The organism is Nonomuraea mesophila, from assembly GCF_004352805.1.
In the GTDB taxonomy this organism is placed as follows: domain Bacteria; phylum Actinomycetota; class Actinomycetes; order Streptosporangiales; family Streptosporangiaceae; genus Nonomuraea; species Nonomuraea longispora.
On the sequence record NZ_SMLD01000049.1, the window covers coordinates 1 to 53,753 of the forward strand.

Annotated in this window: 57 protein-coding genes and 2 pseudogenes; 31 read left to right on the forward strand and 28 right to left on the reverse strand. The window is 70.8% G+C overall.

All coding sequences use genetic code 11. From position 1 onward, the window contains the following. On the forward strand, positions 1-1,103 hold a 1,103-nt coding region (locus tag E1295_RS19825), incomplete at its 5' end, for a class I adenylate-forming enzyme family protein (protein WP_132631818.1). Between the two features lie 69 nt (positions 1,104-1,172). Here E1295_RS19825 and E1295_RS19830 read toward each other — a convergent pair. Next, positions 1,173-2,120: a helix-turn-helix domain-containing protein gene (locus tag E1295_RS19830; RefSeq protein WP_132631819.1), complete on the reverse strand. Its 948-nt coding sequence runs from the start codon at positions 2,118-2,120 to the stop codon at positions 1,173-1,175. 102 nt (positions 2,121-2,222) lie between these two features. Here E1295_RS19830 and E1295_RS19835 point away from each other — a divergent pair, with 102 nt between their 5' ends. Next, on the forward strand, positions 2,223-3,257 hold the full coding sequence (locus E1295_RS19835) for a saccharopine dehydrogenase family protein (protein ID WP_132631820.1): 1,035 nt from the start codon (positions 2,223-2,225) through the stop codon (positions 3,255-3,257). Here E1295_RS19835 and E1295_RS19840 read toward each other — a convergent pair. Beyond that, positions 3,246-4,598, reverse strand: a complete 1,353-nt coding sequence (locus E1295_RS19840; RefSeq protein ID WP_132631821.1) for a M24 family metallopeptidase — start codon at positions 4,596-4,598, stop codon at positions 3,246-3,248. The genes E1295_RS19835 and E1295_RS19840 overlap by 12 nt on opposite strands. A 98-nt stretch (positions 4,599-4,696) precedes the next feature. After that, positions 4,697-5,542 carry an NAD(P)H-binding protein gene (locus E1295_RS19845; protein ID WP_132631822.1) on the reverse strand — a complete coding sequence of 282 codons (846 nt, stop codon included), beginning with the start codon at positions 5,540-5,542 and terminating at the stop codon, positions 4,697-4,699. 85 nt (positions 5,543-5,627) lie between these two features. Here E1295_RS19845 and E1295_RS19850 point away from each other — a divergent pair, with 85 nt between their 5' ends. Then, a complete protein-coding gene (locus E1295_RS19850) occupies positions 5,628-6,566 on the forward strand; it encodes an AraC family transcriptional regulator (protein WP_132631823.1) in 939 nt (312 codons plus the stop codon). 7 nt (positions 6,567-6,573) lie between these two features. Here E1295_RS19850 and E1295_RS19855 read toward each other — a convergent pair whose 3' ends face one another. Together E1295_RS19855 and E1295_RS19860 are read right to left on the reverse strand one after the other, a co-directional pair. Then, positions 6,574-7,044 carry a MarR family winged helix-turn-helix transcriptional regulator gene (locus E1295_RS19855; protein WP_132631824.1) on the reverse strand — a complete coding sequence of 157 codons (471 nt, stop codon included), beginning with the start codon at positions 7,042-7,044 and terminating at the stop codon, positions 6,574-6,576. Then, a complete protein-coding gene (locus E1295_RS19860) occupies positions 7,031-7,783 on the reverse strand; it encodes an alpha/beta fold hydrolase (RefSeq protein ID WP_132631825.1) in 753 nt (250 codons plus the stop codon). The genes E1295_RS19855 and E1295_RS19860 overlap by 14 nt, the downstream gene beginning before the upstream one ends. 105 nt (positions 7,784-7,888) lie before the next feature. On the opposite strand from E1295_RS19860, the gene E1295_RS19865 reads away from it, so the two are divergent. Together E1295_RS19865 and E1295_RS51020 are read left to right on the forward strand one after the other, a co-directional pair. Then, a complete protein-coding gene (locus E1295_RS19865) occupies positions 7,889-8,311 on the forward strand; it encodes a hypothetical protein (protein WP_132631826.1) in 423 nt (140 codons plus the stop codon). Positions 8,312-8,381: 70 nt separating this feature from the next. Beyond that, positions 8,382-8,597: an alpha/beta fold hydrolase gene (locus tag E1295_RS51020; RefSeq protein ID WP_246080154.1), complete on the forward strand. Its 216-nt coding sequence runs from the start codon at positions 8,382-8,384 to the stop codon at positions 8,595-8,597. A 26-nt stretch (positions 8,598-8,623) separates the two neighbouring features. Here the strand turns inward: E1295_RS51020 and E1295_RS19875 are convergent, their stop codons facing one another. Beyond that, positions 8,624-9,679 carry a Glu/Leu/Phe/Val dehydrogenase dimerization domain-containing protein gene (locus E1295_RS19875; protein ID WP_132631827.1) on the reverse strand — a complete coding sequence of 352 codons (1,056 nt, stop codon included), beginning with the start codon at positions 9,677-9,679 and terminating at the stop codon, positions 8,624-8,626. Between the two features lie 224 nt (positions 9,680-9,903). Here E1295_RS19875 and E1295_RS19880 point away from each other — a divergent pair, with 224 nt between their 5' ends. From E1295_RS19880 to E1295_RS19890, 3 genes are all read left to right on the forward strand, one after another. Continuing rightward, positions 9,904-10,293 (forward strand): hypothetical protein, encoded by a 390-nt coding sequence (locus E1295_RS19880; RefSeq protein ID WP_246080149.1) that lies wholly within the window; start codon positions 9,904-9,906, stop codon positions 10,291-10,293. 179 nt (positions 10,294-10,472) lie between these two features. Continuing rightward, positions 10,473-11,267: an SDR family oxidoreductase gene (locus E1295_RS19885; RefSeq protein WP_132631829.1), complete on the forward strand. Its 795-nt coding sequence runs from the start codon at positions 10,473-10,475 to the stop codon at positions 11,265-11,267. Positions 11,268-11,322: 55 nt separating this feature from the next. After that, positions 11,323-12,054 carry an SDR family NAD(P)-dependent oxidoreductase gene (locus tag E1295_RS19890; RefSeq protein WP_132631830.1) on the forward strand — a complete coding sequence of 244 codons (732 nt, stop codon included), beginning with the start codon at positions 11,323-11,325 and terminating at the stop codon, positions 12,052-12,054. Here the strand turns inward: E1295_RS19890 and E1295_RS19895 are convergent. Together E1295_RS19895 and E1295_RS19900 are read right to left on the reverse strand one after the other, a co-directional pair. After that, positions 12,047-12,958 carry a LysR family transcriptional regulator gene (locus E1295_RS19895; RefSeq protein WP_132631831.1) on the reverse strand — a complete coding sequence of 304 codons (912 nt, stop codon included), beginning with the start codon at positions 12,956-12,958 and terminating at the stop codon, positions 12,047-12,049. The genes E1295_RS19890 and E1295_RS19895 overlap by 8 nt on opposite strands. Before the next feature lie 124 nt (positions 12,959-13,082). Beyond that, positions 13,083-13,367: a hypothetical protein gene (locus E1295_RS19900; protein ID WP_132631832.1), complete on the reverse strand. Its 285-nt coding sequence runs from the start codon at positions 13,365-13,367 to the stop codon at positions 13,083-13,085. 257 nt (positions 13,368-13,624) lie between these two features. Here E1295_RS19900 and E1295_RS19905 point away from each other — a divergent pair, with 257 nt between their 5' ends. Then, complete coding sequence (locus E1295_RS19905) at positions 13,625-14,251, forward strand: response regulator transcription factor (RefSeq protein WP_181958015.1); 627 nt, start codon at positions 13,625-13,627, stop codon at positions 14,249-14,251. An 80-nt stretch (positions 14,252-14,331) separates the two neighbouring features. Here E1295_RS19905 and E1295_RS48785 read toward each other — a convergent pair whose 3' ends face one another. Further along, positions 14,332-14,670: a hypothetical protein gene (locus E1295_RS48785; protein WP_166427311.1), complete on the reverse strand. Its 339-nt coding sequence runs from the start codon at positions 14,668-14,670 to the stop codon at positions 14,332-14,334. Positions 14,671-14,739: 69 nt separating this feature from the next. Here E1295_RS48785 and E1295_RS48790 point away from each other — a divergent pair, with 69 nt between their 5' ends. Then, positions 14,740-15,330, forward strand: coding sequence for a restriction endonuclease (locus E1295_RS48790; RefSeq protein ID WP_166427312.1), 591 nt, complete (start codon positions 14,740-14,742; stop codon positions 15,328-15,330). A 122-nt stretch (positions 15,331-15,452) separates the two neighbouring features. On the opposite strand, the gene prfH is transcribed toward E1295_RS48790, so the two are convergent. From prfH to E1295_RS50190, 3 genes are all read right to left on the reverse strand, one after another. Further along, on the reverse strand, positions 15,453-16,064 hold the full coding sequence (gene prfH / locus E1295_RS19915) for a peptide chain release factor H (protein ID WP_132631834.1): 612 nt from the start codon (positions 16,062-16,064) through the stop codon (positions 15,453-15,455). Continuing rightward, positions 16,061-17,200, reverse strand: a complete 1,140-nt coding sequence (locus E1295_RS19920) for an RNA ligase RtcB family protein (RefSeq protein WP_132631835.1) — start codon at positions 17,198-17,200, stop codon at positions 16,061-16,063. The genes prfH and E1295_RS19920 overlap by 4 nt, the downstream gene beginning before the upstream one ends. A 514-nt stretch (positions 17,201-17,714) precedes the next feature. Then, positions 17,715-19,406 (reverse strand): SDR family NAD(P)-dependent oxidoreductase, encoded by a 1,692-nt coding sequence (locus E1295_RS50190; protein ID WP_220448801.1) that lies wholly within the window; start codon positions 19,404-19,406, stop codon positions 17,715-17,717. Positions 19,407-19,525: 119 nt separating this feature from the next. Between E1295_RS50190 and E1295_RS19940 the strand changes: the two genes are divergently transcribed. Both E1295_RS19940 and E1295_RS19945 read left to right on the forward strand, forming a co-directional pair. Next, positions 19,526-19,951 (forward strand): hypothetical protein, encoded by a 426-nt coding sequence (locus tag E1295_RS19940; RefSeq protein ID WP_132631837.1) that lies wholly within the window; start codon positions 19,526-19,528, stop codon positions 19,949-19,951. Positions 19,952-20,008: 57 nt separating this feature from the next. Further along, on the forward strand, positions 20,009-20,968 hold the full coding sequence (locus E1295_RS19945) for an aminoglycoside phosphotransferase family protein (protein WP_132631838.1): 960 nt from the start codon (positions 20,009-20,011) through the stop codon (positions 20,966-20,968). Here E1295_RS19945 and E1295_RS19950 read toward each other — a convergent pair. Then, the gene (locus E1295_RS19950; protein WP_132631839.1) at positions 20,908-21,312 is read right to left on the reverse strand and encodes a MerR family transcriptional regulator; all 405 of its coding nucleotides are present in this window, start codon (positions 21,310-21,312) and stop codon (positions 20,908-20,910) included. The genes E1295_RS19945 and E1295_RS19950 overlap by 61 nt on opposite strands. A gap of 49 nt (positions 21,313-21,361) precedes the next feature. Here E1295_RS19950 and E1295_RS19955 point away from each other — a divergent pair, with 49 nt between their 5' ends. Then, the gene (locus tag E1295_RS19955) at positions 21,362-22,411 is read left to right on the forward strand and encodes an aldo/keto reductase (RefSeq protein ID WP_132631840.1); all 1,050 of its coding nucleotides are present in this window, start codon (positions 21,362-21,364) and stop codon (positions 22,409-22,411) included. An 11-nt stretch (positions 22,412-22,422) separates the two neighbouring features. Here the strand turns inward: E1295_RS19955 and E1295_RS19960 are convergent, their stop codons facing one another. Next, the gene (locus tag E1295_RS19960) at positions 22,423-23,145 is read right to left on the reverse strand and encodes an MFS transporter (RefSeq protein ID WP_132631841.1); all 723 of its coding nucleotides are present in this window, start codon (positions 23,143-23,145) and stop codon (positions 22,423-22,425) included. Positions 23,146-23,405: 260 nt separating this feature from the next. Between E1295_RS19960 and E1295_RS19965 the strand changes: the two genes are divergently transcribed. Beyond that, the gene (locus E1295_RS19965; RefSeq protein WP_132631842.1) at positions 23,406-24,011 is read left to right on the forward strand and encodes a TetR/AcrR family transcriptional regulator; all 606 of its coding nucleotides are present in this window, start codon (positions 23,406-23,408) and stop codon (positions 24,009-24,011) included. Between the two features lie 115 nt (positions 24,012-24,126). Here the strand turns inward: E1295_RS19965 and E1295_RS19970 are convergent, their stop codons facing one another. Beyond that, positions 24,127-25,215, reverse strand: coding sequence for a Kelch repeat-containing protein (locus E1295_RS19970; RefSeq protein WP_132631843.1), 1,089 nt, complete (start codon positions 25,213-25,215; stop codon positions 24,127-24,129). Positions 25,216-25,373: 158 nt separating this feature from the next. Here E1295_RS19970 and E1295_RS19975 point away from each other — a divergent pair, with 158 nt between their 5' ends. Together E1295_RS19975 and E1295_RS19980 are read left to right on the forward strand one after the other, a co-directional pair. Beyond that, positions 25,374-26,273 carry a helix-turn-helix transcriptional regulator gene (locus E1295_RS19975; RefSeq protein ID WP_132631844.1) on the forward strand — a complete coding sequence of 300 codons (900 nt, stop codon included), beginning with the start codon at positions 25,374-25,376 and terminating at the stop codon, positions 26,271-26,273. A gap of 181 nt (positions 26,274-26,454) precedes the next feature. Then, the gene (locus E1295_RS19980) at positions 26,455-27,063 is read left to right on the forward strand and encodes a hypothetical protein (RefSeq protein WP_132631845.1); all 609 of its coding nucleotides are present in this window, start codon (positions 26,455-26,457) and stop codon (positions 27,061-27,063) included. Between the two features lie 300 nt (positions 27,064-27,363). Here the strand turns inward: E1295_RS19980 and E1295_RS19985 are convergent, their stop codons facing one another. Further along, positions 27,364-27,807: an SDR family NAD(P)-dependent oxidoreductase gene (locus E1295_RS19985; protein WP_220448802.1), complete on the reverse strand. Its 444-nt coding sequence runs from the start codon at positions 27,805-27,807 to the stop codon at positions 27,364-27,366. Then, positions 27,731-27,886: pseudogene (locus E1295_RS52490) on the reverse strand (SDR family NAD(P)-dependent oxidoreductase); the annotation flags it as partial. The pseudogene E1295_RS52490 and the gene E1295_RS19985, both read right to left, overlap by 77 nt. A gap of 126 nt (positions 27,887-28,012) precedes the next feature. Between E1295_RS52490 and E1295_RS19990 the strand changes: the two are divergent. Next, complete coding sequence (locus E1295_RS19990; protein ID WP_132631846.1) at positions 28,013-28,447, forward strand: Rrf2 family transcriptional regulator; 435 nt, start codon at positions 28,013-28,015, stop codon at positions 28,445-28,447. On the opposite strand, the gene E1295_RS19995 is transcribed toward E1295_RS19990, so the two are convergent. After that, a complete protein-coding gene (locus E1295_RS19995) occupies positions 28,401-29,354 on the reverse strand; it encodes a fructosamine kinase family protein (protein WP_132631847.1) in 954 nt (317 codons plus the stop codon). The genes E1295_RS19990 and E1295_RS19995 overlap by 47 nt on opposite strands. Before the next feature lie 242 nt (positions 29,355-29,596). Here E1295_RS19995 and E1295_RS20000 point away from each other — a divergent pair, with 242 nt between their 5' ends. Continuing rightward, positions 29,597-30,898 carry an aspartyl protease family protein gene (locus tag E1295_RS20000; protein ID WP_132631848.1) on the forward strand — a complete coding sequence of 434 codons (1,302 nt, stop codon included), beginning with the start codon at positions 29,597-29,599 and terminating at the stop codon, positions 30,896-30,898. Between the two features lie 72 nt (positions 30,899-30,970). Here E1295_RS20000 and E1295_RS20005 read toward each other — a convergent pair whose 3' ends face one another. Then, positions 30,971-31,597, reverse strand: coding sequence for a hypothetical protein (locus tag E1295_RS20005; protein ID WP_132631849.1), 627 nt, complete (start codon positions 31,595-31,597; stop codon positions 30,971-30,973). Next, the gene (locus E1295_RS20010) at positions 31,590-34,529 is read right to left on the reverse strand and encodes an AfsR/SARP family transcriptional regulator (protein ID WP_166427313.1); all 2,940 of its coding nucleotides are present in this window, start codon (positions 34,527-34,529) and stop codon (positions 31,590-31,592) included. Before E1295_RS20010 ends, E1295_RS20005 begins: the two co-directional genes overlap by 8 nt. 227 nt (positions 34,530-34,756) lie before the next feature. On the opposite strand from E1295_RS20010, the gene E1295_RS20015 reads away from it, so the two are divergent. The 4 genes from E1295_RS20015 to E1295_RS20025 all read left to right on the forward strand — a co-directional run bounded on the left by E1295_RS20015 (position 34,757) and on the right by E1295_RS20025 (position 38,030). Beyond that, the gene (locus tag E1295_RS20015) at positions 34,757-35,836 is read left to right on the forward strand and encodes a ThiF family adenylyltransferase (protein ID WP_132631851.1); all 1,080 of its coding nucleotides are present in this window, start codon (positions 34,757-34,759) and stop codon (positions 35,834-35,836) included. Then, positions 35,833-37,005: a hypothetical protein gene (locus E1295_RS20020; RefSeq protein WP_132631852.1), complete on the forward strand. Its 1,173-nt coding sequence runs from the start codon at positions 35,833-35,835 to the stop codon at positions 37,003-37,005. Before E1295_RS20015 ends, E1295_RS20020 begins: the two co-directional genes overlap by 4 nt. Positions 37,006-37,086: 81 nt before the next feature. After that, positions 37,087-37,221 (forward strand): hypothetical protein, encoded by a 135-nt coding sequence (locus E1295_RS51900; RefSeq protein ID WP_281284761.1) that lies wholly within the window; start codon positions 37,087-37,089, stop codon positions 37,219-37,221. Between the two features lie 53 nt (positions 37,222-37,274). Then, positions 37,275-38,030, forward strand: coding sequence for a class I SAM-dependent methyltransferase (locus tag E1295_RS20025; RefSeq protein WP_132631853.1), 756 nt, complete (start codon positions 37,275-37,277; stop codon positions 38,028-38,030). A 346-nt stretch (positions 38,031-38,376) separates the two neighbouring features. Here the strand turns inward: E1295_RS20025 and E1295_RS50195 are convergent, their stop codons facing one another. Then, the gene (locus E1295_RS50195) at positions 38,377-38,526 is read right to left on the reverse strand and encodes a hypothetical protein (protein ID WP_220448803.1); all 150 of its coding nucleotides are present in this window, start codon (positions 38,524-38,526) and stop codon (positions 38,377-38,379) included. A 310-nt stretch (positions 38,527-38,836) separates the two neighbouring features. On the opposite strand from E1295_RS50195, the gene E1295_RS20035 reads away from it, so the two are divergent. Both E1295_RS20035 and E1295_RS20040 read left to right on the forward strand, forming a co-directional pair. After that, entirely contained in the window at positions 38,837-39,934 is a 1,098-nt protein-coding gene (locus E1295_RS20035) for a hypothetical protein (protein WP_132631854.1), read from the forward strand. Positions 39,935-40,033: 99 nt separating this feature from the next. After that, a complete protein-coding gene (locus E1295_RS20040) occupies positions 40,034-40,222 on the forward strand; it encodes a hypothetical protein (RefSeq protein ID WP_132631855.1) in 189 nt (62 codons plus the stop codon). Between the two features lie 17 nt (positions 40,223-40,239). Here E1295_RS20040 and E1295_RS48795 read toward each other — a convergent pair whose 3' ends face one another. Beyond that, on the reverse strand, positions 40,240-40,458 hold the full coding sequence (locus E1295_RS48795; protein WP_166427314.1) for a dienelactone hydrolase family protein: 219 nt from the start codon (positions 40,456-40,458) through the stop codon (positions 40,240-40,242). Between the two features lie 40 nt (positions 40,459-40,498). On the opposite strand from E1295_RS48795, the gene E1295_RS20050 reads away from it, so the two are divergent. After that, the gene (locus tag E1295_RS20050) at positions 40,499-40,966 is read left to right on the forward strand and encodes an SDR family NAD(P)-dependent oxidoreductase (RefSeq protein ID WP_246080153.1); all 468 of its coding nucleotides are present in this window, start codon (positions 40,499-40,501) and stop codon (positions 40,964-40,966) included. A gap of 191 nt (positions 40,967-41,157) precedes the next feature. Beyond that, on the forward strand, positions 41,158-42,411 hold the full coding sequence (locus tag E1295_RS20055; RefSeq protein ID WP_132631858.1) for an SMI1/KNR4 family protein: 1,254 nt from the start codon (positions 41,158-41,160) through the stop codon (positions 42,409-42,411). Positions 42,412-42,645: 234 nt separating this feature from the next. On the opposite strand, the gene E1295_RS20060 is transcribed toward E1295_RS20055, so the two are convergent. Further along, entirely contained in the window at positions 42,646-43,050 is a 405-nt protein-coding gene (locus E1295_RS20060) for a phospholipase D-like domain-containing protein (protein ID WP_132631859.1), read from the reverse strand. A gap of 32 nt (positions 43,051-43,082) precedes the next feature. Next, a complete protein-coding gene (locus E1295_RS20065; RefSeq protein ID WP_132631860.1) occupies positions 43,083-43,391 on the reverse strand; it encodes a hypothetical protein in 309 nt (102 codons plus the stop codon). 77 nt (positions 43,392-43,468) lie between these two features. On the opposite strand from E1295_RS20065, the gene E1295_RS20070 reads away from it, so the two are divergent. After that, positions 43,469-44,344 (forward strand): phosphorothioated DNA-binding restriction endonuclease, encoded by an 876-nt coding sequence (locus E1295_RS20070; protein WP_132631861.1) that lies wholly within the window; start codon positions 43,469-43,471, stop codon positions 44,342-44,344. A 488-nt stretch (positions 44,345-44,832) separates the two neighbouring features. Here the strand turns inward: E1295_RS20070 and E1295_RS20075 are convergent, their stop codons facing one another. Together E1295_RS20075 and E1295_RS51905 are read right to left on the reverse strand one after the other, a co-directional pair. Then, complete coding sequence (locus E1295_RS20075) at positions 44,833-46,281, reverse strand: cellulose binding domain-containing protein (protein WP_181958016.1); 1,449 nt, start codon at positions 46,279-46,281, stop codon at positions 44,833-44,835. Between the two features lie 108 nt (positions 46,282-46,389). Then, positions 46,390-46,656: pseudogene (locus tag E1295_RS51905) on the reverse strand (polysaccharide deacetylase family protein); the annotation flags it as partial. 424 nt (positions 46,657-47,080) lie between these two features. Between E1295_RS51905 and E1295_RS20080 the strand changes: the two are divergent. From E1295_RS20080 to E1295_RS20090, 3 genes are all read left to right on the forward strand, one after another. Further along, positions 47,081-47,977 carry a hypothetical protein gene (locus E1295_RS20080; protein ID WP_246080151.1) on the forward strand — a complete coding sequence of 299 codons (897 nt, stop codon included), beginning with the start codon at positions 47,081-47,083 and terminating at the stop codon, positions 47,975-47,977. A 580-nt stretch (positions 47,978-48,557) separates the two neighbouring features. After that, complete coding sequence (locus E1295_RS20085) at positions 48,558-49,088, forward strand: hypothetical protein (RefSeq protein WP_132631863.1); 531 nt, start codon at positions 48,558-48,560, stop codon at positions 49,086-49,088. A gap of 284 nt (positions 49,089-49,372) precedes the next feature. Further along, entirely contained in the window at positions 49,373-50,512 is a 1,140-nt protein-coding gene (locus tag E1295_RS20090) for a hypothetical protein (protein WP_132631864.1), read from the forward strand. 856 nt (positions 50,513-51,368) lie between these two features. On the opposite strand, the gene E1295_RS20100 is transcribed toward E1295_RS20090, so the two are convergent. Next, a complete protein-coding gene (locus E1295_RS20100; RefSeq protein ID WP_132631866.1) occupies positions 51,369-52,067 on the reverse strand; it encodes a TetR/AcrR family transcriptional regulator C-terminal domain-containing protein in 699 nt (232 codons plus the stop codon). A 127-nt stretch (positions 52,068-52,194) separates the two neighbouring features. Here E1295_RS20100 and E1295_RS20105 point away from each other — a divergent pair, with 127 nt between their 5' ends. After that, a complete protein-coding gene (locus E1295_RS20105; protein ID WP_220448804.1) occupies positions 52,195-53,070 on the forward strand; it encodes a CPBP family intramembrane glutamic endopeptidase in 876 nt (291 codons plus the stop codon). A gap of 60 nt (positions 53,071-53,130) precedes the next feature. On the opposite strand, the gene E1295_RS20110 is transcribed toward E1295_RS20105, so the two are convergent. Beyond that, the gene (locus E1295_RS20110; RefSeq protein ID WP_132631867.1) at positions 53,131-53,385 is read right to left on the reverse strand and encodes a hypothetical protein; all 255 of its coding nucleotides are present in this window, start codon (positions 53,383-53,385) and stop codon (positions 53,131-53,133) included. Between the last annotated feature and the right edge of the window lie 368 nt (positions 53,386-53,753).

Consider the following 53,753-nt stretch of genomic DNA (forward strand, 5'->3'; position numbering starts at 1 on the left):
CCGTCGAGGACCTGCTGGAGCACCCCGACGACGGAGGCCCGCTGCGCCTGTCGGGCCGCCCGCACGACGTGGCCCGGCTCGTCCACACCAGCGGCAGCACCGGCGCCCCCAAGGCCTGCGCGCAGACGTACGCCGCCATGGACGCCGCCTGGGCGGCCCGCCCGGCGGCGTGGCCGCCCGCGGTCAGGGAGCTGGCCTCCCGGCTCCAGCGCTACCTCGTGTTCGGCTCGCTGGCCAGCCAGGTCATGGTGGAGTACGGCATCCTCACGCTCGCCGCCGGCGGCACCATGGTCGTCGCCGACAAGCCGGTGTTCCCCGACGCGATCGTCGAGCACCGGGCGTCGGCCAGTGTCGTCACCGTGCCGCGGCTCTACCGGCTGGTCGCCGCGCAACGTGCCGCGCCGGCCGACCTGAGCAGCCTGCGCGCGCTCATGGTGTCCGGTTCGCCGGTGGAGGCGTCCCGGCTCCACGAGGCCCGCGAGGTGCTCGGCCCCGTCGTCTTCCACGGTTACGGGCAGACCGAGACCGGCATGATCTCCATGGCCACGCCGTCGGACGTTCCGCCCTCGGTCGGCTTCCCGCCCGACGTCGTGGACGTCGAGATCAGGGACCCGGACGGCGTGCCCGTTCCCGCCGGCACCGACGGCGAGCTGTACGTCCGCACACCTTCGCAGGCCTTCGGCTACTGGGCCGACCCGGCGGAGACGGCGGAGGTGTTCGCCGGCGGGTGGGTGCGCACGCGCGACCTCGGCCACTTCGACGAGGAGGGCCGCCTCTACCTGGTCGGGCGCACGCGGGACGTCATCATCGTCAACGCGAACCTCCACTACGCCGGCCCGATCGAGCGGGCCCTGGCCGCCTGCCCCGACATCGCGGAGGCGTACGTGGTCGGCGCCCCGGACGAGGACACCGGCGAGGCGGTGCACGCGTTCGTCATCCCGAGGGCGGGCCGCACCCCCGACTTCGGCGCGCTGCGCACCATGGTCAGGGAACGGCTCGGCGACGGGTGCGTGCCGGCGACCATCACCGTCATCGACGAGGTGCCGTCAGGGCCGAGCGGGAAACCGGCCAAACGCCTCCTCATCCCCGGCGGACCAGCCTGACGGCGTGCGGCACGAGGTCGCCGAGCCGTGCCGGTTCCTGATCAAGCGACTCTGACCGGCGTTCGGGGGTCAGGCGCGGAACGTGCGGCGGTACGTGTCCGGGGGTACGCCGATCGTGCGCTGGAAGTGGCGGCGCAGCGTCGCCGCCGTGCCCATGCCCGAGGCCGCGGCGATGGCGTCGACGCCCTCGTCGGTGGTCTCCAGGAGCTCCTGCGCGCGCCGGATGCGCTGCATCAGCAGCCACTGGAGCGGGGTGGTGCCGGCGACCGAGTGGAAGTGCCGGGTGAGGTGGCGTGAGCTCATGTTCGCCTGGCGGGCCAGGTCGTCCACGGTGAGCGGCTGGTCCAGGCGCCGCATCACCCAGGGGAACAGCTCGGCCAGCGGATGGCCGTCCTGGTCGGGCACGGGTGTGGCGACGAACTGGGCCTGGCCGCCGGCCCGGTGGGGCGGCACGACCAGGCGGCGGGCGACCACGTTGGCCACGGCCGAGCCGTGGTCGCGGCGTACCAGGTGCAGGCACAGGTCCATCGCCGCGGCCTTGCCCGCGGACGTGAGCACGCTGCCGTTGTCGACGTAGAGCACGTCGGGGTCGACCACCACGCGGGGGTGGCGGGCGGCCAGCTGCTCGGTGTGCGCCCAGTGCGTGGTGGCGCGCAGCCCGTCGAGCAGGCCGGCGGCGGCGAGCACGAACGCGCCCGTGCACAGGGAGACCACCCGCGCGCCCGCTTCGTGGGCGGCCCGCACCGCCTCGACCAGGTCGGCCGGCGGGTCCACGTCGACGTCGGCCAGGGCGGGCACGATCACGGTGGCGGACCGTGCCAGCCGGTCGAGCCCGCAGTCCGGCTCCAGCATGAACCGGTCGGCCCGGACGGTGTGCGTGCCGCACACCTTGACGTCGTACCAGGGGCCGGGGAGAACGGCGGGGGCCGAGCCGAAGACCTCGCAGGCCAGGGCCAGCTCGAAGTGGAGCATGCCGTCGGTGGCGGCGACCGCGACGGAGCGCGGGTCAGGAGTCATGTCGGTAATTGTACGGGTCATGTCGTTCCGGACACTAGCTTTGAGTGGCCCCCGGACGGGAGGATCTCCGTATCGCAAAGGTTCGAGCAGGTGGGAGCAGCAATGACGTCGGGTCGGAATGTGGCGGTGTTCGGTGCCTACGGGCACACCGGGCGGTTCGTGGTCGCCGAGTTGCGCGAGCGCGGGTACGCGCCGCTGCTCCTCGGCCGCGACCGGGACAAGCTGCTGGCGCTGGCGGCGGAGCCCGAGGTGAGGCAGGCGTCGGCCGACGACCCGGACTCCCTCGACCGCGCCCTGCGCGGCGCGGACGCCGTGATCAACTGCGCCGGGCCTTTCGCCCGGACCGCCGGCCCGCTGGTCGAGGCGGCGCTGCGGGCCGGCATCCCCTATGTCGACGTGGCGGCCGAGATCGAGGCGAACGTGGACACGTTCGCGCACTTCGCCGAGCCCGCCCGTGCCGTCGGCACCGTGGTGGTCCCGGCGATGGCCTTCTACGGCGGCCTCGGCGACCTGCTGGTGACCACGGCGATGGGCGACTGGACGGCCGCGGACGAGGTGCACGTGGCCTACGGCCTGAGCAGCTGGCATCCCACCGCGGGCACGGTCGCCTCCGGCGTGGTGTCGGGGCAGCGGCGGGGCGGCAGGCGCGTCCGCTTCACCGGCGGGCGGCTGGAGTACCACGACGACGCCCTGCCGACGCTGGAGTGGGACTTCCCGGCGCCGCTCGGTCTCCAGAGCGTCATCGGGGAGTTCACCATGGCCGACGTCGTCACGGTTCCCAGTCACCTGGCCGTTCCCGAGGTGCGGACGTACATGAGCGCCAACGCGGCCGCGGACCTGTCCGCTCCCGACGCCTCGGCGCCGACGGCCGTCGACGAGCGGGGCCGCAGCGCGCAGACCTTCCTCGTCGACGTCGTCGTCCGCTCCGGCGGCACCGAACGCCGCGTGGCCGCCACCGGTCAGGACATCTACGCCGTCAGCGCGCCGCTCGCCGTGGAGGCGGTCGACCGCATCCTCACCGGCCGGACCAAGGCGACGGGCGTGGTCTCCGCCGGCGCGGCCTTCGACGCGCCCGGCTTCCTCGACGCCCTGTCACCGCACGTGACGGTGCACGCCCCGCTCGGCTCACGCGACTGAGCGGCGGTGACCGGGAGCCGGCGTTCCGGCCGCCCGCAGGATCTTCGCCGTGTACGGGTTGAGCTCGACCGGCCGGTCCTCGCCCACGACCACCGTGCCGCCGAGGTGCACCATGCGGCGCCCGAAGGCGTAGTTGGGCTCCAGGACGAAGGTCATCCCTGGTTCGAGCACCATGTCGGCGAAGAGGGTGCCGCCCTCCGGCACGGGCGGGTAGTCCTCGGCGCCGGGGAGCCCGCCGACGTCGGTGCGGATGGCGCCCAGCGCGAGGCCAGGGTTGAGCGAGTGCACCGCGATGCTGTACACCGAACCGTCGGCCGCCAGGATCGGCTCGTGCACCGCTTCGACGAGCTCGCCGAACGTCCGCCCAGGGCGCAGGGCTTCGAGGCCCGCGTCGTAGGCGGCGCGGGCGACGGCCCCCGCGCGGTGGAAGTCCTCGTGCACCTCGCCGACGGCGATCGTCACCTGGTGCTGGGTGTGGCGTCCGCCGAAGTTGCAGAACACCTCCGCGTAGATCACGTCGCCCTCCAGCAGGACGCGCGGAGCCTTGGCCCGGTAGCCCCACTCCGGCGGGGCGGAGGCGACCTGGTCAGGGCCTGACCAGAAGTGCATGGCCGCGGGAAGCGTTCCCCGCCGGTATCCCTCGGACATGCCGGCCGCGTACACCTCGCTCTCGGAAACGCCGGGAGCGGCGGTCCCGACCATGGCGCGCACCATGGCGTCGCCGATGGCCGCGGAGTGGCGTACGAGGTCGAGCTCCTCCGGGCTCAGCCGGCTGACGAGCTGCGCGAACGCCACGTCGACCGGCGTGAACTCGGCCTGCGGGAAGCGCGACAGGACGGTGTCCCAGAGCCGGTAGGGCAGGATGCCCTCGGGGTGCCACGGCAGGTGCGGGCCGAGCCCCACGACGCCGATCCTCCCCTTCGCCAGCCCCAGCCCGCCGAGCGTCTCGGCGATCGCCGCGGAGTGCCGGGAACCGCGCAGGTTCCCGGGCGGGATCCACATGTCGTCGCGGCGGGACGACTCCAGGTGGTCCGCGATGAACAGCGGGCCGGGGAGCAGGCAGAGCGGATCGCCGGTCCGCGGGAAGACCACCGTCGTCCCCGGCCGGCCGTTGGTGAACCACGTGTCGTACGCCACCTGAGCCGGACCGGCGTCCTCGTGCTCGCCGAAGACGAGCAGCGCGTCGAGCCCTTCATGCTCCATGAACGCGCGTGCCAGCTCCCACCGCCGGTCCCGCTCGGCCGTCGAAAGGGTCGGGACGGTCATGCCGCGCTCCTCGGGAGCGTCGTGGACCCGGTTCGGGCGGGGGCGCCGCCCGCCGGGCTGCTTCGTCGTTGCCATGTCACCAACGGTGCGCGCCGGCGAGCGGCTGGAGAAGGCTCAACCCACCCAGGGACACGGAGTCCCCGTCTGGCGGCGGAGGTGGGCGCGGGGGAGCGTCATGACGTCCACACGCCGGTGCGCGCGGTGGTCCGGGCCCAGTCGGTGAAGTCGCGTGGCTCCCGGCCGAGCACTTGCCGCACGCCGTCGGAGAGATGGCCGGAGCGGTGGTTGCGGATCACCGCCAGCAGGTCGCGCACGGCCTCCGCCTCGACCTGGGACGCGCCCTGGCCGACCATCTCGATGACGAATTCCTCGGGTTCGAGCGCGGCGTACCCGATGGGCCGGCCGGTCACGGCGGACAGTTCGGCCGTGACCTGGGCGAGGGTGAGGGCGCGGGGGCCGGACAGCGAGTACGTCTCGCCCGTGTGCCTCTCGTCCAGCAGCGCGGCCACCATCACGTCGGCGACGTCCTCGGTGTCGATCCACGGCTCCGCGCCGTCGCCCGCGGGCAGCCGCAACTCGCCGGCCAGCACCTGCGCGTGCATGAAGTCCGTGCTGAAGTTCTGCATGAACCAGGAGGGCCGGACGATGGTCCAGCCGGCGCCGCTGTCCTTGACGGCGTTCTCCAGTTCGAGCTGGGCGTGGTAGACCTCGAACTCGCGGCCGGGGCTGCCGACGCCGCGCCCGGACAGCAGCACCACCCGGCGCAGTCCGCCGGCCGCGGCCTTCCTGACGAACCGCCCGGCCCGCGCGAGCCCCGGCGGGTCGTACGGCGGTGCCAGGTAGGCCGTGTCGATCCCGGCCTCCGTCGCGGGCCAGGTGCTCTCGTCGTACCAGTCGAAGCGCTGCTCGCTCGATCGCGAGGCGAGCCTGATCGGGACGCCGCGCGCCCGCAGCCGCTCGGCGACGTGGCGGCCGGTCTTGCCCGCGCCGCCCAGGATGAGGATCGGTGTTGTTGTCATGTGACGAGTTCACCGCGAAAGGGTGAGACAGACCATGGCTGTTCAGCGCATTTCCATGTCTGTGAATCTCACCTATGCTGGGGTCGTGGACGTGCTCGACGACCTGCTGGCCGGCGCCAGAGCCCGGGGCGGGGTCTTCAACCTGACGATCATGGACCCGCCGTGGGCGCTGCACATCGCCGACGAGGCGCCGCTCGCGCTCGCGTCCCTCATCCGCGGTTCTGCCTGGATCGTCCGCGACGGCCTCGCGCCCGTCCGGATGGAGGAACGCGACGTCGCCGTGCTGCGCGGCCCGGAGCCGTACATCGTGGGCGACGACCCCGCGACCGCGCCGCAACTGCGCATCCACCCGGGCGGACGCTGCGAACCTCTGCCGGGAGCCCCCGTCGACTACAGCGCGCGGCTCGGGGTCCGTACGCACGGCGCGCGTCCGGAGGGGGCCGCCATGGTGATCAGCGGCACCTACCCGCTGGAAGGAGACGTCGGCCGCCGCCTGCTCGCCGCCCTGCCGCCGGTGCTGGTGGTGCCGGCCGCCGACGTCGCCGGGCACGTCATGGACGTGGTGCTCGGCGAGGTCCAGCAGGACCAGCCGGGCCAGCAGAGCGTGCTCGACCGGTGGCTCGACCTGGCGCTGATCACCACGTTGCGCGCCTGGTTCGCCAGGCCGGAGTCGCAGGCGCCCGGCTGGTACCGCGCGCAGGGCGACCCCGTCGTCGGCCTCGCGCTGCGGCTGCTGCACGAGGATCCCGCGCATCCGTGGACCCTCGTCGGGCTGGCCGAACGCACCGGCGTCTCCCGCGCGAGCCTGTCGCGCCGGTTCACCGCCCTGGTCGGCGAGGCGCCGATCGCCTACCTGACCGGCTGGCGGATCACCCTGGCCGCCGACCTGCTGCGCGCGACGGACGACACCGTCGAGACGATCGCCCGCCGGGTCGGCTACGCGAACGCCTTCGCCCTGTCCGTCGCCTTCAAACGGCTGCGCGGCATCAGCCCCACGGCCCACCGGCGCCTGCAGGCGGCCTGACGGCCCTTCAGCCGGGATCCGCCGGCGGGGGGGCGCGGCGGGCCAGGGCTTCGCCTGCGGGCAGGCCGCCGACGAACGCCCTGAGGAAACCGAGGATCTGCTCGACGTCGCGGTCCTCGGCCGCGGCGTCGATCGACCGGTAGAGCCGCTCCTCGATCTCGGCGATCTCCCGTACGAGATCGTCGCCTTCCGCGGTCAGCGACAGGGCGATGTGGCGGCGGTCGTGGGCCGCCACGTCCCGCCTGACCAGGCCGATGCCGACCAGCCGGTCCACGAGCCTGCTCGGGCTGCTGCCGCTCTCGCAGACCAGTAGTTCGCCGAGGCCGTTGAGCGTCAGAGGGCCGCGCTCACCCAGGACCCGGATCACCTCGGCCTGGGAGGGGGTGATGCCGAGCGGGCGGAGGGCCTGGGCGAGCAGCCGGTTGCCCTCCCGCTGCGCGGCCAGGATCAGGTATCTGAGCTCCTCAGCGGGCCGCATGGGCCATCCCGCGGTCGGCGGCCGTCTCGGCCAGGAACGTCTCGACGGCCTGGGCGTAGGTCTCGGGGTGGGTGAAACGGAACATGTGCCCGGTCCTGTCCAGCACGACCTCGCGGGAGCCGGCGATGCCCGTACGCATGGTCTCGGCCGCCTGCTCGCCGATCAGCTCGTCGTGCGACGGCGTGATGATCAGGGTGGGGACACGTACGCGATCGAGCCGGTCGACGTAGTCGGCGGTGAGCGCCGCGCCGACGCGGGCCCCGAAGGACGCCGCCGGGGTGTGCTCCAGGAACAACCTGCGGCTGTCGGCCGCGCTCCAGGGCACCTGGCCCTCACGGTCGTGCGGGGAGGCCAGCCGGCGGGCGTGCGCGCGCAGTGCCAGCTGCCGGTAGAGGCCGCCGCGCAGCTTGCCCATGACCCGCATGGCGCTCCTCCAGACAGGGGAGGTGACGGGGTTCGCCGCGAAGCCGCCGGACATCACCAGGGCGCGCAGCCCGGCCGGCCTTCGCACGGCCAGCGCCAGCGCGATGTTCGCCCCGAACGAGTCGCCGACCAGCACGTAGTCGTCCAGGTCGGCGACGTGCGCGGCGGCGGCGTCGGCGTAGGCCTCCATGTCGGACACGCCTTCGGGAAGCCTGAAGGTGCGTCGCGGGCGGTGGGCCAGCGGGGTGAGCCGCGTCAGATCCCAGGGGGCTCCGGAGAAGCAGGGGATGAACACCAGCGTCGGTTGGTTCGTCATGCCAATAGATTACACGACATGTATGTCGTGTCAATTAATCTGGATTGTGCCCGTCGGGCCGGAAACCCGATTGATCGGTCCCGCGGCCGGTGCGACCATCCCAGGATGGAGGCAGAGGAGCTGCGGAAGATCGAGGCGAACGTCGACCTGGCCATCGAGCAACTCGCACCGCTCAGCGACATCGACTTCGGCCTCGACGCGGAGTCCGTCGCGTGGGTGGAGGGTTTCATCGAGCGTCAGCGTGCCCGCCCCGGCTTCGACCCGGAGCGGATCGACGGGCTGGTCGGCGTGCTCGGGTCGTTCCTGGGCGCCTGCCTGGTGGCCGCCACGGGCGGCCGCTGGCACCGGCACGACGGCGAGGCGTGGGGCGTGCTCCTTCCCGACGGCAGCACGGCCTTCCCTTTCACGAAGGTACGCAAGCAGTTCCGTGCCGGGCTCGAAGGCGGCGAGTCGATCTCCGGCTTCTACCGGGTCGCGGTCGGCTATTTCGCCACGGGGAAGATGCGGGAGGCCCGGAAGGCGACGTAGTTCCCCTGGAAAGAGCGCCGTTCAGCCGGGGGCGCGGGTGCGGAGGTGGTGGCGCTGAGCCTTGACGCGGTTGCCGCATCGGCTCATCGAGCACGGCCGCCGGCTGACGATGCCGGTCCTGGCCCTGTGGGGCTCCGTGGGCCTGCCTGCCCGGATGCCGGCCCTGGAGATCTGGCGTGAGTACGCCGACGACGTGACAGGCGCCGAGATTCCCGAATACGGCCATTTCATCCCCGAAGAGCGGCCGGAGGCCCTGCTGGCCCACCTCCTCGACTTCCTCGGCTGACAGGGCTCACCGGGAAGCGGGTCCGCTCACCGTCCCGGTTCGGGAGCGAGGGGAGGGCCGCCGGCGAGGTCGGCGGGGTCGCGCCAGGTGGCGAGGAACTCCTCCGCAAGCGCGCACGAGCCCGCGAACGGCCCGCCGGGATGCTCCAGCGCCTGCCCGGTGAACCGGGCGATGCGCTCCTCCACCAGGTCCCGCGCGGAGGCGGCGTCGGGCAACCGGCCGGCGCGTTCGGCGAGGTAGCCGATCGTCGCGCCGGCCCCGCAGACGAAGTCGGCCAGCGCCGCCACGTCGCGCTCCGCGAGGGTGCGCAGCCCGGCCCTGGTGTAGGGCACGTTCGCCGCCGGTGCGATCACGCGGGCGCGCACGCCGGCGGCGCGCCCGGCGCTCAGCGTGCCGGTCCGCGCTCCGGGCACCAGCACGTCCGCGGCCACCTCGTACAGCGCTTCGGCGGGCCGTACCGGCAGGCCGAGCAGGGTCACGCAGGCGTCGCCGTGCTCGGCGCGCACCTCCTCGAGCGCGGCGACGTCCAGCCCGGCGGGGTCGCTCACGCAGCCGTGCAGCGTCGAGAGGGCGACGAGCCGCGCACCTCGCCGCGCGGCCTCCCGTACGACGGCGCCGCCCACCTTGCCGAACCCCTCCACCGCGAACGTGCGCCCGGCCAGCCCGCCGAGCGCGCTCTGCGCGGCGACCACCACGCCGAGGCCCGTCACCATCGTGTCCACCAGCTCGCCGCCGACCTCCTGGTGCATCACCGAGCCGGTACGGTGACCGGGCAGCGAGGCGAAGTCCCGCGCATGCGTGCCCAGGTCCGAGGCCGTGACGAAAGTGCCCTTCTCGACCATCGGGGTGATCTCCTCGCAGTAGCGGGCCAGGACGGCCGCACGGTCCTCTGGCCGGGCCCGCAGCACCGCCTTGGCCCCGCCGATCCGCTCGCCGAGCAGGGCCAGCTTGTACGTCATCGCCCGCGCCAGCAGCCCGGCCTCGCCAGGGGTGACGTCAGGGGCCAGCCGGGTGCCGCCCGCGCTCGTCGGGCAGTCGAGGTCGAAGGCGATGTATCCGTCCGTCAGGTCCACGATCCTCATGCGCGCTCCTCACGTCGTACGTTCGGCGCCGGCCGGGCGATGGCCGCGCCTGCCGACCAATCTCGACGCCGATCGCCCGAATGTCCACCTTCGTCATTGGAAGCCCCGGAACGCGGTTGTGGCGCCGATCACATCCGCTGTGTGGATTCGTCCACAGTTGATCCCCGAGAGTCTCCGTAATGTCCCTCTCACCGGATCACACCGACACGGGGGAGGAACCCGAAATGCGTAAGACCTTCGCAATCGCCGCTCTTGCCGGTTCAATGGCCGTCACCGGCCTCGCCCTGAGCCCGGCCGCCGCCCAGGCGAGCACGCACTCCACGACGACCTGGGGCAAGTTCTTCTCCAGCGACGGCAAGGCGTACACGTTCGGCAAGACGTGGAAGAACCACGGCAAGGTCTTCACGAAGTGGTACGGGGTGGACAAGGTCGGTGGCAAGAAGGGCTGGGTCTGGTTCGAGGTGTACCAGAACGGCCACTGGACCAGGTTCAACAAGGCGTGGGACGGCAAGGTCGCGGGCGCCTGGAGCGGCCGGGGGATCAAGAAGGTGTACACGTTCACCTGCTGGGCCGGCAAGTTCGACAACTGCGGCAAGAAGTACCGCATCTACTGAGTGACCGGTCGCGGGGGAGTGAATCGGGCGCCATAGGAATCTCCTATGGCGCCCGTCGCTATTTCGTCTTTGCCTCTCGTTCTTTTCCGGACGTAGCGTGAAACAGCTGAACGAGATGCACGCCGCGGAAATCGCGGATCGTGCACGCCGGATTTTTCATCGACGAGAGGACCGACGGCATGACCGTGGTCGAAAGACAGACGGCAACACCAGAACTCGCGGGGAAGCGGGCCCTCGTCACGGGCGGCACCCGCGGGATCGGCGCGGGCGTCGTACGCCACCTTCTTGACGCGGGCGCCGAGGTGCTCACCACCGCCAGGTCGGCGGCGAGCACGGCGCCGGAGGGGGCGGCGTTCGTGGCGGCCGACGTGCGGAGCCAGGCCGGGGCGCGAACGCTCGCCGAGGCCGCGCAGGACCTGCTCGGCGGCGTGGACATCGTGGTGCACAACGTGGGCGGGGCGCAGCCGTACGAGGGCAGTGCGGCCATCCCCGACGAGGAGTGGCAGGACGCGCTCGACCTGAACTACCTGGCGTCGGTGCGGCTGGACGCGCTGCTGACGCCGGGGATGCGGGAACGGGGCTGGGGAAGGATCGTGCACATCTCCTCGGCGGCCGTCCTGTCGCCGGAGGTGACGATGTTCCTGCACTACGCGGCGGCCAAGGCGGCGCTGGTGACCTACAGCAGGGGGCTGGCCCTCGAACTGGCCCCGTTCGGGGTCCGGGTCAACACCGTGTCACCCGGCAGGGTCGACACCCCCGGCGGTGTGGAGACGCGGCAGCGATGGGCGGAGGTGGCCACGCGCATGGGCATCGCGCCGGAGGAGAGCGACGCCGAAGACGTCACCGTGCCAGTGGGACGCGACGGCCGGCCGGAGGACATCGCCGACGCCGTGCTTTTCCTCGTTTCCGAACGGGCAAGCTGGCTGACCGGAAGAAATCTCATCATCGACGGCGGCGAATTCCCCATGGGCTGAACGCCGCTATTTCTCCTTCCCGCGCATGCAGGGCGGCATGAAAGGTCACACTGAAATGGAATTGCAGGGAAAGACCGCGCTGGTCACCGGCGGCACGTCCGGCATCGGGCTGGCGACCGCCCGGTTGCTGGCCCGCGCGGGCGCCGAGGTCGTCATCGCCGGCCGCGACGTCCAGCGCGGCAAGAACGCCGCGCACTCCGCGCAGGAGGACGGCGCGGTCCGCTTCGTCGCCGCCGACATGGCCGACCTCGGCTCGGTCGCCGAACTGGGCCGGCGGAGCGGTCCGGCCGACATCATCGTCAACAACGCCGGCGCCTTCCCTTCCTCGCTCACCGTCGAGCAGAGCCTGGAGGGGTACGAATACCTCTTCGACGCCCACGTGCGTGGTGCCTACTTCCTGGTCGCCGCGCTCGTGCCGTACATGCTGGACAAGGGGGAGGGCAGCATCGTCAACGTCACCTCGCTGGCGGCGACCAGAGGCTTCGCCGGGGCCTCCGTCTACGGCGCGTCCAAGGCCGCGCTGGCCTCGCTGACCCGCACGTGGGCGGTGGAGTTCGCCGGCGGCGGCGTCCGCGTCAACGCCGTCTCTCCGGGCCCGACCCGTACCGAAGGGGTGCTGGCCGAATATGGCCCTGAGGGCAACGAGGGGGTGGCCAAGGCGCTGGGCCTCCAGCGCACGGCCGATCCGCGCGAGATCGCCGAGGCGATCTACTTCCTGTCCTCTCCTCGCGCCGCCTACATCACCGGCACCACGCTCCAGGTCGACGCCGGCGGCGCCGTCATCTAGCGGGCGCGCCCGCCGGTGCCGGCGTAGGGGACCGGTGCCAGGTCTCCTGGCGCAGCAGTTCGAGCAGGGCGAGCTCCGCCGGGCCCGCGCCGTGGCGGAGCCCGGCGATGACGGGCTGTGACACGGCCGGCGACACCCGGCGCGTGAGGTGCTCGTAGTCCTGGGGCACCGCGGTGGCCGGGACGAGCGTGATCCCCAGCCCGTGGGCGGCCCAGCGGATGGCGGTGCCGGTCTGGGACACGCGGGCGACCGTGGCGGGGGCCAGCTCGTTGTCGCGCAGCACGTCCTGCATCACGCAGTCGAGCGTGCTGTCGCGGTCGAAGCGCACCCAGGGCTCCGCACCCAGATCGCGCAGCTCGACCCGGTCCTCGGCGAGCAGCCGGTGCCCGGCGCCCAGCACCACGACGAACTCCTCGTCGCCGAGATGGTGGGCGACGGCGTTGCCCTCGTCGCACGTCGCGGCCACCAGGACGAGGTCCAGCACGCCCCGGCGCCCCAGCCGCTCCATCTCGGCGGGGTTGGGCTCCTCGAAGACGGTGACCTCCAGCCGCGGGAAGCGGTGGCGCAACTCGCTCAGCGCGCTCGGCAACTGCCGCGTGCCGAGTCCCATCTGCGCGGCGACCAGCAGCTCGCCCACCAGCTCGTCGGCGCCGGCCCGCGCCGTCGCCCTGGCCCGCCGTGCCGCGTTGACGGCGACCTCCGCCTCCCGCAGGAACGCGCGGCCGACCACGGTGGGCACCAGCCCGCTCGGCGTGCGGGTGAACAGTTGCACGCCGAGCTCCCGCTCCAGGCCGCGGATCTGCTGGGATACCGACGGTTGAGCGACGCGCAGCAGCTCGGCCGCCGCCGTCACCGAGCCCTCCTCGGCGACCGCCAGGGCGTACTCGTACTGACGAAGGCTCATCGGCGTCCGTACCCTCCGTGCGATGGATCGCGGCCCACCCCGCTGTAATCGTGTAATCAGAGGTTACAGCACGGGCGGATGCGACAGATCGCCCGCCGCTTGACATCGGCGACACCATGAGCGGTCAGGAGACCGGCATGCGGTCCTCGTCGCCCCCGCCCCCACTCCCTCGGCCGGTGACCGCCTCGACCAGCGCCAGGAGCAGGTTTCCCCCGAGCCGGCAGACCATCTCGGCCTCGGATCTCACGAGCTCGTTCCTGATTGCCGCCGTGGTCGAGAACTTCTTCGCGACCTCCAGGATGGCCAGCCGGTCGTCCTCCTCGATGTGATGCCCCGGCCGTGACGACCTGGAGGCGTCCGGGTTGTCGGTGAGGATGCGGTAGAAGGGTGCGGGGTCACTCCTGTCCATGAAGACCTCCTGGCGTGGTTGGCTCCGACGCTAGGAAGGGTTCGCACCGCAGGTCCATGAACGGTCCGTGGCGGGCACCTGACGACAGGCCGCAGAAACCTGCCCGATCCGCCCCGTGATCCTGGGCACCTGACGATCTCGATATCTAGGCTGGAGCCCCGCTCGCATCGGCTACCCGCCGGTCGCCGCTGTAGTCGTGGAGAAGGGACATCCTGCCACCGGTGACCGTCCATGTCGCGGTTGTCGACCCTCTGCCTATGTATCGCCAGGGGGTTGCCGCCGTCCTGTCCACGGCGGGGTACGTGGTCGAGTCCCCGGCCGACCTGCTGGCATGGGTGCGCCAGGAGCGGCGCGGCGTGGTGCTGCTGACCCTCGTACGCGAGCAGGACTGGGAACTGCTCGGACGGTTACGCGACACGGGCGGCGCGCACGGCGTGATCGTGCTGCTCGTGGAGGAGTCCGCCGTGCTCGGGACGCGGGCGGTACGAGCGGGCGCCCGGTCCGTGCTGCCGCGCGAGGTGACGGCGACGGCGTTGCGGCGCACGGTGGAGGCGACGTTCGACGGGCAGGCGGTGCTGCCCGCGGAGGTGGTCACCGCGCTGGTCACCGGGGTGCACCAGGACGGGACGAGCCCGGGAACGCTCAGCCCGCACCAGCTCTCGTGGTTGCGCCAGCTCGCCGGGGGCGCGACGGTGGCCGAGCTCGCCGGCCGGGCCGGCTACTCGGAGCGTGCCATGTTCCGGCTGCTCCAGGCGCTCTACCGGGAGATGGGCGTCACGACGCGGATCCAGGCGATCGTCCGGGCGCAGGAACGGGGCTGGCTCGCCGCCGTGCCGGACCGGACCGAGACCGCCGAGGACGGCCTCAGGAACGTCCGGCGCTGATCCCGCCCGCCGCGGGCGTCCGGGGCCGGGCCCGCCTGCCACGGTCGCGGGTGTCCGGGGCCGGGCCCACGGTCGTGCGATCACGATCCGATGATCCGCGCCTGCGTCGCGGCGAGAACGTCGATGACCGGTCGCAGCAGTCCGGGCGGCCGGGCATGACGGTCCATCCGGTCGAGCAGGAAGATCCACTGGTCGACCAGGCCGGGCGTCGCCTCCCTGACCTTCAGGGGGTCCCAGTGCCGATGACAGTCCGCCACCCCCTCGAAGATGTTCATCCGCAGTGGCAGCAGGTCGCGGGGGGCCTCCGGGTCGCCGCCACACCCCCTGACGGAAAAGTCACGTTCATGCCACCGCGGACCGGGCACCGCCGCGTCGTTCTGTCGGTCCTCCCGTTCACACTCGTCCTCAACACTTCTCATCGAGGAGGCACCATGGCGAGGGGCTCCAGGAAGAGGCGCGGCAGGCGGAGAAGGAGAAGAGAGGCGGCGGTGACGGCGACGTGTCTGCTGGGCGTCGTCATCGTGTGGTTCGCCGTCAATCACCCGGTCTGGGCGGCGGGGATCGCCGGCCTGCTCGCCGTGCTGTTCGCCGGCGGGCTCGTCCTCCGGCACCGCATGATCCAGGCGGACAGGGAACGGTTCCTGGCCGGCAACGCCGAGCTGGAGAAGGTCGATCGTCTGCCGGGTCCGGCGTTCGAGCATCTCGTCGCCGAGCGGATGATCGCCGACGGGTTCCGCCAGGTGCGCGAATGCGGCCGCGGCGGCGACGGCGGGGTGGACATCACGGCCGTCGCTCCTGGACACGGCCGGTACGCCGTCCAGTGCAAGCGTTACAGCAGGACGGTGGGCGCGCCCGAGGTGCGCAACTTCCTCGGCGCGCTGGCCAACACCTTCGCCGGCCACACGGGAGTGCTGGTCACCTCCGGCCGCCTCACCAAACAGGCCAGAGCCGAGGCCTTAGGCGCGCGGCAGCCGCTGATCCTGGTCGAACGCGACCGCCTGGCCGACTGGCTGCTCGGCACGGTCACCCTGCTGCCCGCGCGCTCGGCCCGCATGCCGGCCGAAGACGAAGCCAGGTGAGTCCTCGCGCCCCACCCCTGGCCCTGGGTGAGGGTGAGCGGGGTCGTGACGTGCGGGTTCCACCTGAGCCCGCTCGCCGCGAGCGGGCGCTCCACCTAGCCGATCGCCGGGTTCCACCCGGGTCAGCGGGGGCGTTCGACGCGGGTGGGGTTGCCGCGGACGAGTTCGTCGTGGACGCGCCGGCGGGCGGTGGTGAGGGCCCGCTCCGCCGCCTCGTCGCCGTGTTCGATGCGCTCGCGCAGCAGCCGCAGGGCGATGCGGCGGTTGAGGCTGAACCGGCGTTCGGTGTCGACCACGACGACGGTCCCCGTCGGACGGTGGGTCGCGCGTACGGCCGTGCTGGCCTTGTTGCGGTGCTGGCCGCCGGGGCCTCCGGTGCGGCACGCGACGATGTCGACCTCCGCCTCGTCGAACGTCGTGCGCGGGGCGTCGACCTGGCAGGGCTGCGCGATGACGTACCAGTTCTTGCGGCCGGTGCTGGATCGGTACGGGCTGGGGGCCTGCCAGCACAGGGTTCCGGTCCACGAGGCGGCGAACGGCTCGGCGCCGTCACCCGCGATGCGTACGAGGGCCGATCGGTACGTGCCGGGCCGGTCGCCGGGAACGGTGTGAGCCCGGCGGGTTTCGAGGCCGTGCCGGGCGGCGTCGCCCTCCAGGCGGCGCAGCAGGTGGGCCAGGGCCCAGGCGCACTCCTGCGGGCCGCGCCCGGCGGACAGGAGCAGGTGGACGCTCATGGCCGGCCCCGCTTGCGGCGCCGGTCCTTCCGGGGCGTGGACCCGAGGTCGGCCGTCTTGTACGTGACCAGCGGGATCGTGGTGGTGATCGGCGTGGCCAGGTCATGGTCCACGAGGTCGGCGATGACCTGCTCGATGCGCTTGTAGGCCGTGGGCGCCTCCTCGAAGAGCAGCTGGCGGTCGCCGCACACCACCAGCGACCCCACCGGTGTGCGGCGCAGCTCCTCGACGGTGTGCTTGGCCCGGCCCCGGCGCAGCGCGTCGGCCCGCGACATCTTGCGGCCCGCGCCGTGCGCCACGGAATGGCCGGCGTCCGGCCCGGCGTGGCCGGCCACGAGGTAGGAAGGGGTGCCTCGTGTGCCGGCGATGAGCACGTCGCGGCCGTCGCCCGGCGCCGCCCCCTTGCGGTGCAGGTAGGTCCCGTCGCGGACCTCGACCAGGTTGTGACACTGGTCGACGATCGGCTCGGTGGGCTCGGCTCCCAGGGCATGGGCGACCCGGGCGGCCAGCAGCCGCCGGTTGAGCGACCCCCACCGTACGGCCTCGTCATGCCTGGCCAGGTAGCCGGTGGGATCAGGGGTGGGACCCGCGCCGTGCACCTCGGTGTGCGCCCGCAGGATCCGCTCGCCCAGCCCCCGGGACCCACTGTGGACGATGAGCACCAGGTCACCGGCCTCCAGCCCGAGCCGGCTCGCGTGGCCGGGCTCGAAGACGGTCCCGATCTTCGCCAGCTCGACGAAGTGGTTGCCCCGCCCGACCGTCCCGAGGCCCTCGACGTGGCCGGCGGGAATGTCGCCCTTCAGCACGTCCCAGGCGGGATCGCCGGCATCGCGCTCGGGGTCCAGCGCACGATCGAGGTCGGGGAAGCGGGCCGCCAGTTTCTCGGGTACGGCCCGCTTGAGCTTGACGGGGAACACGGCGATGCCGCAGCCGATGTCGGAGCCCACCAGGAACGGGTAGACGAGGGACGCGGTCATCGCGGCGCCGATGGGGGCGCCCTTGCCGGGGTGCAGGTCCGGCATGGCGGCGACGTGCAGCATGCCGTCGAGGGCGGCCACCTGGTGGCACTGCGCGACGGCATCGGACTCGATCCAGCTCGTGGAGGAGGCGAACACCGTCACGGTGGCCGCCCCCATGGCAGGAGGTTGTTCGGACAAGACGCTCTCTTCGCTGAAAAAGGGGAGTCGGGCAGGCGGCATCACGGCGCGAGTCGGGCGCCGTGGCGTCTGGGGGAGTGGGGTGCGGTCCGTCAGAGCATCATGAGGACCACGTTCCCCGATCCCCGCTCAGCGGGGCAAACGATTTTCGCCGTCCCTTCGGAGGCGACCAGAGGTAGGTAGAACGTTCGGTATTGACAAGGTGCCGTCGCGAGTTGCAGGCTGAGCAAGACAGAACATTCTGTCTCGTATGCCAACTTCCGCAGAAGGATCACCCATGAGCTCCATCACCGCTTCGCCCGGCATCTCAGGAACCGCGTTCACCCTGCGGCGGCTGTACTTCGCCCGGTTCGCGTTCGCCATCGTCTGGGCGCTCGTGATGTTCACCACCGCCGCGAACCTGGGCCCGCTCGCGGTCACCCTGCTCGTGCTCTACCCGCTGTTCGACGTGGCCGCCGCCGTCATCGACGCCCGCGCGTCGCGCGCCACCGGATCACCCGCCCTGCTGTACGTCAACATCGCGGTCAGCCTGATCACCGCCGTCGGCGTGGCCATCGCCTGCACGTCCGGCATCCCGGCGGTGCTGCGCGTGTGGGGCGCCTGGGCGGTCGTGGCCGGGGCGGTCCAGTTGAGCGTGGGCGTCACCCGCCGCGGGATGGGCGGCCAGTGGCCGATGATCATCAGTGGCGGCATCTCCGTGCTCGCCGGCACGTCGTTCATCCTCGGCGCCTCCGCCCCCGACCCGACGCTGACCAACGCGGCCGGCTACGCCGTCCCCGGCGGCATCTTCTTCCTCGTCTCGGCCATTCGCCTCGGCCGCGCCGCCAGGGGAAACTGACCAGGGCACGTCCGGCCCGGCCGACCCGCCGTACGTCGCGATCTTGTATTCGACAGCCGTGAGGGAGAGGGTCAGCTCACGGATCCGGCGCCGGATGATGTCGCGATGTTCGACCAGCACGTCAAGCCGCTCGGGCACCGTGTGCTCCCCGGCGTCGACGAGCGAGATGTAGTGCCGCAGGTCACGCATCGGCATGCCGGACAACCGCATCCGGGTGAGGAACACCAGCCGCCGCACCACCGCGGCGTCGTACACGCGATGACCGCTGCCGTCGCGGGCCACCTCGACCAGCCCGGTGCGCTCGTAGTAGCGCAGCGTGTGCGGCGTGATGTCGAGGAGGCCGGCGACCTCGGCGATCGTCATCGTCTCGGGCAGGTCGGTCAGGTCGGCGAGGCGGTGGATCGCCTCGGCCGACAGCGGACCGTCATCCCCGAGCGCTTCGAGCGCTCTGGCCATCAGATCGTCGGTGGTCATGAGCCCGGAGCCTGGACGGGTCGTACCGATGCGGGGACGCCCTCGAAGTCGGCGCTGCGGGCGGTCTCGGCCCACCGCTCGACCTCGTCCAGGCCGCGCCGGTAGGCGCGCGAGATGCGGCTCGGCCGCCTCGCGTCCGAGCGGCAGCCGCAGCGGCACCTCGTCGCCGTGCACGAGGGACACGATGATCCCGGCCGCCCGCACCGGGTCACCCTCCTGACGGCCGTCGACCCCGGCCATGTCCGCACGGACGTCGGCGAGCACGTCACGGTAGGTCGCGGACGGCTCGACGAACTCCATTACGTCGCCGCTGTGGAAACCGGTCCTGAACCGGCTGGGCTCGACGATCATCACGCGGATCCCGAACGGGGCGACCTCTCCCGCCAGGGCCTCGGACCAGCCCTCGAGGGCGAACTTCGACGCGGAGTACGCCGCCACCCCGGGGAACGACGTCCGCCCACCCTGGCTGCTCATCTGCACGATCGTCCCGGAGCCCCGCTCACGCATCGCGGGCAGCGCCGCGCGTACGAGCGCCGCGGGGCCGAACAGGTGCACGTCCATCAGCTCGCGCAGCCGCGCGTCACTGACCTCCTCGACCGCTCCGACCACGGCCCGGCCGGCGTTGTTGACCAGCACATCGAGCCGGCCGAAGCGGTCAAGGGTGTCGCGTACGAGGGGCGCGGCCGCGGCGACGTCCCGGGCGTCGAACGTCGCGACCAGGCAGTGGTCCGGGTGGCCGGCCTTCAGATCGGCCACACTCTCGGGCCGGCGCACCGCCGCGACCACACGGTCGCCGGCCGCGAGCGCCGACTCGGCCAGTGCGCGCCCGAAACCGCGGGACGCGCCGGTGATGATCCAGGTCTTTGTCGTCATGGCGGGGACGTTATGCCTTCGAGCGCGCTCGAACGCAAGACCGGCCGAACACCCTGTCATGCGCGGCGGCGGCATCTGTGGTCTCATGTCGTGAGCATCAATCGATTGAAGGGATTTCTGTGCGTACACGCAAGCTGGCGACCCTCCTGACCGGCGCGGCCGTCGCCGCCTCCACCACGATGGTGCTGGGCGCCGCCCCGGCAAGCGCGGCCGGACCCTGCGGCAGCAGCTACAGCCGGGTCGGCGTCTACGCCGTCAACGACAAGACGAACGGGAGCCGCACGGGCACGCTGGAGGTGTACTACAGCTCCAGCTCCGGCAAGAACTGCGCCCTGACCTACGGCTACGGCAAGTACGCCAACACCAAGAGCTGGAAGGGGGTCATCATCTCGCGAGGCGACGGCAGCGGGAAGGACTCGGACGCCGGCGAGTTCACGCACTACGCCGGCCCGGTGTACGTCTCCGCGCCCAACCAGTGCATCGACGTCGAAGCGATCATTCCGGCCTGGAACTCGCGCAAGCTCAACAACGTGCACTGCGGCTGACCTCGTCGCGACGACGTGGGCGCGGACCCGCCCACCGTCTCGGTACTGTGACGTCGTATGACCGGCACCGAGATCGAGATCACCGCGGGCCTGGTCCGCGACCTGCTGCGGGAGCAACACCCGGACCTCGCGGGGCTGGCCGTCCGCGAGGTGGCGGGCGGCTGGGGCAACCAGATGTGGCGCCTCGGGGACGAACTGGCCGTACGCATGCAACGGATGGACCCCACCCCCGAGCTCCAGTTCAAGGAGCGGCGGTGGCTGCCCGTGCTGGCCCCGCGCCTGCCGCTCGCGGTGCCGACCCCGGTGCGGTTCGGCGAACCGTCCGAGCGCTTCCCCAAGCACTGGACCGTGATGACGTGGGTCCCCGGCGAGCCGCTTGACCACGGCTCGATCAGCCGCGGCGCCCACGCGGCCGACACGCTGGCGGGCTTCCTCAGGGCGCTCCATGTGCAGGCGCCGGCCGAGGCGCCGCCGAGTGCGGACTTCGGCGCTCACCCCAAGAGGTGCACGGACGGCTTCGAACAGTCCTTGCAGGCCCTTGACCCGGACGTCGTGGGCGACGCCGGAGCCGTCCGGGCCGTTTGGGCCGATGCCGTCGCGGCCCCCGAGTGGGAGGGCCCGCCGGTGTGGGTGCACGGCGACCTCCATCCCGCGAACGTCGTCGTCTCGGACGGGACGCTCTCGGGCGTGATCGATTTCGGTGCCCTCTTCGCCGGCGATCCCGCGTGGGACCTCGCCGCCGCGTGGGTGCTGCTCCCCGCAGGCACGGCTTCGCGGTTCTTCGACCTGTACGCGCATGCGGACGAGGCGGCGATCCGGCGCGCCCGCGGGCTGGCCGCCATGAAGAGCCTCTTCCTGATGCTCATGGGGCAGAACGGAGATCGGGGCCTTCCCGGTGGCAAGCCGCACTGGGGACCGGCAGGCCGGGCGGCCCTTGACCGTGTGCTGCAGGACGTTCAGCGCACGGAGGGCGCACACTCGGGAACGTCGTCCCGCAACCCCAGCCGGCCCTCATAGACGGCCACCTTGCGGGTGATCAGTTCGAGGCACTGGCCGAGCTCGTGCATCTGGGCGAGCACCCGTCCCCGATGTTCGCGCAGCACCTCCAGCCGTTCGGCCTCGTTGCCCTGGCCCGCCCTGACGAGCTCGGTGTAGCGCCGGATGTCGGTCAGGGGCATGCCGGAGGCTCTCAGCCGGATGCACACGCCCAGCCAGTCGACGTCGTCCTCGCTGTAGACCCGGTGTCCCGAGGTTCCCCGTCGTACCGGCTGGGCCAGCAGCCCCTCCCGCTCGTAGAACCGGAGCGTGTGCACGCTGAGCCCGGTGCGTTCGGCGACCTGGCCGATGCTCAAACCTGCCATGCGGCCCAGTTTGACCTAGAGTCCGCTCTAGATTCTACGGTTCCCAACCATGAAATATCGCATTCTCGGCGGCACCGGTATCGAGGTCAGCACCCATTGCCTCGGCACCATGATGTTCGGCTCGGCCGGCAACCCCGACCACGATGACAGCATCCGCATCATCCACACCGCCCTCGACCACGGGATCAACGTCGTCGACACCGCCGACATGTACTCGGCGGGCGAATCCGAGGAGATCGTGGGCAAGGCGCTGCAGGGCAGGCGGGACGAGGTGGTGCTGGCGACGAAGGTGCACTTCCCGATGGGGGAGGGGCCCAACCGCGGCGGCAACTCGCGGCGTTGGATCATGCGTGAGGTCGAGGCGAGCCTCAAGCGGCTGCGGACCGACTGGATCGATCTCTACCAGATCCACCGCCCCGACCACCGCACCGACATCGAGGAAACGCTCTCCGCACTGACCGACCTCGTACGGCAGGGCAAGATCCGGGCCTTCGGCAGCTCGGCCTTCCCCGCGCACGAGACGGTCGAGGCCTACCACGTGGCCCGGCAGCGCGGCCTGTACCGGTTCCGCACCGAGCAGCCGCCCTACAACATCCTGGCCCGCGGCATCGAAGGAGACGTCCTTCCCACGGCACAGCGGCTCGGCATGGGCGTCCTCACCTACAGCCCGCTGGGCTGGGGGTTCCTGACCGGCCGTTACCGCAAGGGGCAGCAGGCCGACATGTCGCGGGGCCGCGCCGCGAGCGCTCCGGAACGGTTCGACCCGTCCATTCCGGTCAACGCGGCCAAGCTGGAGGTGGTCGAGGAGCTGGTGAAGCTGGCGGACGAGCTCGGCTGCACCCTGCCGGCGCTGGCCGTCGCCTTCGTCGCGTCACACCCGGCGATCACCTCGGTCATCCTCGGCCCGCGCACGATGGAGCAGCTGGACGACCTGCTGAAGGGCTCCTCGCTGGTGCTCGACGACGCCGTGCTCGACCGGATCGACGAGCTCGTGCCGCCCGGCACCAACGTCTACCACCCCGTCGGTCTCTGGAGCCCCGCGCCCCTGACCGACCCCGCGCTGCGCCGCCGCCCGCTCGCCGACCGCGCCGCGAGCTGACCCGCAGGCGGTCAACGGCGGGGCAGGAAGAGGGCGGGCACGAGCGACAGCAGCATGATGGCGCCGGCCCAGAGGTAGCTGTCCTGGAAGGACGCGGCCAGCGCGGGGGCGGCCGAGGGAGGCAGGCCGAACGCCTGGTCGAGGCCGTCGGTGCCGGGCAGCCGGGTGGCGAGGGAGCGGCCGAGTGCGGCGGTGATGATCGCGGTGCCGGTGGCCGAGCCGACCTGCTGGATGATCACCAGGCCGGTGCCGGCCGCCGGGGCCTCCGCGTGGGACAGCCCGCGGGTGCCCGCTGCGGTGGCGGGCATGATGGTCATGCTCACTCCCATGCCGATCACGACCGTGGCGGCGATGATCGTCCAGTACGGCGTGTCGGCGGCCAGCTGCCAGGCGAGCACGAGGAGACCCGACGGCGCCAGCACCGTGCCGAGGGCGACGATCCGGCCGGGCGGGATCCGGTCCACGAGGCGGGTGGCGACCTGCATGATGATGCCCGTGGCCAGCACCTGCGGGACGCCGAGCAGGCCGGCGGCGGCCGGGTCCTGGCCGCGTACGAGCTGGTAGTAGAGCGGGAGCAGCACCATCGAGCCGAAGTAGGCTCCGGCGACCACCACCAGCGTCCCCGCGGACGCCGCGAGCCGGCGCCTGGCGAACAACCGGAGCTGCAGCAGCGGCTCGGCCGCCGTCAGGGCCCGCAGCACGAATCCGGCGATCAGCACGGCCCCGAGCGCCATCCTCAGGAAGTGCCCGGCGGCGCAGCACGATCGTCATGCCCACCGGTATCAGCAGCCCACCGCCGAGCTCCTGCAGCACCCGGAACCCGACCAGCGACCAGGAGTTCCAAAGGCCCGCTCCAGCTGGGAGGTCATGCCGCGACCCGTAGTGAGCGCAGGGCTCCCGACCACGCGACGACCTCGTCCAGCATGTGGGCCAGCGCCTCCTGCTGGTGCGGGGACGGGCTGACCGAGCCCGGTGCGGACTGGGAGGAGCGTCGGTGGCAGGCAGACCACGGGGCGGCACCGCGGAGAAACGTCAGGCGATCCTGAACGGCGCGAGCACGGTGTTCGCCAGGGACGGCTACGTCCGCTCCAGCATCGAGTCCATCGCCAAAGAGGCCGGCGTCTCGACACGCACGATCTACAACCACTTCACCGACAAGGCCTCCCTGTTCCAGGCGGTGATCCAGGAGAGCGCCGGCCGGGTCCGGGCCCGGCACAGCGATTTGATCGACCGTCACCTGCGCAAGGTCACCGACCTCGAGGCCGATCTGGTGGACTTCGCCCTGGCCTTCGTCGCCGGGAACGACGAGGACGCGGGACACTTCGCCCTGATCCGCCAGATCCGCGCCGAGTCCGAGCACATTCCGCGCCCCGCCGTCGAGGCCTGGCTGCGGGCCGGGCTGCTGCGCGTCCGCAGCGAGCTGGCCGCCCGGCTCGCCTCCCTGCCGGGGCTGCGCCTGGACGACGCCGAGGTGGCCGCGCTGCACCTCATGGCCCTGGTCGCCCAGGACCCCGCGCACCTCGACCCGCTTCCTCCCGAGCAGGCCCGCGCGCACGCCGAGGCGGCCGTACGCGCCTTCCTGCGCGGTTACGCCGCCTGAGAGCCCGTACGGACCCGATGGAACGCTGTTACGGCGTACCGGGAAACCACCATCACCAGCACGAACGCGCCCGGCGGGAGAGCAGTTTCCCGCCGGGCGCATCGTTCTCACCCGATCAGGAGGGCTGACGTCCGGCGGCCGACGGACGGTAGGCGTCGTTGACGTCCACGGGGGCCGCGCCGCCCGCGGTGCCGCCGCCGGGGATGTAGATCGTGCCGCCCACCGCGACGGCGGCGGTCCCGTGCCGGGGCACCGGCATCGGCGCCAGGCGCACCCAGCGGTCGCGCGCCGTGTCGTACGCCTCGGTCTCGGAGAAGACCGTGTTCGGGTTCGTCCCGTCGTGCCGTCCCTCGCCGCCGAACGTGTAGATCTTGTTGCCCACGGCCGCGGTCGCGATGCCGCCCCGGGCCGTCGGCATCGGCGCCCGCTCCGACCAGCGGCGCGAGCGCAGGTCGAGTGCGTACACGGTGTCGCGCACGTTGACCTGCCCCCGGTCGCGGCCGCCGAGCACGTAGAAGGTCCCGCCGATGATGGCGCCGCCGACGTGGTCGCGCGCCTGCGGCAGGTTCGGCAGGCTCTCCCACCGGCCGGTCACGACGTCGTACGACGACACGAGGTCCACCGTGTCCTGCAGGCCGCCGGCGCCGGGCGTCAGCGTGCGCATGCCGCCCGCGAGATAGATTTTCGTCCCGCGTACGCCCATGGCGGCGCTGCCCCGCTCGATGCCGGCGGGCATCGGCGGCAGGGACGTCCACCGGTCGGTACGCGGGTCGTACACGAAGCTGTCACGCAGGGCCTGCCACGACGCGCCACCGGACAGCCCGCCGAGCACGTAGATCCGGCCGTTGACCGTCGCCACATTGGGATGGTTCATCACGACGGGCAGCGGGGCCGCCTCCGACCAGGTGTCGCGCCGGGTGTCGTAGACCTCCATCCGCCCGGTGGTGACGACACCGCCGGCCGGGTCGGGGACGATGCCGCCGAGGACGTAGACCCGGTGACCGAGCGCGGCGACGCTGTGCTCCTGACGGGGCCCGCCGCCGATGGCCGCCCGCGCCCGCCACCCCTTTCCATAGGTCGGGTCGGCCGCCGCAGGCGTCGCGGCAGGTGTCGTGGGCGCCGGGTGGCTGGGGTGCGCGTGCGCCGGCAGGCTGGGGCCGGCCGCCAGGACCGCGCCGACGAGTAGGGCGATACCGCGTCTCATGATTCTCCTTGCCATCGTTGGTTCGGGAACTTCGGTGGTCCGGGGAGTGCAGCTCCCCATCACGCTCGCCCGGAACCCGCCCGACCGGCCAGGGCTGAGTTCACCCAGGGGTTGTCATCCCCTGGCTACGACCGCCCGCCAGGGGTCACGATGGAGAGGTGAACCTCCGCGAACTCGCCGCGTTCCTGAAGACCCGCCGCGCCCGCGTCCGGCCGGCCGACGTCGGCCTGCCCGCCGGTACCCGGCGCCGGGTGCCCGGGTTGCGCCGGGAGGAGGTCGCGCAGCTCGCGGGCTTGTCGGCGGACTACTACACCGAGCTGGAACGCGGGCGCGGCGCCCAGCCGTCGGCCCAGACGCTGGCCGCGCTCGCCCGCGCGCTGCGGCTGGAGGGCGACGAGCGCGACCATCTGTTCCACCTCGCGGGTCGGCCCGTCCCGGCGGCGCACGGCCCGACCGCGCACGTCCAGCCGGCCATGCTGGCCATGCTGGACCGGCTCGCCACGACACCCGCGATGATCATCACCGACCTGCACGAGACCCTCGCACAGAACGACCTGGGCGCCGCGCTGATCGGCCGGCATCCGATGAGGCAGGGTCCGAAGGCGAGCTACGTCTACCGCTGGTTCACCGACCCCGCCGCCCGCGCGCTGTACCCGCCGGACGAGCACCCGCACCATTCCCGGGTCTTCGTGTCCGACCTGCGGGCGGTCGCCGCCCGGCGCGGCCGCGACGCCCACGTGACGCGGATGGTGGCGGCGCTGCGGCGGCGCAGCGCCGAGTTCGCCGCCCTGTGGGACGCCCATGACGTGGCGCTGCGCAGGGCCGACCACAAGCGCCTGGTCCACCCGGCGCTGGGGATCATCGAGGTGGACTGCCACAGCCTGTTCAGCGAGGACGGCCGCCAGCGCCTGCTGTGGTTCACCGCGCCGCCCGGCAGCCATGGCGCGGCCCAGCTGGAGTTGCTGTCCGTCATAGGCACCCAGGACATGAGCCTCGGCGCGACGGACGCGAGCCTCAGCGGCCCCGACGTGGGCGCGGCGGAGGCGCCGGCCGGATGATCGGCGGCCACGTTGCCGGCACGAACGCCGGTGTGAGCGGCCAGGTGGTAATCCTGGATCGACGACTCCTCCCAGAGCCTGGACGCGCACCTCCTCCAAGCCTTCGACGACCTGCGCGCCCTCTTTCCGATCGGCCTCCCACGCCGCTGAGCCTCGACATCGCAGGGTGAGGACGTACACCATGCTGAACCCCGACCAGGCAGACCCGGCAGAGAACCAGTGGAAACTGCTGGTCGAGTACGGGCACGGGCTGCACCTCGGCTTCCACGCCCTCTGGGTCGAGACCGACGATCCGCAGGAACTGTCCCGCCGATTCCGGGTGGACCGGGAATCGCGGCTGGAATGCGACCTGAAAACGCTGGCGGGAACGTACGAAGGCCCCCCTGCGAAGGGCGTGTGGATCGGCCCGCACGCGCCCGGCTGGACCCATGCGTTCGTCTTCGGTTTCTACTCCAGCCATCCCGCGATCGACGATCTCGGACGGCGTCGGGTCTTCCAGCTCAACTTCATGGGGGAAGTGGGTGAAGGGCTTGGGCCGTTACACCTCCACTACGACGGAGAGCTGATCGACGACGTCATGCCGCCGTACGAGGAGGGCGGATACATGGCCCTCCCTGACTACCGGCCCTTCACAGCAGGGCTGGAGCTCGATCCCGACACCGAACTCGAGCAGGACGTCCACACCTTGTGGTGCTTGGTGGGCCGGATCACGGGACGCTTCGCCGACCGGGAATGGTGGACGTCGACCCGTACCTTCTATCGCATCCCCGACGAGGCATGGGAGCACTGAGGCCGTGACGCTCGCGGACGTCGGTCCGGAGGATCAGAGGTCGGGGGAACTCGAGCTCGGCCTTCTCACCGGTGTCGAGCAGGAAGTGCCCCAGGAACGTCACACCCTCGTCCTGCGCGTCGAGCCGCGTTCCCACAGCAGCCCGCGCGTGCTCTCGACGAGTCGTTCCCTGGTGCTCACCCGGGGAGTGTACATACTCATAGGTACAACCCCGCAAGGCCGCTGGATCGCCTGCCTTCGGCTGTTCGTCAAGGTTCACTCGCCGCCGGCACGGGGTGCGCCGGCGGCGGCGCTGCGGGCTCAGGCGTTGTAGCCGCCGTGGGCGTCCAGCACGGCGCCCGTGACGTACGACGCGGCGGGGCTCGCCAGGAAGGCGATCGCCGCGGCGATCTCGTCGGGGTGTCCCACGCGCTGCAGGGACAGCGAGCTGAGCAGGGCCTTGAGGGTCTCGGGGTCCGGCGGCTCCATGCCGCCCGTCATCAGCCCGGCTTCGACGACGTTGGCGGTGATGGCGCGGGGGCCGAGGTCGCGGGCGACGCCCATGGTGTACCGCTCGACCCCCGCCTTGGTCGCCGCGTAGTCGGCCACGCCCGGGACACCGGCCCGGGTGCCGAACCCGGAGCTCACCGTGATGACGCGGCCGCCCTCGCTTCGCTCCCTTGTCGCGTACCTCGTCGGCGACGGCCTGCGCCTGCTTGCCGGAGCTGACGTAGGTGAATGCGACGTCGGCGCCCTGCTCCGCAAGCAGCCGTACGGTGGCGGCTCCCAGCCCGCGGGACCCTCCGGTGACCAGGGCGACCTTGCCTGTCAGCGGCTTGTTCATCTATCTCACCTCACGGGTTGACCATCTTCGGATAGATGTAACAGTCGTAGTTACGACAGTGTCGCAACCATAGATGTTACGACGGTTGCCGTAACATCGTCAGTCGCGATCGAGAGGGACGAGTTCATGAGCGCCAACAGCAGGCTGACCATCGCCGCCCACGCGCTGGCCTGGATCGGCCTGTACCAGCGCCAGGGCCATGAGGTCGCCACCTCCGAGCAGATCGCGTCCAGCGTGAACACCAATCCCGTGGTGATCCGGCGGCTGCTCGGCGACCTGCGCAGGGCGGGGCTCGTGGAGTCCCGGCGTGGCGTGGGCGCGGGCTGGTCGCTGGCGCGCGACCTGGAGTCGATGACGCTGCTCGACGTGTACGAGGCGGTGGAACCCGGCCCGCTGTTCGCGCTGCACCGCGCCGCCCCAGACCCGGAATGTGTGGTGGGTCACGGCATCCAGCCGGCGATGCGGCGCATCTACGACGGCATCGAGGAGACCCTCCGGAGCGAGCTGGCCCGCGTCACGCTGAAGGACGTACTCCAGGACGTCCTCGCAGCACCTCGCTGACTCCGTGACCACTCGGCTGATCCTTGGGCCGCCGGCGGAACGGGGCGAGCGTGGCGCGGAGGATGTCGGCGGCGCCCCAGTCAGGGTCGAACTGGGCGATCACCGCCAGGTGCTGGCGCAGTTGAAGGATCGGCATGCGTTCGCGCCAGTCGTGATCGAGCCCGGTCAACTCGGCGTACAGGTCGAAGAACACGTGCGCCTCGGGCGGCGGCGCCGTCGTCCACAGGTGGGCCAGGTCGACCTCGGCCCATGTGTACGACACAGCGGGGTCGATCAGCGCGGGCCGCCCGTCGGGGGTGGCCATGACGTTCTGCGCCCACAGATCGCCGTGCGTCAGGCACGCGGGCCTGACCGGCAGCAGCTCGGGCAGCCGATCGCACAGCCGCTCGAGCGCCGCCCGGCCCGCGGCGTCGAGCGCCTCCCGGACGCGACGTTCGCCGAGCCAGCGCAGCAAGCGATGCTGGGCGAAAAACTCGTACCCGTCGTCGTTCCAGGTGTTGACCTGCTGGCGACGGCCCAGCCAGTTGTCGCGGTGCCATCCGAATCGCGGGGAGCGCGTGGTGGTGTGCAGGTGGGCGAGCGCATGAGCGAGCTGCTCCCAGAATGCCTCGGTTGCCGGCCGCGGTCGCAGTACGGACAGGACGAGCAGGTCGCGGTCGGCGAAGATGATCTCAGGTGTGGCGACGCCGCCCGCCTCGCGCAGTACGGTGAGCCCTTCGGCCTCTGCGGCGAAGACGTCGCCCGACGGCGGCTCGCCGAACGCCTTGACGAACACCGACGTGCCGTCACCGCGACGCGCGAGGCCCGCGGTCGCGGCGAGGCCTCCGGTGACCGGCTCGACCGCGGCGACGTCGGTGAGGCCGACCGCGTGCAGGCGTTCGAACAGGAAGGACGTCGCGTCTGTCACGGGTGCTCTCTCCGCTGGTGGGTCCGGGCTCGCGCGGTCACACCCTGAGCAAGGGACTCCGGCGCGGTGGGCATGAGGTCATCTTCCCTGGAGAGCTCTCCGTACCCAAGGGTGACCCCGGCCCGCCCGCGTCAGCGGGGGACGGGCCGGTACGGCGGTGAAAACGCGGAGGAAACACGCTTGCCTGTTGGATGTCCTCGCCCGCCGCGTTCGGTCGGCGGACCGGACCAAGGAGCCTTCGCATGACAGACCCGCACTTCCCCGATCGGCGCGCGTTCCTGCGGCAGACGGGCTTGGCCGTGGCGGCGGGAGCGGTGCTTCCGTCGACGGCGTTCGCCCTGCCGGCCACCGCCGCTGAGGCGGACAGTGACCCCGACGCCCTGTTCAAGGCAGGCAAGTTATCCGCGGCCGAGCGCGGCTACCGGCACCGGCTGCGCAGGCGGCCGCGTGACGCGCGAGCCCACGCGCAGCTCGGCTACATCGCGCTGCTGTCCAACCGCTTCGGGGAGGCGGAGAAGCGGCTGTCCAAGGCCCTCGACCTGCAGCCCGACGACGTCGCCTCGGCGCAGCGGCTGGCCGAGTGCTTCGTCCGGCAGGACCGGCTGTCCAAGGCGGTCCCGCTGCTGCGAAAGGTCGACCGGCCGCGCGACAAGGCGCTGAGCGAGCTCTACTCCCACATCAGCGGCACTCCCTGGCAACTGCGCGGGGCGAAGAGCGCGCACGTCCCCTTCGTCACCCTCGACCCCGTGCCCGCCGTCGAGGCCACCGTGAACGGCCGGCGTGGCACTTTCTGGCTCGACACCTATGCCACGCTCGACCTGTCGGAGGAGATGGCGCAGGAGGCCGGCCTGCGCGCGGTGACCACCATCAGCGGCGGGGTGGCCAACAACCAGCCGATCGACATATCGCTGGGCGTCCTCGACTCGTTCCGGGTAGGCAACATCGAGATCCGCAACCTGCCGGTGCAGTGGAGCAACGCGCGCCGTCCGCCTCTGCCGGACGGCACGTCGGCGGCGGGCGCCTTCGGAACGACGATCTTCTACCACTTCCTGACCACGATGGACTACGCCCGCAAGGCCCTGACCCTGAAGCCCAGAACCGCAACCGCACCGCGAGCGCGCCTTGTCGACCGGCTGCCGCTCTGGCTCGCCGGCGACCACTTCCCCTGCACGGTGGGCAGCATCGGCCACTACGGCCCGCGCATGGTCACCGTCGACACCGGCGGCATCGGCGTCGCCCTCGACACCACGGTGCAGATCGCCGAGCGGGCGGGCGGCATCACGGTGGACCGCGACCACCCGATAGAGCAGCCCGGCGGGAACAAGCTCTACCCGATCACGGCCAAGCGCATCAGCCTGGGCCGCGCAGTCGGCCGCAACCTCCCTGGCCACGCGGCTGAAAAGGTCTTCCCCGGCTTCCCCGGACCCGGCCAGTCGGCCATGTTCGGCTTCGACCTGATCGCCAACTTCAGCCACGAGTTCTTCAAGCCGTACGCCATCACCTTCGACTACCGCAGCATGCATCTGTCCATCAACCGTGGGTGAGCTGCGGAATACGCTGCCTGCGGTGCCACGGGCCACGGGCCACGGGCCGCACGCCGTCACACACATCGCCGGCTACTCGACAGGACGCTGCGGATCGGCCGGCACGTTGAGGCTCGGCTTGTCGAGTAAGGCCCTGTCGAAACGCACTCCGCTTTCATGCTCGATGATGGCCAGGAACATGGCGGTTGCGTCCAGTTCCATGTCGTCATAGAGGGATGCGAGGAGCGCCGTGTACGGCGTCAGGGGGCCGAGGAACTTCGTCCAAGGTGTGAACTCATCAGCGAGGGGTTCGGGACACTGCACCTCCCCTTCGGCATCTCCGTGCCGTACATACAGAGTGCTGTTGCCCTCGATGTCCTGGGCCAGGTACCAGTGCCTGAGTCCTGGGCCGGCCAGCCGGTCGGTCAGTTCCTTACGGTGAGGGTCCGGGTTGATTCCATCGAGTGTGACGATTCCGTTGCCGATGGCTATCAGGGTGAGATCATCATCGCCTTCAGTGGCATAAGGCCCTGGAGGGTAGGCCGACTGCCAAGGAGGGGCCGCTCGCAGGCGGCTGATGGCCTCCGCCGACGTCAGCCGGCCGGATTCGGCAATGGTCAACGTATACGCGAAAGTGTCGAGGCACAGTGCTCGAAGCGTCTCGGCATACTGCTCGACCAGCTTGTCCGGAAGGGAGCCACGCCCGGCTTCTTCAGGCACCGTGCCCTCCGCCACTCGGACGCGCCGCGCTGATGCCCGCCCCCGGCGCCGCACCGACGTCGGCAGAGCTCAGGCCGGCGAGGCGGGCGGTGGCACGCGAGCGCCAGAGCGGCTCCTGCACCAGGTCAAGGCAGCGGTGGAAGTACCGGCGGGCCTCTTCGGCACGGCCGCGCTCGCGGCTCAGCTCGCCGAGAGCGTAGAACGTCAGTGCCTGGCCGTGGGCATCACCTGCCTGGAAGAACAGCAGGGCGCACCGGTCGAAGGCTGTCCTGGCCAGTTCGTACCGGCCGAGCGCACTGTATGCCTCGCCCAGCCGCCGCAGGGCGATGCGCTCCCCAGGACCCCAGCCGAGCGCCCGGCTGCTCCTGATGCTCTGCTTGTAATGCTCGATCGCCACCTCCACCTCCCCGCTGTTGAAGGATGCGATGCCGAGCATGCGCCGGAACCTGACCGCGTGATCACCGTACCGAGATTCGGTGGCCAGGCCGAGCCCGCGCCGGCACACGGTGGCGACCGCCTCGTGGCGGCCCAGGTCGAGGTACGCGCCGCCGGCCGTGCTCAGCGCGTTCAGCAGCCCGTACGTGTCCTTGAGGGCTTCGAAGCGGGCGATCGCGCGCTCAGCCCTGGCGAGGGCTTCGCCCGGCCATCCCTCCATGAGATCGCGGGTGGCCAGGGCCAGCAGCGCATATGCGCAGGCGTGGCCATCGCCGCTCTGCTCGAAGTAGGCGAGGAGATCAGCCGGGTCGGCTGCGGGGGAGCGGCACCGGTGATACTCCAACTCGATGTCGGCCAGAACCAGCCGAGTGAGCATGGCCGACCTGGTGTCGGGCGCGCGCTGGGCGACACCTTCGAGCAGGTCCGAGACCTCTTGCCGGAACCCGTGGGCGGCGAGGAACGGGGACAGGCGCTGCGCCAGCTCCACGGCCTGGGCCGGTTCGGCCAGGGCGACGGCGGCCTCCAGGGTCCCGCGCTCCGCCAGCAGCCAGGTCCGTGAGCTGTCCCGGTGATCCGAGGAGTACTCCTGCAGAGGAGGCCGCGCGGGCGGCGGGTAGTCCCGCATGCCTCCCCGGACCCTGCGTAGGCACTCCTCGACCAACCTGGCGAGTGCGGCGCGGCGGCCGGCCGGGCTCTCCTCCGCCTCCGCGCGCTCGTGGGCGAAGTCCTGGAGGAGGTCGTGCATGCGATAGCGGGGTTGACCGCAGAGGTCCACCTCCTCAGCGCTCAGCAGACCGGCCAGGGCGAGAGTCTCGGCCGCCGCTTCCGCCTCTCGCTGCCTCACTCCCATCAGCGCCGCAAGGCTCCAGTCGGCCGTACTGTCGAGTCCGGCCAGCCCGAGCAGCCGGAACGCCCGGCGCGCCACGTCGGGCAGCGCGTCATAGCTCATGGCGAACCCGGCCCGCACGTCCTGGCCTCCGATCGCCAGCTCGTCCAGTCGCGCCGCGTTGTCGGCCAGCCGTGCTGCGAAGGTGCGCATCGGCCAGCCCGGCCGGGTCGCGAGCCGAGCCCCGGCGATGCGGATGGCGAGGGGCAGGTAGCCGCAGGCATGCAGGATCTTCCGAGCCGCTTCGGGCTCGCCGCGCACTCTGGTCTCACCTGCGATGCCCTCGAGCAGAGCTCGTGCCTCGTCCTCAGTGGGGACGCCGAGCGGCACGGTGGTCACGCCGGGCAGCGTGGTCAGAGGCCCGCGGCTGGTCACCAGCACAGCGCTGTGCGGCGTACCCGGCAGCAGGTGGCTCACCTGATCGGCGCCGGCCGCGTTGTCGAGCACGATCAGCAGGGCGCGGTCGGCCACCAAAGAGCGAAACAGGGCGGCCCGGCCTTCGAGGGTGGCGGGGAGGTCGGAAGCGTCCGGCTGCAGCCCCCGCAACAGTTCGGCCAGCAGGGAATAGGGCTCCCTCGGCCCGGACGAGCCGCTCGACATGCGCAGGTAGAGCTGGCCGTCGGGGAAGTCGGGGCGCACGAGGTGGGCGACGCGGACCGCGAGCGTGCTCTTGCCGATTCCGGGTGGTCCCGTGATGACCGTGATGGCCGGCGCGGTGGGTACGGGCCCGCGTAATCGGGCGACGGCCGGCGGGGCGTCGGGGGCGCGTAACGCGACCAGAAGGGTCGCCACTTCCTCTGTCCTGCCTACGAAGTCAGCGATGTCCGGAGGAAGCTGGCAGAGCGCCACGGGCTGGGCAGGTGCCGGGGGAGCGGGTTCCGGCGTGCCTCCCGCGAGGACGGCGGCCTGGAGTTGCCGCAGCTCGGGGCCGGGTTCGATGCCGAGCTCATCGTTGAGGACGGTCCGCGCCCGCTGATAGGTCTCCAGCGCTTCTCCCCGCCGGCCCAGCCGCGACAGCGCCAGCATGAGTTGCAGCCAGCCCCGTTCGCGTAACGGGTGCTCACGGGTGAAACGCCGTAATCCGCCCACGGCTTCGGTTTCCATGCCGAGCTGCAGCAGCCGGTCCGCCCAGTCGAAGCGTGCCCCGGCCAAACGCTCCTCCAGCTCAGCGAAGCGCGCCGTCATGGTGCCGGTCAGCGGGGTGTTTTCGGCGGGCGTGCCGCGCCACAGCCGCAGCGCCCGGTCAAGCCGCCGGGCCGCCCGCTCCGGATCAGCCTCGGCCGCGGCCAGGCGTACCTGGTCTTCGAAGACCAGGAGGTCCACGTCCTCGCGGGCGACTTCGAGCAGGTAGCCACTGTCCAGCGTGTGCAGGCGCGCAGCGGGGGGCAGCGCGCGACGGATCTGGCTGATGTACGTCTGGACGTTCGACACGGCCGAGGCGGGAGGATCGTCCCAGAGCGCCTCGATCAGGCGCTGTCGGGTGACGGGCGTGTTGGCGTGCAGGAGAAGAGCCGCCAGTACGGCCCTGGCCTTCCTCGTCAACTCCGCCTGCCGGCCGTCCGGATGACGGACCACCACAGGACCGAGCACCTCGAACGTCACCTTGGTCACGAGGCCACCCCCCACTATGGCGTGACTGTGGCGATTGTATGGCGGCGGGAGCCAGATTGGACGCGCTGTAAACCCCACCCCCGAATGAGGAGGTCCCCATGAAGATCGAGGTTCGCAAGGTCGAGGCGATCAAGGCCACGCAGAACGCCCCGATCTAAATCGAAGTGTGGGCGGGCCGCTCGGTCTATCCGTGCGGTCCCGCCCACCTCTCACATGGAGGAGCAGCGTTGCGGGTTGTACTGAAGGATTGTGTGTGGGAACCGCAGGGCCAGGACCTGTACGTCCTCACCGACCCACGCGAGGTGGTGACCCTCGCCGACCCTGAAGGCCGGGTGGCCGCACTGTTCGCCGCGATGCAAGGCGACCCGGCCACGGTTGCCGAACTCCGCGAGCGGCTGGCGGCCGATGGCGTGGAACTGGGGGAGGACGAGGTGCGCGAGGCGGTGTCCGCGCTCGACGCTCTCGGCCTGATCGAAGAGGACGGCGACGGCAGCCTGGGCGACCCGGACCTGGACGCCAGGCACTTCTCCAACCTCGCGTTCTTCGGCACGTACGCTCGCCTCGGCCGCCCCCGCGCGGCGTTCGTGAACGCCGTCCGGCGCGCGCACGTGCTGGTGCTCGGCGTCGGGGGCGGCGGCAGCTCGATCGTTCAGTGCCTGGCCGGTCTGGGCATCGGACGCATGACGCTGGTCGACCGGGACGACGTCGAGTCCCGCAACTTCGCCAGGCAGTTCCTCTACCACCACGCCGACATCGGCAGGTCCAAGGTGACGTGCGCGGAGGAGTGGGTGCGCGCCTACGACCCGCGCATCGCCGTACGGGCCGTGGACCGCTGGATCTCCGGCCCGGACGACCTGACAGACCTGGTGGAGGGCGTCGACGTCATCGTGGGCGGGCTCGACGGGCATCCCGAGGCCCACCTGTGGACGAACGCGGCCGCGGTCCGCGCCAAGATCCCGCTCGTCGTGGGCGGCATGACCCGCTCCCAGATCATGTACTACTCCGTCGACCCCGGCCGCAGCCCCTGCGTGCAGTGCGACTGGCGGGACCGGCCCGCCGCGGACGAGCCCACGGCGGGAGGCTTCGTCGAGCGCAGCAGGGCCCGCATCAGCGAACAGAACCTGCTCATCGCGCCGGTGGCCGCGCAGATCGGCTCGCTGGTCGCCTACGAGGCACTGCGCTACCTCACGGGTTTCGAGGAGCCGCAGGCGGCCGGCGCGTTCGTCAAGCTCGACCTCCGTGCGGGGCTCACCCCCGTACGCCAGCCGTTCAACGCCGACCCGGACTGCCCGGTGTGCCCGCGATGACCGCCCAGACCGTACGGTTACGCCCGCTCAGCCTCCTGGACGAGGGCGAGGAAGTGCTGGTCGGGGATCCGGAGACGGGCACGTTCGTGTCCATCCCGGCCGTCGGCGGCGTGGTGATCGCGGCGCTGCGCGACGGCGCGAGCTTCGACGAGGCCGCCGCGCGGGCTGAGGCGTTCGCGGGCGAGCCCGTGGACGTGCCCTCGTTCGTCGAGACACTGCGCGAGCTGGGGTTCGTGGCGGGGGAGGGTGAGAACGCGCCGGTCGCCACGGCACCCGTCCAGGGCCGCCGCTGGCTGCGGGGGCCGCGGCCCGCACTGGTGCGCCCGCTGTTCGGCCGCACCGCCTGGATCCTGTACGCCGCCGCCGCGATCTTCTGCCTGGCCGCGCTGATCGCGGTGCCGTCGGTGCGCCCGGATCCCGGCCGGGACGCCTTCGCCCTGCCCGACGTCGGCCTCAGCTCGCTGCTGTTCTACCCGCTGTGGCTGGCGCTCGTCGTGGTGCACGAGATCTGGCACTGGCTCGCGGCGCGGTCCCTGGACATACCGGCGCGCTTCGGGCTGGACCGGCGGCTCATGTTCGTGGTCTTCGAGACCGACCTGTCGCTCCTCTGGTCGGTGCCCCGACGCCGGCGGTACGGACCGCTCCTGGCCGGCCTCGCCGCGGACTCGGTGATGCTGGCGGTGGTGCTCGGCTGGCGCATGTCCGCCGACCATCCGGTGCTGGCCGCGGTGGCGTACACGCTGATCTTCCAGATGGCCTTCCAGTGCATGGTCTTCCTGCGTACCGACCTGTACGCGGTGCTGATCACCTGGCTCGGGTGCAAGGACCTGTGGCGGGTCAAGACGCTCCTCCTGCGGCAGGCCTTCGGCCGGCTGCGCGAGGACGAGGCGTCCGAGCTGAGCGCCGCCGACCCGCGCGATCTGCGGGCCGGGCGCTGGTTCCGATGGGTATGTGTGGGCGGCTGGTTCCTTGTGGCGGCGTGGCTGGGCTTCTTCGTGCTGCCCGTATTGGCGGGACTGCTCCAATGGGCGACAGCCGAGCTCTCCGGCTCCGCACCGGCACGGTTGTGGCAGGCGATCACCTGGACGGCCCTGCTGGCCATGCCCTGGCTGGTCACGACGGGACTGTGGCTGAAAGCCCGACGCGCCACCGGCCGTCGCCCCGCCTGACCCCCGGGACGATCCACGGCGAGGTCCGCGCCGGCACGCGGCCGAGACCCGGCGAGATTCCCACCGTCCGGTTGTTCCCGCGTGGCCACACTCCCGATGGACCTCATCCGCAACGAGGCCATCCTGTACGGCCGGCCGCCCGACCAGCGGATGATCGCCGAGATCGTCGACTCCATCGTCTTGCCCGCGATACACCGAGCCGCGGCATCAGACTGACATGATTGCCGGGACCGGACACAACCCGTGGCGGATAGGCCAAAATCTCCCGCATGACGACTACACCCGAGAAGCAGGGCAAGACCGCTCCTCCGTCGCGACTCAACGACTACGACAGGATGGCCGAGGGATACACGGCCGAGAACGAGACCAGTCTCCTGAACGCGTACTACGAGCGGCCCGCGATGCTGGAGCTCGCCGGGGATGTGACCGGCCGGCGCATCCTCGACGCCGGTTGCGGCTCGGGTCCGCTGTTCGCCGAGCTGCGTGATCGAGGCGCGCTGGTCACCGGCATCGACGCGAGCGCGGGGATGCTGGAGCAGGCCCGACGGCGGCTGGGCGCCGACGCGGATCTGCGGGTCGCCGACCTGGGCGGCCCGCTGCCCTTCCCCGACGACGCGTTCGACGACGTCATCGCGTCCCTGGTGCTGCACTACCTGGAAGACTGGGGACCGCCACTGGCGGAGCTGCGACGCGTGCTGGAGCCTGGCGGCCGGCTCCTCGTCTCGGTCGATCATCCTTTGAGCGTCGTTCTCTTGCAGCAGATGGCCGGGGAAAAGCCCAAGTATTTCGAGACCCGTACCAGGACTGACGAATGGACCATGGGCGGACAGACCGTCCAGATGAGGTTCTGGGACCGGCCGCTGCACGCGATGACCGAGGCCTTCACCGCGGCGGGCTTTCGCATCAGCGTCATCAGTGAACCGCCGTTCGTGCCGGAGGCCCGCGAACGGTTCCCCGAGGAGCTTCGCGAGATCACCGGCATGAGGTTCGTGTGCTTCCTGTTCTTCGTGCTCGAAGCCACCTAAGACGGTGACTCGTTCGAGGGTCGGTCGTTAGGTCGATCGTGGGATGCGTACGCTTATCCGCGGGCGCCGCATCAGAGACAGCGCTCGCGGCCCTTCGCCGGGACGGGTCGCTCTGCGACCGGTTCGGGCACGAAGTCCCGGCGGCTTTGCCCACCTCCCGCATATGTGCCGATACCGGGAGTCAGGCCCAGGCTATAGGGGGGAAGCGAAGGTAGGTGGTCGAAAGACGATGCGACGGTCGCTGGCCCGGCGGGTGTTATCCCGGCGCCCCGGCCCCATTGAGCGCGATGACGAGACTGGACGCCGCGAGCATGAACGCGGCAGACGTTCCGGCGTACCGCTCCGGCTAGCTTCGGGACACCGCATTCGGGATGACACTGAGCGCCGTGAACGCGAACACCGCCCAGGTGCCGACCACCGCAACGGAGTCTGGCACCGCGTCGATCCAGCCGGCACGGTCCAGGACCACGACTGCGAACGCGACATAGAGCACCACGCGATGCCGCTGCCGACCCGCAACTGTGCCGGGAGGACCCGGTGCTGCCCGCCCCATGCGAGGCCTCCCCATGGCGCGCCGCACACGAGTGCCACTTGTAAGGCGGACAGCAGGCTAAGGACCGCGACGAGGCCGAGACATATCGCAATCGCGACGCCACAGCCACCAGGACAGCACACAGCCAGTCGCGCTTCCCAGAACGTGGCCGAGCTCCCGCCGAACGCGCAGTTCCGTACCGACCGGAGGAGCGGTGCAGGTCACGTTTAGGGTGGTCCTTCGCAACGGGAGTCAGGAACGACGGGGGTTCGCAGTGCAGCGCGTCAGCCGACGGATCAACACCATCGCCGGGGCGGGTGTTCTCGCACTGCTCCTGGCCGGTTGTGGAGGCGCCGGCAGCAGCGAGAGCGCCGGCGGCGAGAAGCCGAAGACGGCGGACAAGACGCAGGCGGCGGACAAGCCCGCGTCCCCCGGTACACCGCTGACGCTCGACACCGCACCGCGGCGAGTGAACCACACCGACCGCGACAAGAAGGTGCACAAGCTGACGCTCAACCCGACCCTGCTCACGCGCGGCTCGGTGGACGACCTCAACGGGGTACGGCTCGACGACGACATGCGCGGGATGGTGCCGCACTATCTCACCGTGTCGATCACCAACACCGGATCCGGTACGGTCGAGCCCGCCATGGCCGTCAGGAACTTCCGCCTGGCGCTCGCCGACGGCACCGCCGGCAAGGCCGTCTCGTTCTTCAGCGGCAACCCCCTGGCCTCGCCCGGCACCGGCCCGCTGGAGACGTGCGTCGGCACGAATGCGCCGAAAACCCTGGCGGCCGGCCAGGCGGCGACCGAGTGCCGGGTCGTGATGCTGCCCGAGAACGGTAAGCCCGCCACCGTCTCCTACAGCGACGAGTCCGTCACCAGGACGTGGAAGGTGGAGGGCGGCGAGATCGGCGGCGGCGTGCTGGCCGCGGGCAAGCCGGCCAAGGTGACGTGGAAGGACACGAAGGACAAGGACGTGCCGCTGACCGTCACGCTGAAGAGCGTGCGCAAGGCCGGCGCCGGCGCGCTCGCCGGGTACAAGCTGAACGCCAGGCAGAAGGCCGCCACGGTCTACTTCGTCACGCTCTCGTACCGCAACAACGGCACGTCCAAGCTGTACCCGGGCATGGACGAGGCGGTCTTCCTGCGTACCGAAAGCGGACAGACCCTGCGCAAGCTCACCCTCATCGCGATCGGCAGCAACGGCCCCAAGGGCTGCCCATCCTCCGCGCCCTACGGCATGGTGCAGCCGGGCAAGAGCGTCCGGCAGTGCGGCGTGTACCTCGTCGGCCAGGGCGACAAGCCCGTCACCGTCACCTTCTCCTCCACCGCCGAGGGAGCCGAGCCCGTGACGTGGAAGGCCTCCTGAGGTACGGGTGTCACCGCGGCGCCCTGCTGACCGATGTCATACGACGCCGGTGATCTCCGCCTCTGCTCCGGCTGCGGCCCTCGCGGGAGTATGTGAGCCATGACGAAACCGAAGAACTCCCCCGACTGGACTCTCGGCCTCTCCTGCGGCCTGGCCATGGGCATGGGGTTCGCCGCGGCCTTGAGCGATCTCCTCCTGGGCATCTCGATGTCCCTGTGCTTCGGCGTCGCACTGTCGTACGCGTTCGGGTCCCGCAAGCCGGAACCCTCCGCGGCCCCTCGTCCGTGAACCGGCGCGATGAGCGCTCAGTGCCTCCGCACCGCGATGCGGGTCGCCGACGATCCGAAAAGGTGAGCGAGGCTCGCGATCGGGTGGTGGCCGTCGGTCATGAACGAGTGACCGGCCTCCGGATAGATCGTGACGTCGTGGTCGACGCCGAGCGCCCGCAGATGCTCCCGCAACCGTTCGCCGTGCGAGCGGAAGCCTCGGTCACGGCCGCCGTAGGAGGCCACGACCGGGCGCACCCAGGCCTTCCTGCCGCTGCTGCGGCTCGGCCGCGCCGGAATCGTCGACGTCAGCGCCCCGACCGCGCGGGTCCCCTTACCGTTGTTGTCCGCGCTGTCCAGGAGCAAGGCCGCGCTCGGCGCGATGTCGGCCGCGCTCCGCCTGGAGCTGGCCGCCTGGAACATCCCCGTCATCGTCGTCGAACCCGGCAGCACCGCCACCGACATCTTCGCCAAGGCCGAGAAGAACGCCGGTGCGGCTCTCGCGCTGGCCGACCCGCAACAGGTGGCCCGCTACGCCCGCCACCTGGCCGCGGCCGCCAAGGCCCAGGCCGCCCTGCGCCCCGCGCCGCCGGACGCGGCCGCCAGGACCGTGCTCAAGGCGCTCCGGTCGGCCAACCCCCGGCGCCACTACGTCGTCCCGGGCGACGCCCGCCTCGCCGGGGTGCTCCAGCGACTCCCCGCCGGCCTGCGCGAAACCCTGATCGCCCGCACCCTCGGCCTGGCCAAGATCGGCGCGCAGTCATGAGGGCAATCGTGCTGGTGGGGGCCACCTCCGGGCTCGGCAAGTTCGCCGCCCGCCGGCTCGCGACATGACGTTGTCGGCTCCTTCGAGACCCTTGCCGGCGTACGGCTTGCGGTGCGCAGGGACGTACGAGTGCACGTGCTGAGATGATCAGTGCGTTGGTGGCGTAGAGGCGGGTGCTAGGTTGCGATGGCATGGCGACATCCTCCCGGCAGAAGCCGCCGTTCCTTCATGTGATCGATGATGAGTTCGTTCCGCCCGATCGGGGTGACGAGCAGCAGGGGCCTGAGTCTGCGGTTCCCGCGGGTGATCCGGACGAAGCGGTGCGGCTCTTCCACCACTACCGGCGGCTGATGGCGCAGATCGTCGGGCACGAGGAGGAACTCCCCGAGCCCGCGAGCGAGGACGACCTCGCCGCGTTGGAGGAGAGCATCGGCGTCTCGCTGCCTGCGGATCTCCGCGCGCTGTATGGCATCGCCGACGGTGACGGTGACCTTGTCAACCCGCTGTTCGACCGGCAGGAGTGGCTCCCCGTTGCTGAGATCGACGACCTGGATGACGAGTGGCTCGAGATCGCGCAGGAGTGGCAGCACGAACCCTGGCGCCGGACAGTGTTCGATGCCCAGCCCCCGAATGCCGTCCGGAGGTCGCCGCTGCGTCCGGGCTGGATCCGGTTCGCGTTCGACACCGGCGGCAACTGGCTCGCCGTGGACATGGATCCCGGGCCGCACGGACGTCCTGGGCAGGTCATCGCGGTCGGAGTTGACTACACGCAAGGGCCGGCGTACGTCGCTGACTCGGTGACCACGTTCCTGCGCCGTCTGGTGGAGGCGCTGGAACGCGGTGACTACCGCCATCACGACAAAAGCCTGTGGACCGACGCGGACCTGCCGGATCTGCCCACCGAGCACTCCAGGTACGGCGACGTCCGGCCCTCCCTCGCACGGGCCATGCAGGCCGGTCCACGTGTGCAGGAGGTCCGGGTGGTCGACGTGGAGGATTGCGCGTTCCTCGCCGCGATGCCCGAGGTGTATTCGCTGGCGCTGTCGAGCAAGGGTTCGCCCGACCTGACCCCACTCGGTGGTCGCCCGGTGGAGTATCTGGAGCTCGATGTGGAGTGGGTTGACCTGACAGTGCTGGCCCGAAGCCGGGAGTTGCGCTCGCTTTCGGTCACGTGCGGGCGGCCCGTCGAGTTGGCTCCGCTCCGTACGGTGCCGAACCTGTGGGCGCTGGACATCGCGGCGGCATCCGTCGCCGACATCGCCACAGTGACCGAGCTGAAGGGATTGCGGTACCTGGAGGTGACCCAGGACCAATGGCGGGAGCTGTCGGAACTCGGCGACCTGCCGTCGCTGGCCGTCGTCGGCGTCCACCCCCACCGCCCCGTACGCGACTGGCCGGTTTCGACTGCCTGGGTCACCACCTATGACGAGCCGCCTTCGCCCTGAACCGGCGCCTGAGTGAGCGATTCGTCCGGCTCACCCGACAGGAGATCGTCACCTTCACGGACGGCTCCACACCGACCGCCTACTTTCGAGCGCTCACGATTCTCGACGAGCAACGCAACCAGGGCGGACGTCACCGGCTCACGCGTGATCGTCGACTCCTCAAGCAGCCGCCGAAACCACCAGTCAAACCAAGCCCGGTCTCGGGCGCTGTCTATCAGCCGGTCCTTCCGACGATCAGGATGTTCGCGGGACTAAACGGTCTCCTGCGACAAAGCCGTCTGCTGGACAGGCCCTGCCCTCAGCAGAATCCGAACCTGCGGCACCCGCTTGAGGAGAGCTCGAGCCGTAGACGCGGATCTCGGCGCCCATGGCGGCCAGGCGGTCCAGGGCGAGGCGGTCGGTGGCGCCGATGTAGGTCGTGGTGACCACGCGCAGCCGGCCGCCGCGGTGAAGGAACTCGTCGATCGCCTCAGCCAGGACGCGTACACCGTTCCACTTCACGATCGCGCACAGCAGATCGACGTGGTCGGCGGAGGCCAGCTCGCGCTTGAGCTCAAGGCCAATCTCCGGCTGGACGCGGCCGTTGACCAGCAGCGCACTGCCGGTGAGGGGAACCGCCGGTCGCGGGCGAAAGCGCACCTGCCCGCCCGCGTCCCGGCTCCTGGCGACGCTCAGCAGCTCTGCGCGGCCTCCACTATCTCCTCCGGGGAGGCGGCCTCGGGCACCAGGTCGCCAAGGAGCCCGGCGACCCAATTGACGATCTCCACCTGCCGGGCCAGCCGCACCGCGTCGTTATCTCCCCGTACCGAGCGCAGAGCCCGCCGGGTGAGCGCGGCGAGGTGCCGGGCCAGGGTCTCGTGGGAGTCGGCGGGGTCCAGGGAACGCCGGTCGATCAGGTCGCGATCGGACACCGCACGCAGCAGGCCATCCAGCTCACGAGTGACCAGGTGCTGGTGGACGCCCGGCTGAAGATCGCTCACCTCGGCGACTATTGGGTGCGGCCGGCCACTGCGAAATACCTCATACCGGGGTCGGAAGATCGCCCTACACTGCGGTCGTGGACTGGATCGAGCGGGTCGCCGAGATCCGGCGCTGGAGCAGGGGCGGCGAACGTGCCCCGCACAAGCCGCTCCTTCTCCTGTACGCTTTGGGCCACTTCCAGCGGAACGGTGATCGGCCCATCCCGTTCAGCGCGGCCGAGGCCGAGCTGAAAAGGCTGCTCCAGGAGTTCGGCCCGCCCCGCGACACCAGCCCTGGCTACCCCTTCCACCACCTGACGAGCGACGGCTTGTGGCTGGTCGAGACCCGCCACGGGGCCGGTAGCCCGGGACCGGGGCTGGGCCGTCTGCGCGAGAGTCAGGCCGCAGGACGCCTGCATCCCGACCTCGCCCGCGCTCTGTCGGAGGAGTTCGGCCTGTTGGGGCGTATCGCCCGCCACCTCCTGGACGCCAACTTCGCCCCGTCTCTGCACCAGGATCTGTGCCTGCTGGCCGGCCTGGATTTGGAAAGCGCGGAAACCATCCCGGAGCTGAAGAGGCGCCGCGATCCCCGCTTCCGTGACCGGGTGCTCATGGCGTACGAGTACTGCTGCGCGTTCTGCTCCTACGACGGCTGGTTGGACGGCGCGGTGGTCGGGTTGGACGCGGCGCACGTGCGGTGGTGGGCCTTCGACGGGCCTGATGACGTGGCGAACGGGCTGTGCTTGTGCGCGATCCACCACAAACTGTTCGACAAGGGCGTTCTCGGACTGACCGGGGAGCACACGATCGCCGTATCGGCCAGGTTCGCCGGCCGCTCGCAGTCTTCCAGGGACATGGTGTTCTCCCTGGCGGGCCGGCCGGCCCGAGAACCTCAGCCCTGCCTGGACGCCGTCGAACAGGAGCACATCGGCTGGCACAGCCGTCAGGTCTTCCGCACGCCCGCGCGCGGCTGAGTGGCCGGTTGCGCCTTCGTGAATGTCGGCGTCAAACACCGGGGTCTCGGGCGGCTTTGTCCGCAGGTTCGGGGAAATGCACCGGCGCATGGTTCGCGATTCGCCGAGCAGGTCGCGGATCCGGCCGGCTCCGGCGTCGTCACGTACCCCACGCGGCGCTGTGGCGCGCCGTCGCCGAGGTCGACCGTCGCGGCCTCGGCGGGCGAGCCGACCGTGGACAGCTTGGGCACGATCGCCGCACCGAGTCCGTGCCCCACCATCCACATCACGACCCCGTCGTCCTCGACGGTGATGTCGCCGAGTGGGATCCACTCCTGCTGTGCCAGCCAGCGCCGGGGGTCACCCGAGCAGTTCTCATGTCAATCGGAAGCGAGCCCCTGACCGACTCATCGACTCGGCCCACTCCCTCTCCTCGCCCGGTTCACGGGATCAAGGCTCTTGGGAGCGGGTTGCAGCCGTCCTGGAACGCCACCGGGACGGCCGGACCGTCACCACCGTACGGGTAGCGTTCCGATGAAGCGGCCGAGCGCGCCCGCCAGCAGCCGGTGGTCGTGCAGCGACGGGTGCCAGTCACAGCCGAGCAGGTCGAGCCCGAGGGCGTCGTTGTCGTAGTGCAGCGCCGACATCCGCCTGTCGCCCTGGCTGTTGCGCTCCCGTACGACCTGCTCGACGATGTCCGCCAGCGGGGTGCCGGACATCGTCGGGTAGGTCAGCACGATGAACGTGCCGGGGCCGTACCGGAGGCGGAGCTTGGCCAGGAACCCCAGGTAGGCGGCCCGGAAGTCGGCGGCGAGCGCGGCGGTGTCGGCCCACGGCTCGCCGGGGTTGAGCGGGGTGGAGAAGTCGTTGATGCCGAGGCCGACCACGACGACCTGCGGCCTCCAGGTCTTGGGCGGCTGCCAGGCCGCGGTGCCGGCCGCCTGGAGGGTGCGGTCGTAGTACGTGCGGAAGTCGGTGCCGGGGCTGCCGCCGTTGTAGTTGCGTACCATGCCCAACCCGGACCAGGCCGTGAGCTGGTGGTCGGCGTTCAGCGTGCGGGCGGTGAGGGCGCCGAAGGCCTGGTCGGCGTTGGAGTCGGGGTTGATCCCGCCGCTCGCCGAGCAGTCGCGGCTGGTCGACATGTTGCCGTAGCCGGCGGTCCAGGAGTCGCCGATGAACTCGATCTGCCGGGCGCGGGCGGCGGGCGGGGCGAGGACGCGGCCCCCGGGCGCGGCGACGAATCCGCCGAACTCGCCGGGCGTCCACGGGCTCTCGGTCCTCTTGGCGAGGCGTACGGTGTGCACGCCGCCGCCGAGGCCGGTCACCCAGTGCGTGGTTCGGCCGGGCGTCCGTAGCGTGACCGGGGCGGCGCCGTCGATCTGGACGTCGTAGTCGTTGGCGGCGTCGTTCAGCTCGATCCCGACCCCGGTGCCCTGGAAACGGCCCTCAAAAGTGACGCCCGGCCAGGTGTAGCGCACGCTGTCGCCCAGGTCCTCGACGCGACCGGTGGTGCGGGCGTGGGCCGGGGTGTCGCCGGACGGGTCGGCGCACGTGACGCCCGCGACGGCCTCGTCCCCGGTGCGGGTGCCGGTGAGACCGAAGGTGGTGGACCTGCCGGGCCTGACGGCGCTGTTGTGGCGGGTACCGGTGACGGTCACCGTTCCCGTGGCGCCGGTGGCGACGCCGCTCCGCACGGCGCTGATCCGTACCCCGGCGGGCAGCGTCAGCGTGACGCGCCAGCCGTCGAGCGGGGTGGTGCCGGTGTTGGTCACGACGACCTTCCCGTGGAAGGCGCCGTCGCGGGCGGAGATCGTCCGGTACGCGGCGGCGCACGTGTTGCCTGGGGCGACCGCCCGGCCGGTGACGGGTGAGATCCTCCCGGCGCACAGGCCGCGTTCGCGCAGGTCGGCGGCGATCCGCGGGATGGCCTGTACGGTGTTCGCGGGCCAGTCGTGCATGAGGATCACGTCGCCGGACCGCAGCTGTCTGGCCTTGGCCGCGATCTGGTCGGCGGTGGCGTTGTTCCAGTCCTGGGAGTCCACGTCGGCGTTGATCTCGGTGAGGCCGTGCCGGCGCTGCACAGCGCGCAGCCCGTCGTCGGTCTCCAGGTACGGCGGGCGGAACAGGCGGGGCGTGGCGCCGGTGACCCGCGCGATGACGTCCTGCGTACGGGAGATCTGCGCGTCCTGCTGCTCGGCGGTGAGCTGCGTCATGTGGGGGTGGTCCCAGCTGCGGTCACCGATCCACATGCCGGCCGCGACCTGCTGTCTCGTCAGGTCCGGGTACGCCTCCACGTTCTGGCCGACGTTGAACATGGTGGCGCGCAGCCCGGCGGTTCTGAGGGCCGCCCGGCCCGGTTCTCACCGGCTCGCGGCAATGGGGACGTTAGGATGCCGGGCCGTCCGTACGGCCGCAGACGGGCAGGAGCGCGGCGAACGGTCGTCGGCGCGCTGCGAACGGTCGTTCCTCGCGCCTGATCCATGAAAGTTACTCGCGCCCGCCGCCGAGGCGTACTCCAGTGGCACGACCTGCAGGGAAAGGAGCCGAGCGGCGGAACGGCTCGAATACCGCACCGCCCGAATCGTTCAGCGGGAATGCGCAGAAAATGCCCAGACGGTTCCCGGGGCGATTATGGGCGGCACATATAGCCCGACGGTGATCGTGACATAGCGGAAATCTATCATTAACCTTGTCAAGGCTCCACGACGCGCAGAAAGTGAGGGGTGACCAGGAGGAACCACGACCGATGGAGGAACGGTGGACCGACCCGTCAGCGGGCTCCGGCGCGTCCGGCCGACGATCCGGCGCGCGTTATCCGTGGCTCTGGGAATTGTCATCATGGCATTTGTCGCCGTGCCGTCGGCCGCTGCGCCGGCGCTGCCCAAGCCGAAGGAATTCGTGTCGTACCTCGACCTCGAATGCTTCAAGACCGACCCGTACCAGCCGCCGGCCGTCGGGCTGACGCTGCGGCACCTCAACCCGGTCCTCGAAAGTCTGCCGATCGAGCAGATCACCCTCGGCGCGCGTGAGCAGTTGTGTGTGCCGGTCGCCAAGAACAACGTCATCCCGCCGCCCGAGGTACTGGACTTCATCAGGTTCGTCGACCTGGCCTGCTACCGGGTCCTCACCCCGGCGCCCGGCAAGGCGCTGGTGCTCAGCCATCTCAACCCGGTGCTGCAGGACCTGCCCCGTACGGAGATCGTGCTGGGCAGGGCGGAGCAGTTCTGCGTGCCGGTGGCGAAGAACGGCGTCGCGCCGCCTGCGGAGGTGATGCAGTTGGTGCAGCACATCGACCTGCTGTGCTATGGGATCACGCCGAACACGCCGATGAACCGGGCACTCAACCTCAGGCAGCTGAACCCGGTCCTGACCGACCGGATTCCCCCGGCGACGGTGCGGGTTACCTACGCCCGTCAGCTGTGCGTGCCGATGCAGAAGCGCGGAGACAACATTCCGCCGGAGGTGCTGGAGGTGGTGCGCTGGGTGGATCTGGAGAAGTTCGACACGGTCGCTCCGGCGATCACGCCGGTGACGCTGAGCCTGCGGCATCTGAACCCGGTGCTTGGGCAGTTGCCGCCGGAGCGGGCGACGCTCACCGGTGCCGTGCAGCTGGGCGTGCCAGTGGCGAAGAACGGCCAGACACCGCCGGGGTGAGCGTGCTGCCGGTGAGGTAGGTCCCGGCCGGGCGTTCAGCAGGGGCCGGCCGGGCGTACGGGGCCGGTCAGCCCAAACCGCTTGGACGCCCCCCGCTGGGACATGTCCTGAAGATCTTGGTGGGTGAGCCGGCATGAGCCGGCTCACCTTCTTGACAGGGCATGGTGGGGACGAGAGTCCAGATGCCGTTGGTGTGGGGCCCGAGGTCGATCAGGCGGCGGCGCGGTGGTGGAGTCGGCGATGTGCAGAGATGCGTACTTTCGTTGGGCCAGTCGGGCATGACGACCTCGATGGTCATGTGCAGGCCGCCACCCAGGAGTCCGGGGATCTGGATGGCAATGGCCATGCTGGTTCTGGAACAGGGCCACGCGCCATGCGCCGCCCGGTGACGCAGGTGACGACGCCGTGTCCCTGATGAGAGGTCACGAGGATGAGGTCTTCGCCCGAGTCCGGGTCCGGGCCGAATCCGACGCCGGTCAAGCCGCCGACGGCAGAGTTCTCTGCGGGGTGAGTATGATCGCCCAGATCGTCGGTCGAGGTGGTGACTGCTTTGCGGGGTGGCAGGCGGCGTGGACCAGTGGTGGTTGTGCTCGGACTGGTTCTGGCTGCGGCCTACGTGGCTGGTCACTACCTGGCCGTGCGGTATGCCGTCGAGCAGGTGAGCGTCGAGATACGTCTGCAGAGGATGGACGTGACCGCAGACGACAAGTGGCTGGCCGCAGAGCGGATCTCCACGGTCGAAGACACGGCCTACCTGCTCGAAGAAGCGGCTGATGTGCGGGAAGAGGGTCATGTACGGGGTTACCTCGTCGCCCTCGCGGCGGTTTGCTTGATGTGCATCGGCATCCTGCTGCCCAGGTTGAAGGGACGGGCCCGGACTGTCCTGGTGGTTGTGGCCGGTGTCGTTTGGGGGCTCTATCCGGTTTCCGCTGTTCTCACGTTCGCCCAATGGGTTTTTCTCCACATGGGAGACGGCGGCGCGACCGGCTTCAACGAGGAATACGCCGACTGGCTTCCTCGCATGCTGCTCGTCTTGGTCGTAGCCGCAGCGCTGCAGGCGATCGGCCTGGTCATGCAGGCTCGCCGTAGGCCGGTGGAGCCGACGCCATGAGCCTCTGACCGCCAGGCCACTCACGGCTCATGGCCCGCCTTCCTTCCTCGATATGCCTCACATCGGGCGGGATGAGGCCCGCCTCCAAGCACACCATCGGTGGCGGCTCCTGGACGGACGGCGGTGCGCGCGGATGGGGGTCCCGCCGACACCGAAGGCCGGCGGTACTTGCTCGCATCGCGTTGCGGTCACGCCACTGGGCGTTGGTGACCGGTGAGGAGCCCAGGGCTCCGGTGTCCGGAGATATCACATCATGCCCGGAGGCCTGCGATACTCCAGGAACCATGAGAATCGTGTGGGCCGTCTGCGTCCTCGTTCTGGCGGGCTGCACGGCCGCCCCGGCGGGCACCGTACCGAAGACACCGGCAGCGAGCACGGCCCTTTCCGCGTCGCCCACGGCGAGCGGCCCCGGCGATGAGGAGAGTTCCTCTGACGACAGTGACGCCACGGTGCTGGATGTGGCGGTGGTGGGTCCGGACGTGGCCTGGGCGGTCGGCTATGCCGTGCCAGCGGAGGACGAGCCGTCCGGCGGGGTGATCTTGCGCATGGACCGCGATGGGTGGCGGCGGGTCGAGATGCGGTTGCACGAACGGTTCCCGGGCGCGATCTACTCCGTTGTGTCAGGCGTGGACGCCGGCGGATCGGACGAGGTCTGGGCGGTCGGCGACATCGGGGACGTCGACGAGGACTCCAGGGATGTGCGGCTCCCCTTCGCCCTGCGCTGGGACGGGCAGCGCTGGAGGACGTTCAGACCTGCCCAGCTGCCGAAGGTCGGCGCGTTGACCGACGTCGCTGTGGACGGTTCGCGGGCGTTCCTTATCGGCAGGCGTGGGGAGGGCGAGAGGTCCGTCCCCGTCCTTGTGACCTGGGACGGCAGGCGTTTCGGTAAGCGGGATCTACCGCGCGGAGGCAGATTCCACGCCGTGGACGCCGGAGCCGGGCATGTGTGGATCGCGGGCAGTTCGTCCAGCGGACGATGCGTAGGTGCGCGCCCGGCGATTTGGCATAGTGCGGGTCGCGGCAGCGCGCCGGTGGAGATGAGGCTGCCCGTGTCCGGCCGCGGCACGCTGCGGCACATCTGGCAGAACGGGCCGTCCGATGTGTGGGTCGTGGGCGAGCGTGGCGCCGCGGGGGACTGCGACGAGTACGGGACAGGCGCACCGCTGATCCTGCACTGGAACGGCAGCTCTTGGAAGCAGGTCGCCCCGCCCAAGTGGAAGGGCTCGCTGTACGGCGTCGCCGCCGTCGGTGAGGACGACGTGTGGGCGGTGGGCTACGAGCAGGACGTGACATCCGAGGTCACGCTGCTGCACTACGACGGGCGGCGGTGGAAGCGCAAGGCCGGGTACACCGAGGGCGGCAGGAACACCTTCGGCCTCGCCCGGGTCAACGCCGACCTGCTGCTGGCCGCCGGGAGCCGCTGAGACGTCTGACGACGTACAGCGGTTGTGGCGAACATCGCCACGTCCTTCACGGAGCATGAAGTCCGCCGGTTGATGCGCTCCATGCGCCCGTGCTCGTGCCCTGCAGGGGCCTCAACCAAGGAGCGCTCTTTGAGGACGAATACCTTCCTTCCGCCGGCCATGGGACCGCAGCAGAGTAGGCCGCGGATCCATGAGCGAACGGGCTGCAGAGCCGCGTGAGCGGGCCCCGTCCAGCCGTTCTCGCCGAGTGCCCGCCGCTCTCGTAAGCTCGTGCTCGCATTGGTACAACCCGCCGAGGAAAAGTCTTTCATTCGTGTCTTTCTCACCGGCGGAAGTGGTTTCGCCGGGCAGCTTCTGATCCGCCCGGAACACTCGAACCGTGATCCATGCAACGGTGCGATCACGGCATGTGTGCCTGATTCTTGATACTGACCCCAGTCGACGCCCGACCCGCGACCCGGCCGGTGGCTGGCTATCTGATCACGCGCTTCTGCGCGTCGGCCAGGCGCGAGTTCCCGGTCGTAAACGGGGTTGGTTTGCTCGCCGAGGGCGACCAGGCCGCGGATCGTGCTGCCTTGCTCGGATGGTGGGCAGTCGCAGCAGGGCGTGGGCGTCGGTGCATGCTCGGTCAATCCCTACCGACGATGCAGCTGCGAAGCGGCGGATCAAAAGCTGAACGCTGATGTGTGAGCGAATTCCATAAGCGATCCACCGGGGTGTCGAAGTTGGCATTCCGCAGGGGACTTGTACGTACACCCGCCAGAGACGCGATCGCCTGATCGCGGCGGCTGTGGCGGACGGGTGACCGCCGAACGAGTCGCCTCTGGCGTGATGTCCCGGGCCGTCGTGGATGTGGTCACTCGTCGGTGTGCGGCGATGGGGGGCGGTTCTCCGGCTGCGCGTCTATGCCGGTGATCAGCAGGTCGATCACCTGGTTGAAGTAGTCGTTGTCGGTGGCGAGGGCGTCGGATTCCGATATGGCGGTGGCGAGGGCCTCTTCGTGCCGGTCCGGGTCGTTCTGGCGCGTCTGGCGCATGGAGACGGCGGTGGCGGCCGCGCCCAGGATCTGGTTGGAGAACGCCCGGATCGCCACGGCTTGGACCTCCTCGCTCTTGCCGCATTCGTGCAGGGCGGTGATGATGCGCCGCGCCAGGGCGGCCGCGTTCGGACCGATCAGGGGCCGGGAGCCGGCGAACTCCGCCGCCCAGGCATGCCTGGTCAGCGCCGCGTAGAACCGGACGGCGGTCTGCTTGAGCGCGGCGCGCCAGGGCACCTCCGGGCCGGGCAGCGCTGCGGCGGCCTCGGTCAGGATTGCGTCCACGGCCAGGTCCACCAGGTCCTCCCGGCGCTGGACGTACCAGTAAAGGCTGGTGGCGTGCACGCCGAGCTCCGCGGCGAGCTTGCGCATCGTCAGCGCGGGAGCGCCCTCGCGATCCAGTAGCGCGATCGTGGCGGCGACGATGCGGTCGCGGCTGAGCACGGGCTCGGAGCGGCGGCCCCGCGGCGGGCGGGTGAAGACGCTGTCGATGTGCTGCTCGGAACGTGGATCGGTCATACCCGACAGTGTACTGGGTCTCATACATTGTCGGATTCAATCCAACAGTGTATGTTTCTGGGCGTCGCAAGATCGTCGTCTTCGCGTATCAGGCGACGCGCCAGTTCACCTGACAGAGAGAGCCGGTATGACCACCGCATCCGCACGCCCCGCCACCCCTGCCGCTTCCGGCGGCTACCGAGGCGACCTGATCCTGTTCATGACCATCGCCTTCGGCGTGAGCTGGGCGTCCTGGGCGGTGGCGATCGGGCTGGGCGGGCCGTCTGTGACCCCGCTGGCGGGCCAATTCCACCTTTTCGGCGCCTTCGGACCGCTGATAGGCGCCCTGGTGATCCGCGTCCGCCGTGGTCGCCGCGGCCGGCCCGCCCCCGAACACTCGGTCCGCTTCCGCCCCGCGGACCTGGCCTGGGCACCGCTGCTGCTGGTGGCGGCCTCCGCCATTGTGCTGGCCGCCGCCTTCATCTCCCACGCCGCCGGAGGTCCCGCCCCCAGCCTGGACGGCGCGCTGGACGTGATCGCGGGCTTCGGCGGGCCCGCGACGTTCCTGGTCGGCCTGATCATCGGCGGGCCGCTGGCGGAAGAGCCCGGCTGGCGCGGCACCGCCTACCCCAGGATGCGCGCCACCCAGGGTCGCTTCCTGGCCTCCCTGATCCTCGGAGCGCTCTGGGCCGTGTGGCACCTGCCGCTGTTCTTCATCGGCGGCACCGTCCAGAACAGCCTCGGCGCCACCACCCCCAGCGGTGTCATCTTCGCTGCCAGCTCCATTCCCATGGCCATGCTCTGCTGCTACGCCTACGAGCGCGGCGGCGTCCTCACCTCCATCGCCGTGCACGTCGCCACGAACGCCACTATGGTCCTGCTCGACGTCCAGCAGCCCGTCACCCTCGCCCTGATCATGGGTATCCAGGCCGTCGCCGCCGCCGCCCTCCTGGCCACCACCCGGCCCGCCAACCGGCCCACTGCGGCCACGACGTCCCCACTCGACAGCGCCCGCACCCATTGATCCTTCCGCAGTCCCGCCCGACCGGGGCAGACGGGTGGGGCGGCGACGTGGATGCAAGCGTTAGTCGGCGGCGTCGAGGACCTCGCGCAGCTTGCGGGCGAAGGACTCAGACCGGCCCGCGTAGCCGTACTCGCCGCCGACAAAGCCACCGCGGTGGCTCGGGAAGACCGTCGCCTCCTGTCCGAGCAGTTCGGCGGTCGCCGGCGAGGTGCGTCCAATGCAGGTGCCCTTGGATTCCTCGCCCACGGCGATCACGATCCCGGTCGGCGCCGCGGTGAGCGCGTCGATGTCAGCCGGTAGCCGCTGACCGCCCACGACCGGTCGGAGAGTAGCGGACCGTCACCGGAGCCGTCATCCTCGGACGGCATCTCGACTATGGCAGGATTCGGCGACGGCTGGGCGAAGTAGGCGTCGGTGTACTCGGTTCTCGTAGACGTCCCGGACGCCGGCGGGGGCACGCTCGGCGGCCTGGGCGTCGGGGAGCACCGGTATGAGCGGCAACCTGTATCGACACGAACTATCACGTTCCGTCACCACAAAAGTGGGCCAGAGCCAGTGAACCTATTTCAGGCTCCGCATCGAGTGCCCTGGTCACAGCATGATCGCAAGTCCGAGGTTAGCCCCATGACGCAGCAGAGCTCCTGGTAGATGGGTTGATCACCACAACCACGCCCATCACAACC

Excerpts from the sequence above, each read along its gene's own strand:
- E1295_RS19895 (WP_132631831.1), bottom strand. The coding sequence starts at position 12,958 with ATGAGCCTTCGTCAGTACGAGTACGCCCTGGCGGTCGCCGAGGAGGGC.
- E1295_RS19950 (WP_132631839.1), bottom strand. The coding sequence starts at position 21,312 with ATGGCAGGTTTGAGCATCGGCCAGGTCGCCGAACGCACCGGGCTCAGC.
- E1295_RS20040 (WP_132631855.1), top strand. The coding sequence starts at position 40,034 with ATGACGAAACCGAAGAACTCCCCCGACTGGACTCTCGGCCTCTCCTGC.
- E1295_RS19880 (WP_246080149.1), top strand. The coding sequence starts at position 9,904 with ATGCGTAAGACCTTCGCAATCGCCGCTCTTGCCGGTTCAATGGCCGTC.
- E1295_RS19835 (WP_132631820.1), top strand. The coding sequence starts at position 2,223 with ATGACGTCGGGTCGGAATGTGGCGGTGTTCGGTGCCTACGGGCACACC.
- E1295_RS19855 (WP_132631824.1), bottom strand. The coding sequence starts at position 7,044 with ATGCGGCCCGCTGAGGAGCTCAGATACCTGATCCTGGCCGCGCAGCGG.
- E1295_RS19970 (WP_132631843.1), bottom strand. The coding sequence starts at position 25,215 with ATGAGACGCGGTATCGCCCTACTCGTCGGCGCGGTCCTGGCGGCCGGC.
- E1295_RS20090 (WP_132631864.1), top strand. The coding sequence starts at position 49,373 with ATGAGAATCGTGTGGGCCGTCTGCGTCCTCGTTCTGGCGGGCTGCACG.
- E1295_RS19885 (WP_132631829.1), top strand. The coding sequence starts at position 10,473 with ATGACCGTGGTCGAAAGACAGACGGCAACACCAGAACTCGCGGGGAAG.
- E1295_RS19840 (WP_132631821.1), bottom strand. The coding sequence starts at position 4,598 with ATGGCAACGACGAAGCAGCCCGGCGGGCGGCGCCCCCGCCCGAACCGG.
- E1295_RS20075 (WP_181958016.1), bottom strand. The coding sequence starts at position 46,281 with ATGCACGACTGGCCCGCGAACACCGTACAGGCCATCCCGCGGATCGCC.
- E1295_RS20100 (WP_132631866.1), bottom strand. The coding sequence starts at position 52,067 with ATGACCGATCCACGTTCCGAGCAGCACATCGACAGCGTCTTCACCCGC.
- E1295_RS19900 (WP_132631832.1), bottom strand. The coding sequence starts at position 13,367 with ATGGACAGGAGTGACCCCGCACCCTTCTACCGCATCCTCACCGACAAC.
- E1295_RS50190 (WP_220448801.1), bottom strand. The coding sequence starts at position 19,406 with ATGACGACAAAGACCTGGATCATCACCGGCGCGTCCCGCGGTTTCGGG.
- E1295_RS19845 (WP_132631822.1), bottom strand. The coding sequence starts at position 5,542 with ATGACAACAACACCGATCCTCATCCTGGGCGGCGCGGGCAAGACCGGC.
- E1295_RS19960 (WP_132631841.1), bottom strand. The coding sequence starts at position 23,145 with ATGGCGCTCGGGGCCGTGCTGATCGCCGGATTCGTGCTGCGGGCCCTG.
- E1295_RS19890 (WP_132631830.1), top strand. The coding sequence starts at position 11,323 with ATGGAATTGCAGGGAAAGACCGCGCTGGTCACCGGCGGCACGTCCGGC.
- E1295_RS19860 (WP_132631825.1), bottom strand. The coding sequence starts at position 7,783 with ATGACGAACCAACCGACGCTGGTGTTCATCCCCTGCTTCTCCGGAGCC.
- E1295_RS20055 (WP_132631858.1), top strand. The coding sequence starts at position 41,158 with ATGGCGACATCCTCCCGGCAGAAGCCGCCGTTCCTTCATGTGATCGAT.
- prfH (WP_132631834.1), bottom strand. The coding sequence starts at position 16,064 with ATGAGCGTCCACCTGCTCCTGTCCGCCGGGCGCGGCCCGCAGGAGTGC.
- E1295_RS20105 (WP_220448804.1), top strand. The coding sequence starts at position 52,195 with ATGACCACCGCATCCGCACGCCCCGCCACCCCTGCCGCTTCCGGCGGC.
- E1295_RS19875 (WP_132631827.1), bottom strand. The coding sequence starts at position 9,679 with ATGAGGATCGTGGACCTGACGGACGGATACATCGCCTTCGACCTCGAC.
- E1295_RS20025 (WP_132631853.1), top strand. The coding sequence starts at position 37,275 with ATGACGACTACACCCGAGAAGCAGGGCAAGACCGCTCCTCCGTCGCGA.
- E1295_RS19905 (WP_181958015.1), top strand. The coding sequence starts at position 13,625 with ATGTATCGCCAGGGGGTTGCCGCCGTCCTGTCCACGGCGGGGTACGTG.
- E1295_RS19955 (WP_132631840.1), top strand. The coding sequence starts at position 21,362 with ATGAAATATCGCATTCTCGGCGGCACCGGTATCGAGGTCAGCACCCAT.
- E1295_RS19990 (WP_132631846.1), top strand. The coding sequence starts at position 28,013 with ATGAGCGCCAACAGCAGGCTGACCATCGCCGCCCACGCGCTGGCCTGG.
- E1295_RS19920 (WP_132631835.1), bottom strand. The coding sequence starts at position 17,200 with ATGGGGGCGGCCACCGTGACGGTGTTCGCCTCCTCCACGAGCTGGATC.
- E1295_RS19945 (WP_132631838.1), top strand. The coding sequence starts at position 20,009 with ATGACCGGCACCGAGATCGAGATCACCGCGGGCCTGGTCCGCGACCTG.
- E1295_RS19865 (WP_132631826.1), top strand. The coding sequence starts at position 7,889 with ATGGAGGCAGAGGAGCTGCGGAAGATCGAGGCGAACGTCGACCTGGCC.
- E1295_RS48785 (WP_166427311.1), bottom strand. The coding sequence starts at position 14,670 with ATGAGAAGTGTTGAGGACGAGTGTGAACGGGAGGACCGACAGAACGAC.
- E1295_RS20020 (WP_132631852.1), top strand. The coding sequence starts at position 35,833 with ATGACCGCCCAGACCGTACGGTTACGCCCGCTCAGCCTCCTGGACGAG.
- E1295_RS20000 (WP_132631848.1), top strand. The coding sequence starts at position 29,597 with ATGACAGACCCGCACTTCCCCGATCGGCGCGCGTTCCTGCGGCAGACG.
- E1295_RS19830 (WP_132631819.1), bottom strand. The coding sequence starts at position 2,120 with ATGACTCCTGACCCGCGCTCCGTCGCGGTCGCCGCCACCGACGGCATG.
- E1295_RS19980 (WP_132631845.1), top strand. The coding sequence starts at position 26,455 with ATGCTGAACCCCGACCAGGCAGACCCGGCAGAGAACCAGTGGAAACTG.